The organism is Vibrio sp. 10N.261.52.C2 (assembly GCF_041471425.1).
GTDB classification, from domain to species: domain Bacteria; phylum Pseudomonadota; class Gammaproteobacteria; order Enterobacterales; family Vibrionaceae; genus Vibrio; species Vibrio crassostreae_C.
The window spans coordinates 1-57,671 of record NZ_JBFROH010000018.1 but is presented as its reverse complement, the minus strand read 5'-3'; the positions used below and the strand labels follow the sequence as shown (position 1 = coordinate 57,671).

Here is a 57,671-nt window from a genome sequence, read left to right as displayed (position 1 = left end):
TAGTTCAGACTTCTCGATAGAAACCGTACCAACCAATGATGGCTGACCAGCAGCTACACGGTCTTTGATGTCTTCAATGATCGCATTGAACTTGTCTTCTTCGGTACGATAAACCACATCTGGCATATCGTTACGAACCATAGGCTTGTTGGTTGGGATAACCACTGTTTCTAGGCCGTAGATAGACTGAAATTCGAAAGCTTCTGTATCGGCTGTACCTGTCATACCTGACAGTTTTTCGTATAGACGGAAGAAGTTCTGGAATGTAATCGATGCTAGCGTCTGGTTTTCATTCTGAATCTTCACACCTTCTTTAGCTTCAACAGCTTGGTGTAAACCTTCAGACCAACGACGACCTGGCATAGTACGACCAGTATGTTCATCAACGATAACCACTTCGCCTTCTTCAGTAACGATGTAGTCGACGTCTTTCTCAAACAGTACGTGTGCACGCAGCGCTGCATTAACATGGTGCAATAGGCTGATATTAGTTGGAGAGTAAAGCGTATCACCCTCTTCCATCAGGCCGTTTTTGACCATTAGCTCTTCTACAAATTCTTGACCGTTTTCAGTCAGGTGAACCTGTTTCGATTTCTCGTCCATGGTGTAGTGACCTTCACCACGGTACTCTTCAGAATCTTCTTTATCTTGGCGCTCAAGGTTAGGGATCAACGTGTTAATACGCGTGTAAAGATCTGAACTATCTTCAGCTGGGCCAGAGATAATAAGTGGAGTACGAGCTTCATCGATTAAGATTGAGTCAACCTCATCGACAACAGCAAAGAAGCGCTCACGTTGAACACGATCTTCAGCACGGAAAGCCATGTTGTCACGTAGGTAATCGAAGCCAAACTCGTTGTTTGTTCCGTATAGGATATCCGCTTGGTACGCTTCTTTCTTCTCTGGTGGAGCCATGTTTGGCACGTTTACGCCAACAGTCATACCAAGGAATTCAAATAATGGGCGGTTTGTTTCCGCATCACGCTTCGCTAGGTAGTCGTTCACCGTTACTACGTGAACACCTTTGCTAGGTAGGGCGTTAAGATAAGCTGGTAGGGTTGCTGTAAGAGTCTTACCTTCACCAGTACGCATTTCTGCAATTTGGCCAGCATTTAGAACCATGCCACCAATCATTTGCACGTCAAAGTGACGCATGCCGTAAACACGCTTAGACGCTTCACGTACCGTAGCAAATGCTTCAGGTAGAAGTTGGTCTAGCGATTCACCTTTATCTAAGCGCTCACGAAACTCAACCGTTTTTGCTTTTAGCTCTTCGTCTGAAAGAGCTTCAAACGTTGGTTCGTAGTTATTAATTTCTTTTACAATTTTTCTAAGGCGGCGCAGTGTTCTGTCATTGCGACTGCCAATTACCTTTGTCAGCAGCTTAGTAATCATGTGCTTGGAATCTCTTCGTTCTCAGATCGTCCGCGATCTATTTTAAATGCCGTCAGTGTCTCTACTAGCTATGAACTAGTCTTCAGTTACTAACCAAGGATACTGAGATAAATCTAGTATCTTTGATATTGTACTTGAGAGTAGAGTTTTCAAGGCTTGAGTTAAAATTAATGCCCTTTAGTGTAAGTAATTTTCACACCAACAACCATTTATAACCCCATTTGTTTGATGTGCTTGGAACTTTTCTTTCTAATTGCTGATGGATTAGCCAGACTGCAGCTCATTGGGAGACAACTTTCGGATGTTGACGACACTGTATCTGGAAAATAGATACAAAAAAACCAGGTCAATGACCTGGTTTTCGAAATCTTATATTGCTGTAAACAACAATTACGCTAGAACCATTCCTGGCTCAGCAAATGCAACAGGAGAGCCTACTTCTTCTTCGAATGTTGCCCATTCCCAAGCTTCTGCGTCAGCAAGTACTGCACGTAGTAGTTGGTTGTTTAGGCCATGACCTGATTTGTATGCACGGAACTCACCAATAATAGCGTGTCCACACATGTAAAGGTCACCAATCGCGTCTAGTACTTTATGAGTTACGAACTCATTGTCAAAACGTAGACCTTCTTCATTAAGAATTCGGTACTCGTCAAGTACGATAGCATTATCAAAGCTACCACCAAGTACTAGATTTTGGGATTGTAGATACTCAATATCACGCATGAAACCGAAAGTACGAGCGCGAGAAATTTCTTTCACAAAACCTTGTGAAGAGAAATCAAACAACAAACGTTGCTCATCAGATTCAATCGCGGGATGGTTAAAGTCGATCTCAAAGTCCATACGGAAGCCGTTAAATGGAACAAATTCTGCCCACTTATCGCCATCTTCAAAACGGATAGGCTTTTTGATACGAATAAAACGCTTCGCTGCATTCAGTGTTTCTACACCCGCTTGCTGTAGCAAGTATACGAATGGGCTTGCGCTACCATCCATAATTGGGATCTCAGGTGCATCTACTTCAACAATAATGTTGTCGATGCCCATACCCGCTAAAGCTGCGTTAAGGTGTTCCACTGTAGAGATACGTACGCCTTCGTCATTAACAAGAGCTGTACATAGCATAGTGTCACGAACTGACGCTGGATCAGCTGGGAAATCTACAGGTGGATTTACATCTGTACGACGATAAACAATACCTGTATTTGCAGCTGCCGGGCGAAGAGTAAGTGTGACTTTACGACCAGAGTGGAGACCCACACCAGTTGTTTTCACAATTTCTTTCAGAGTACGTTGTCTGATCATCTGCTTGCCTCGTTATCAGTGCTACAAATCACGGTCAGTATTTACCGACCGCGAATTTTACCATTAATTCGACGATAGTCAAATTTTGGGTATTTGTTAATCAGCCTGACGTCGTAAGAATGCTGGAATATCTAAGTATCCACTCTCTTTCTCAGCCTTAGGTGCTGCACTTTGGCTAGCGCCTGTACCTGAAGAAACAGGTGACGTTGTTGGTTGCGGCTTAACTTGAGGTTTAACCTCAGTTTTTTCTTGCAATGGTTGTGCCACTTTCTCTTCCACTTTTGGTGCAGTTTGAGCCGCTACCTGTGGTTGAGGAGTTGGTGCAACCTTAGCTTTACCACCAGCAACTAATGTAATGTCTGGTTTTTTCTCTGTGCCGATACCTGTTGCAACAACAGTTACGCGGATTTCATCTGTCATATCAGGGTCTAGAGAAGTACCAATCACAACTGTTGCATTATCAGATGCGAATGCCTTAACTGTATTACCTACTGTTTCGAACTCATCTAGACGCATATCTAGGCCTGCAGTGATGTTCACAAGAACGCCACGCGCGCCAGCTAGGTCGATGTCTTCTAGTAGTGGGCTAGAAATTGCTGTTTCAGCAGCTTCTTCAGCACGGTCTTCACCTTTTGCGATACCGCTACCCATCATTGCATGACCCATCTCAGACATTACGGTGCGAACATCCGCGAAATCGACGTTAATCATACCAGGGCGAGTAATTAGCTCAGCGATACCTTGTACAGCGTTTTTAAGTACATCATTTGCACTTGCGAAAGCTTCTAGCAGAGTTACGCCGCGGCCAAGTACTTTAAGTAGCTTTTCATTTGGAATCGTAATTAATGAATCCACATGTTTAGAAAGCTCTTCAATACCTTGCTCAGCAAACGCTAAACGCTTTTTGCCTTCAAAGCTAAATGGCTTAGTTACAACAGCAACCGTCAGCACACCCAACTCTTTCGCAACTTCAGCAATAACTGGAGCAGCACCTGTACCAGTCCCACCGCCCATACCAGCTGCGATAAATACCATATCGGCGCCAGTTAGAACTTCTTTAATTCTTTCTCGATCTTCGAGAGCTGCATCACGGCCTACTTGTGGGTTTGCACCAGCGCCCAAACCTTTAGTGATATCACCACCAATTTGGATCACGCTGCTCACGCTTGTTTTACGAAGTGCTTGTGCATCAGTGTTAACACTGATGAATTCTACGCCTTCGATTGATTCACGTACCATGTGCTCAACAGCGTTACCGCCACCGCCACCAACTCCAACGACTTTAATTACTGCATCGTCAGACATTTCCATCATCGGTTCAAACATGTGTTATCTCCGTTTTTTCCTGCAACTCAGGTTAAAACTCTTTTTGTATCCAATTACGCAATTTGCCAAATAAACCAGACATAGAAGGTGCTGAACGCTTAGGTTCGCTGTAATCACCTTCATCACTGATCTGACAATCTCTTGCGTAATGAAGTAAACCAACCGCCGTAGAATGATACGGCTCTTTAACATAGTCAGTTAAGCCACTAACTTCTAACGGCTTACCAACTCGAACTTGATTGCGGAAAACACGTTCCGCACACTCTACCAATCCGTCAATTTGTGCCGCTCCACCAGTGAGAACGACGCCAGCTGCAAGGTGGTGTTTAATACCTTCATCTCGTAGCTGTAATTGAACCGTATCAATAGTTTGGTTAACGAGACCCATAAGTTCAGTGTAACGTGGTTCAATCACTTCCGACAAAGTTTGTCGTTGCAAACTTCTCGATGGGCGACCACCAACACTTGGGACGTTAACAGAGTCATCCTTGCTTACGAGTTCACTCAGAGCGCAACCATGGTTTACTTTTATCTCTTCAGCATCGCTCACTGGCGTGCCGAAAGCGAAGGCAATATCACTGGTTACTGCATTTCCTGCGTAGGAAAAGACTTCTGTGTGTCGAAGTGCGCCGCCAGTCCAAATGGAAATATCCATTGTACCCGCACCGATATCGACAACACATACTCCAAGCTCTCTCTCGTCTTCAGTAATTACCGCATTGCTTGAGGCAAGTCCTGAAAACACGATTTGTTCTACTGTGAGACCACATCGTTCAACAGCTTTAATAATGTTTCTCGCCATGTCGCTATGGCAAGAAATTAGGTGAACACTGACTTCCATTCGAACACCAGATAAGCCAAGTGGGTTCTTAATCCCTTCTTGATAATCAATGGTAAATTCTTGTGGGATCACGTGCAGAATTCTCTGCTCATCACCTATTTTAATTGATTTCGCGGTATGGATCGCTCGATCCATATCGTCTTGAGACACCTCTTCATCAGAGATAGTGCCCATGCCTTTTTCAATTCGGCTTGCGATATGTTTACCCGATAGCGAGATAAATACATTGCTGATTTGGCATTCCGCCATCAACTCTGCTTGATCAATAGCTCGCTGAACCGACTTAACTACCGACTCTAGGTCGTTTACACCACCTTTATCCATACCTCTGGATGGGCTTTGCCCAGAACCAATGATATTGATTTGACCATCAGGCAATATTTCACCAACCAGAGCTGATATGGTCGCAGTGCCTATATCAAGACCAACGATTATGTTGTCATCTGCGGTCTTAGTCATCTGTGCTCTCTTCTAACTCTTGCTCTGGAAACCAGCCTACAGCGGCTCCCGTATCATACCTGAGGTCGATGTAGCTCACTTGATTCGCTTTACTACCAAGTTCGTTGTAAAGCGAAATGAAGCGTTCAACACGCTCATCTAAAGAATCTTTACCTAGTTCTAAACGGATACCGTTATCTAGGATTATTTGCCAAGCGCGACGCTCATTGAGAACGAGAGAGGTAACGGTTAACCCTAGACTGTTAATCAAAGGGGTTATCTGTCGCCACTTTTCTATCACTTCTTGGCTGGTGCCGTCTGGGCCGTAAAGCTTAACTCTATCGCCCTTCAACAGGCCGATATCACCATTAAACACCTGACCATCGTCATTCAGCAGCATGTTACCGTTCCAGATTGCTGCCGCATGGTACTCAGTCAAAAATACTTTTATTGTGTCTGGCCACTGCTTACGAATGGAGACCACTGAAACCCAAGGTAACGCTTCTAAACTGTCTTGCAACACACCGATGTCTTGCGACATGAAGGTTCCAATGTGCTCTAGCTCGCTAAAGGCATGTTGAACATCACCAGCGGTTACGTAAGTTAAGTCGCCTTGAAGTACTATTTTGGAGAGAGGCAATCGCTGATCGTCCCACATCCAAGTTAGTGTGGTATAGAAAAGAAACCCAATGAATAGCAATACCATGACAAAAAAAGACCCGCCTAAGGCGTGTTTCTTGAGCGACGGTAAACTGAATAGGTGGCGGTTTTCGCTAAAAGTACTTTCTACCAAAGCCCGCATTCCCTGTCGTTGGTTCGCAATTCTATTCCCTATCTTCGTAATAGAGGTAAAAGCACTTACTTTAACCTATGAATTATACTGAGCAAAATCAAACTATCAAACGTTGATAATAAGATTTTTGGTCAATTTTAGGTCAATCGCAAGAAGTGAGCGATTGACCACAGTCTGTAGACAGTATTCTGTTACGCGTTCTGCATTTTATTAATGTCTAACTGTAACGATTCCAACTGCTTCGCTACTCGACCAACATCGCCTGCACCCTGCGTTAAAACAAGGTCACCGCCTTGAATTACGTTGGCTAAAGCCGATGGCAGTGCGTTGATATCGGCAACAAAGATTGGGTCTATCTTACCACGCCCACGAATAGTTCGACTTAATGAACGTCCGTCAGCCCCTGCAATCGGTTTCTCACCTGCAGAATAAACATCTAACAGAATTAGGACATCAACCTGCTCAAGAACGTTCGCGAAATCATCATACAGATCGCGAGTACGGCTATAACGGTGCGGTTGGAAGATCATAACAAGACGTTTATCAGTCCAGCCACTACGAGCAGCTTGAATCGTCACATCAACTTCGGTTGGGTGATGACCGTAATCATCGACCAGCATTGCAACGCCTTTACCTGTTTCATACTCACCTAGGTGATCGAAACGGCGACCCGTGCCTTCCGTTCCCGCCATCGCTTTGAGAATCGCTTCATCGCTGATGTCATCTTCTGTTGCAACAGCAATCGCCGCGGATGCATTCAATGCATTGTGACGACCTGGAATGTTTAACGTGATATCAAGGTTAGCTTTACCTTCACGTACCACTGTGAATTTGCCTTGCTGGCCTTCTTGTACGTAGTTCTCAATACGAATATCCGCATCTTCAGAGAAACCGTAAGTAATCACCTGGCGACTTACCTGAGGAATAAGCTCACGCACTACTGGATCATCAACACACATCACAGCCTGACCGTAGAATGGTAGGTTGTGTAAAAAATCAATAAACGTCTGCTTTAGCGTTTCAAAATCGCCGCCGTAGGTATCCATATGATCCGCTTCAATGTTAGTTACGATACTAACCATAGGTTGCAGATGTAAAAATGAAGCATCACTCTCATCGGCTTCAGCGATAAGAATACGGCTTGAACCTAAACGTGCGTTAGTACCAGCACTTTTAACCAAACCACCGTTTACGAAGGTTGGATCTAGGCCGGCTTCCGAGTAAATCTGTGTCACTAGCGCAGTCGTGGTTGTTTTACCGTGCGTACCTGCCACAGCAATACCGTGACGAAAACGCATCAGCTCAGCCAGCATTTCTGCACGACGAACGATCGGTGTGCGCGCTTCACGAGCTGCAATAATTTCTGGGTTTTCTTCGTTGATAGCGGTTGAAACAACCACCACACTTGCGTCGGCAACGTTACTCGCTTGGTGACCGATATAAACGGTCGCACCCTTGCTAACTAAACGATCAGTCACTGGGTTTTGAGCAATATCAGAACCCGTGATCTGGTAGCCTTCATTTAGCAAGACTTCAGCAATCCCGCTCATTCCGGCACCACCAATACCAATGAAGTGGATAGATTTAACACGGCGCATCTCTGGCACCATTGCACGGATTTGCGCTAAGTCTTGGGTATGTTCAATCGTCATCAATTCAATCTCATTATTTTGCTAAAGCTTTAATCGCTTCAGCGACGGTCACATCAGCATCAAGCTTGGCGGCTTGACGAGCTTTTGTTGCCATCATTTTTAATTCATTTCTATCAAGCTGCGCGATAGTGTTCGCTAGCTTATCAGCCGTTAGTTGAGGCTGTTCAATCATTAACGCTGCGCCACATTCAACTAAATGGTCGGCATTCAACGCTTGTTGTCTGTCTTTGTGCATAAACGGAACGAAGATAGAACCGACACCTGCCGCAGACACTTCTGATACGGTTAATGCACCTGAGCGACACACTAATAGATCTGCCCACTCATAAGCTTGCGCCACATCATCAATAAATTCAGTCACTTGAACATTACCAACAGAATGTGATTTGTATTGCTCAATAACTTGTTGTTGATTGTTCTTACCCGCTTGGTGCATCACAGTGAAGCCTTCACCAAGCTGCGCCATCGTTACTGGCAAGGTATCGTTTAGGATTTTTGCGCCCTGACTGCCGCCCATAACCAAGATGCGGATGTCACCATCACGCTCAGCCATGCGTTGCTCGGGTTCAGCTAAGGCAACCACATCTTCGCGTACTGGGTTACCCACCACTTCTGCAGTAGGAAACGCACCAGGGAAAGCTTGGAAAACCTTTTTAGCAATCTTAGACAGCCATTGGTTGGTTAAACCTGCCACTGCATTTTGTTCATGGAGAACCACTGGAATGCCAGACAACCATGCCGCGATACCACCCGGACCACTCACGTAGCCACCCATACCAAGTACCACATCAGGCTGCCATGCTTTGATGTGTTGCCTTGCTTGAAGTATGGCATTAATAATCTGGAACGGCGCTTTAATTAACTTGCTAATGCCTTGACCACGCAGGCCTTTCACTTTGATGAAGTCGATTTCAATGCCATGCTTTGGCACTAAATCCGCTTCCATTCTGTCTGCTGTGCCTAACCAGCGAATTTCCCAACCTTGTTGCTGAAGCTTTTTCGCTACTGCTAACCCTGGGAAAACGTGACCGCCAGTACCACCAGCCATCACTAAAAGTTTTTTGTTTTGTTTCATCACGTTAGATTCTTATTCTACTAATTCGTTTTGACTATCAGCTTGTTCTTTTTGTTGCATTCGGCATTCGTGGTCAATGCGCAGCAGCATTGATACCGCCACAGACATAACAATTAAACTCGAACCACCATAACTGATTAGCGGTAGGGTTAGACCTTTGGTCGGAACGATGCCAGATGCAGCACCTACGTTAACAAGCGTCTGAAACGCAAACCAAATACCAATACCAAAAGCCAGATAGCCGCTGAACACTTGATCGTGTTCAAAGGCTTTTTTACCTATCAGAATGGCTTTTAACACCAAGCTGAAGATCAACATTAATACTAAGGTAACACCGACAAAGCCAAGCTCTTCAGCCAACACAGCAAATACAAAATCGGTATGCGCTTCTGGTAAGTATTCGAGTTTTTGAATCGAGTTACCAAGCCCTTGCCCCATCCAATCACCACGGCCAAACGCCATCAATGACTGAGTTAACTGGTAACCACTGCCGAACGGGTCGTTCCAAGGTTCCCAGAATGAGGTAACACGTCGAACACGATAAGGTTCTATAACAATCAAACCGACGACCGCGGCAATACCTGCCACCATCAAGGCGATAAACTGTGAAAGCTTGGCACCAGCAATGAATAGCATGCCGAACAGGGTCACCAGCATTACAACTACTGTACCTAAATCGGGCTGGCCTAGCAGCAGCACGGCAAAAGCGCCGAATACCATGATCGGTTTACCAAAACCACCGAAGAAGGTTTTTCTCACTTCATCTTGCTTCCGAACCAAGTAGCCCGCCATAAAGATAAACAGCGATAACTTGGCGACTTCAGCGGGTTGTAAGTTAAATAGCCCTAATGGGATCCAACGCGATGCGCCGTTAACCGACTTACCTACGGCTAATACCACAATCAGCAAGAAGAAGGACAAGCCCAGTAGATACATACTGTATTGAAACCAGCGTTGCATCGGGATTTGCAATATGACGCTAGAGACACCTAACGCCAATACAAGGAAGATGGCATGACGGAACATAAAGTGAAACGGCTGATCGGTTAAACGAGCACTGATGGGGAACGAAGCAGACGTCACCATCACCAAACCTGTCAGCATTAGCCCAAGAGCAATCCACACCAATTGACGATCGTAAAGCGCCTCGGGAGTAGCACGGTTTAGCCACTGCCAGATGGATTGATTAATCTCTTTGACTCTTTGCACTGAATGTTAGTCCTTCAACACGTTAAGCATACTCATGAGCAAGCTCAGTGAACGCATCACCTCTTGCCATGAAATTATTAAATTGATCGAAGCTTGCGCACGCCGGAGACAGCATCACCATATCTCCAGCCACCAGCTGTGGCGAGATAGATTCGATTATCTGCTGCATGGTATCGAACTTTTGTGCCGATGGGTGCAGAGGCATGAATTGATCTGCATCTTCACCGAAACAACACAGCTGAACACGCTCAAGTTGCGCCAATACTGGTTCAAGCTCACTAAAGTCAGCACCTTTACCAACGCCGCCAACCAAAAGATATAACGTACCTTGATACTCCAACCCAGACAGGGCTGCCAATGTGCTGGCTACATTCGTTGCTTTGGAGTCATTAACCCATTTGATTTCGCGCTTGTCAGCCACGACTTGGCAACGATGCGTCAAACCGTTATAGGCCTTCAAAGCATCAAGACTTTTGCTGTAGTCGATACCAACTTGCTTCAATAGTGCAAGTGAGACTAACGCATTCGCCACATTGTGACGTCCAACCAATGTTAAATCTTGGGTAGCAAGGACAGGTTTACCGTGATCGACCAACCACTCAGTACTATCAATCGTTGATACACCAAACTCTTGGTTATCTAGGCCAAAAGTCAACAATGGCATTGTCTGGTCAGGGTAAGTCTCTTTGTCTTCACGATTAACAGTCGCACACTGCGCGTTATTAAAGATTCTTAACTTGGCCTCACGGTAATCAGCCATGCCTTGATAGCGATCCATATGATCTTCAGACAGATTTAAGAATGCCGCAGCGGCAAGTTTTAAATTCGATGTAGTTTCTAACTGAAAACTTGAAAGTTCAAGGACATATAAATCCGCATCAAGTTCTAGAAGGTCTAGGGCAGGAATGCCAATATTGCCGCCAACGCCAACATTAAGCCCAGCAGCCTTAGCAAGCACACCAGTCAGATCAGTCACGGTACTCTTACCGTTTGAACCAGTAATCGCCACAACAGGCTTATCTACAGCCCAACCAAACAGCTCGATGTCGCCAACGACAGGCGTACCCGCTTGAAGCACATCTTGAATTTCAGGTGTCGCTAAAGCAATGCCTGGGTTAGCAACCACCAGATCAGCCTCAGCTAGCCATTGGCTATTCCAGCTTCCAGAATGCAGCTCAACCGACTCAGGCAAAGATTCCTTTCCTGGTGGTAGCTCTCGCGTATCAATTACCTTTACGCAAGTATGGGGCTGATATTTTACGAGATGTTTAACGACAGAGAGCCCGGTAATACCGAGCCCCACAACCACTACATTTTGAATATTTTGCCAACGTTCCATTTAAACAAGATGCTCTTAATAGTTTTAAAGAGCCCCTATTCAGAGGCTCATACAGGATTAACGAACTTTCAGTGTCGCTAGGCCAACCAGTACTAATACCATTGAGATTATCCAAAAACGCACGATAACACGCGGCTCTGGCCAACCTTTAAGTTCATAGTGGTGGTGAATCGGTGCCATGCGGAAAATACGCTGACCACGCAATTTGTAAGAGCCCACCTGCAGAATCACTGACAGAGTCTCCATTACAAACACACCACCCATGATCACTAGTACCAACTCTTGACGAACGAGTACCGCAATCACACCTAACGCACCACCCAGTGCTAGAGAGCCAACATCGCCCATGAATACTTGTGCTGGGTAAGTGTTAAACCATAGGAAGCCAAGGCCTGCACCAACGATAGCAGTACATACCACCACCAGTTCAGAGGTGTATGGGATGTATGGAATGTGTAGGTATGCTGCAAAGTTAACGTTACCTGTCGCCCAAGCGATAACAGCAAAACCCGCAGCAACCATAACCGTTGGCATAATCGCCAAGCCATCTAGGCCATCAGTTAGGTTAACCGCGTTACTGGTACCCACAATAACAAAGTAAGTTAGAACAATGTACAGTAAACCAAGTTGTGGCATCACATCTTTAAAGAAAGGCACCACTAATTGTGTCGCAGCAGTGTCTTGCCCATGAGCATACAGAGCAAACGCCACAACCAATGCAATAGCCGATTGCCAGAAGTACTTCCAACGCGCAATCAAGCCATCAGTGTTCTTACGAACCACTTTACGATAATCATCAACAAAACCAACTGCACCGTAACCGCCTAGCACGACAAGTACGGCCCAAACGTAAGGGTTTGATAAGTCAGCCCAAAGTAAGACCGTAATGATGATCGCAGCAAGGATCATCACACCACCCATGGTTGGTGTACCACGCTTACTGAAGTGAGACTCTGGGCCGTCATTACGAACAACTTGGCCAATTTGCAGCATTTGCAGACGCTCAATTAAACGAGGTCCCATCCACAGCGACAGACATAAAGCCGTCAAAATGCTCGCGATTGCACGAAACGATAAGTATTCGAACAAACGGAAAAAAGAAAAGTGTGGCTGTAGTAGCTCTGCAAGCCAAATTATCATGAAAAGTTCTCCTTTAAAGCAGCGGCTATTTTACTCATTCCTGCACTATTGGCGCCTTTTACCAACAAGGTATGTGGCGCGTTTTCTGGCAAGCTCAAGTGCTGCTCTATGTGCGCGATCATCGCTTCATGCGTTGCAAAGTGAGTGCCGTTACACACTTCACTAATCACCTTGGTATCATCACCGTAAGTGAGTACATGCTCAAAAGCGAATGGGGCAGCATATTCACCGACTTGACGGTGAAGTGCAAGGCTTTCATCGCCTAATTCAGCCATATTGCCTAAAATCAACCAACGCTGACCTTTGAAGCTCGACAACAATTTAGCTGCAGCCTTCATTGCCGGTACGCTGGCGTTGTAACTGTCATCTATCAGCTTGATATTCTGACTTAATTGTTGAACCTCAACTCGGCCTTTAACTGAGATGAGATTCGCTAAACCGCTTTTAATTTCTGCAAGCGTGGCACCGAATTGAATGCTCAGTGCTGCTGCGGCTAATGCGTTGGCTACATTGTGCTGACCAATAATGCCAAGTTCGACATCGATAGCACCTTGCGGGGTCTGCATATCAAAGCAAGCTTCACCCTGCTCGTTGATGCGAATATTCGTCGAAAAGTAATCCGCCGTGTCATCACTTTCAGAAAAGGTCAGTACGTTTTTGTCTGCAAGCACATCTTTCCAGAAGTCACCACCATTGCTCTCTAGGTTAACAATAGCAGTATCACCAGCAGCAAGCCCCTGAAAAATTTCGCCTTTCGCTTGTTTAACACCATCAATTGAGCCAAAGCCCTCTAGATGCGCGGCAGCAACGTTATTCACTAAGGCCACCTGTGGTTTCACAAGCTGCGTGGTATAGGCAATTTCACCAATGTGGTTCGCGCCCAGTTCTATCACGGCATAGTCGTCATTGGGTTCACTGCGCAGCAAGGTTAGTGGTACTCCAATATCATTATTGAAGTTACCCGCTGTAAACAGCACTTTGCCACGTTGTTGTAGAATACTCGCGACCATCTCTTTGACGGTCGTTTTGCCACAGCTTCCTGTTATCGCCATGGTTGGCACGTTACATTGTTTGTGGATCCAAGCACTTAGCTGACCTAAAGCAAGTTTAGTGTCTTCAACAACAACTTGAGTAATATTTAGGTCAAGTTTTCGTTGAACTAATAACGCACTCGCATTGGCCTCAACAGCCTGACCACAAAAATCATGCGCATCAAAACGTTCACCTACAAGAGCAACAAACAGTGCACCTTCTTCAACGGTGCGAGTATCGGTAGAAACCGCATTGATCAAACTATTGCTCGATTTGCCAGCCTCTATCAGCTGACCACTGACCACGGAGCAGATCTGCTCGAGTGATACATCAATCATTATGAAATACCTAAAAGTTGTAGTGCTGACTCTCGATCCGAATAGTGGATCGTTTTGTCTTTTAATACTTGGTAATCCTCATGGCCTTTACCAGCCAGAAGAATAATGTCGTTATTACCCGCCTGCTCTAGAGCAAACTTAACCGCCTGAAAGCGATCGTGTTCAACAAAGGCGACTTCAGGCTCACTTAAACCTGCCAGCATGTCTTTAACAATCAATGCCGGGTCTTCACTGCGAGGGTTGTCATCTGAAATAATAATGTTATCGGCGAACTGCTCTGCGGTAACCGCCATCATAGGGCGCTTGCCTGTATCTCGATCACCACCGCAGCCAAAGATTGCCCATAGCTTTCCAGAGCAATGTACACGTAGTGCTGCCAATGCTTTCTCTAAAGCGTCTGGCGTATGCGCGTAATCGACAACCACTTTTGCTTTGTTCGGCACTTGGAACAGTTCCATACGACCAATCACAGGTTGCAACTGAGGCGCAGTGTCGACCAAGATTTGCTTATCGATACCTAATGACAGCAAGGTCGCAAAGGCAACCAGTACATTTGATGCGTTGAACTGGCCAATTAAAGGAACAGACAGTTGTCCCTGCCCCCAGCTACCATCAAAAGCGAGTTTGATACCCGTCTCTGCATAAGCAACATCAGATGCCCATACCGACTGTTGGTAGCCAGTTAACGGAAGCAATGACACAGCTACTGCATTGGACAGATCAGCCATCCAAGCTTTACCGACTTCATCATCAACATTAATCACAGCGTGCTTACACTTATGCTGAGTAAACAAGCTCTTCTTAGCCAGAGCGTACTCTTGCATCGTGCCGTGGTAATCCAAGTGGTCACGGCTCAGGTTAGTAAATACGCCAACCTCAAAATCCAAAGCTTTTACTCGGCCTTGAACCAAACCATGAGAAGAGATTTCCATCGCTGTGTAAGCCGCGTTTTCTTCCGCTAACTCACTCAGTGTGCGTTGTATTTCAATCGCACTGCCGGTGGTATTCGCCGCGGTTTTAAGGTTGTCTAGAAAACCGTTACCCGTGGTGCCCATTACCGCAGAGCGTTGGCCGACTAAATCTAGCCACTGAGCAATCAATTGGGTGATAGTGGTTTTGCCATTGGTGCCGGTAACACCAATCAGCTTAGTCGCCTGAGACGAGTAAACACGACCGGCCAACTCAGATAACACCAAGTTAAGGTCTTTAATGTAAACAACCGGAACAGCATCCAACCACTCAATCAGACCATGGGCCTTTTCAGCATCAGCTTGTGCGATAACGGCATTGGCTCCCTGTGAGACCGCTTTGTCAATGAAACGACGGCCATCAACAGCATGCCCAACTACAGCAACAAAAATATCGCCGTCTTTGATGGCACGACTATCCAACTCCAACTGTTCAACGGCAATCGCATCCAGCTCAGGTGAACTAAAGTCACCCCAAGGAGAAAGTAAAGATGACAGCGTGAGGCTATTACTCATATTGAATCCTGATTGGCTCTATTCTTGAAACTTGTTTTCATCAGCAGGGACATTCAGAATTTGCAGTGCGCCCTTCATGATTTCAGAAAAAACAGGGGCTGCGACCGAGCCACCATAGTAGAGGTCACCTTGAGGTTCATTGATCATCACAACCAAAGAGACTCTTGGGTCACTCACTGGAGCAACACCTGCGGTATAGGCGAAGTACTCGTCTCCATAACCACCGGAAATCGCTTTTCTAGATGTACCTGTTTTTGCTGCTACTCGGTAACCCGGCACGGCAGCTCTTGTCGCTGTACCGCCCTTTTGGGTTACGCCTTCTAGCATGTTCAAAACCAACTCAGCATTTTCGCGCTTGATGCTCTGTTTTGAGAAATCTTGGTCGTTGCTTTTAACGATATGGATAGGTTCGTAAACACCGTGATTCGCTAACGTCGCATAGGCATGAGCCAATTGCAGCGGAGTAATCGCTAGACCATAACCAAAGGATAAGGTAGCGATTTCAAACTTAGACCAGCGTCGACGGTTCGGGAAAATACCCGCGGTCTCACCGACTAGATTCAGCCCAGACATCTCGCCAAGACCAACAGAACTGTACATGCCCAGTAGCGCTTCAAGTGGCATATCCAGTGCTAACTTCGCCACACCGATGTTACTCGACTTCTTAAGGATTAACGCCAAGTCTGCCTTACCAACTTTGGAAGTATCACGTACACGGCTACCACCGATTTGCATGATGCCGTTACCCGTATCAATTACAGTATCAGCATCCGCGGTACCATTTTCGAGAGCGGCAAGAACAACAAACGGCTTAACCGTCGAACCTGGCTCAAAAGCATCGGTGATCACGCGGTTACGCATCTTAAAGCTTTGTAAATCAGCACGATTGTTTGGGTTGTAAGACGGTGCGTTAACCATGGCCAAAACCGCACCCGTTTTTACGTCTAATAAGATGGCAGATCCAGACGTCGCCTTGTGATCGGCTACCGCCTGTTTAATCGCTCGATAAGCGATGGCTTGTAAGCGCTGATCGATGGTCAATTCGAGTGGTTTACCTTCTTCACGCTCTTCTAGTGCAATGTTTTCAACTACTCGCCCGTAACGGTCTTTACGGATTGTACGTTTACCTGCTTCACCCGTGAGCCACTTATCGTAGCTGCGCTCGACACCTTCTAGGCCGTGTCCATCAATTCCGGTCACACCAATAAGATGCGCGCTGACTTCACCGGCTGGGTAATAACGACGTGATTCTGCTTTAAGACCAATACCCACCAGCTTTAAGTCGCGGATGTATTTCGCCATTGCTGGGCTAACTTGTCTTTGTAGGTAGATAAAACGACGAGATTTGTCGCTGGAGATCTTGTTGATCATCGATTGTCGATCTAAGCCAAGTACATCAGCTAGCGCATACCAACGATCAATTTGGGCCATGCCATTTTTATCGAAGATGGTTTTCGGGTCAGCCCATACCGCCTCAACAGGCACACTGACGGCAAGTGGTTCGCCATTGCGGTCTGAAATAATACCGCGGGCAGAAGGAATAGCCTTAACACGTACAGAACGAAGGTCGCCCTGACGAATTAAGTTATCTGGTTCAATGACTTGGATGTAAGCCACACGACCTACTAGTACAGAAAAGGCAACCAACACAAAAGCAATAACGACGTTGAAACGCCATTTAATCAGAATTGGATCCGAGTCCTTTTCGCTCTTCACTCGCTCTTTCGTTGGTTTCTTAACGGCTTTCGCGGGGGCTTTTTCCTTTTTTCCGGTCATTTCAGTGTGATCACAACTTCTTTGTCGGAGTCTGGACGTTTCATGTCTAGCTCTCGTTTTGCCGATGCTTGAACGCGACTATGTTCAGCCAGAGCCGTCTCTTCAAGCATTAAATTTCGCCACTCATCATCAAGCTGTTCTCGCTCACTCAATGCCATGTCTTTTTGCGTGATTGCCTGACGTGACATGTGTGTCGTGAGAACGACCCCCATCGCGCTCGCGAAGATACAGATAAGCAGCACCAATGGGACTTTACCCACGGAGATCAAATCAAAAAATATTATCTTGGCTAAGTTAGGTTTGGAGGTCTTCATTGACTATAGCTTTTCTGCGATTCGTAATACTGAGCTACGCGAACGAGTATTCTCATCCACTTCATCTTTAGAAGGCTTGATCGCTTTACCAACAGGCTTAAGATCAGCACTGCCTAGCGCTTTGATCTGCTCTTCTGTTAGTGGCAGGCCATGTGGTACTTGCGGACCTTGGCTCTCTTTACGGATAAAGCGCTTCACCATGCGGTCTTCAAGAGAGTGAAAGCTAATAACAGACAAACGGCCTTGAGGAGCAAGAATGCTTGCTGCGCCTTTCAGGGCTGTATCGATCTCTTCAAGTTCACTGTTGATGTAGATACGGAAGGCTTGGAAAGCACGTGTTGCTGGGTGCTTTTTCTCTTTGAAGCTTTTTGGAGCTACATCCGAGATAAGCTTAGCCAACTGACCGGTACGCGTTAGTGGTTCGTTCTCTTCATTCTCTTGATAAGCAATGATGCCTTTCGCGATACGACGAGCGTGTTTGTCTTCACCGAACTCACGAATAACCCATGTGATGTCATCAAGATCGGCTTCAACTAACCACTGAGAGACAGGAATACCGGTTGTTGGGTCCATACGCATATCAAGCGGACCGTCTTTCATGAAGCTAAAGCCACGCTCAGCGTCATCTAGCTGTGGTGAAGAAACACCTAGATCCAGTAACACACCATCCACTTGACCGACTAAGTCATAACGCTCTGCATATTCAGCCATACCTGAGAACGGGCCGTGAATAATCGTAAAACGAGGGTCATCAATCTTTTGCGCTTCTGCAATCGCTTGTGGATCGCGGTCAATACTAAAGAGTCGTCCATTCTCGCCCAGTTTAGACAGGATTGTACGGCTGTGACCACCACGGCCAAAAGTACCATCGATGTAGGTACCGTCAGGTTTGATCGCAAGTCCGTCAATAGATTCGTTAAGCAATACTGAAATATGTTTGAATGCTTCTGTCATAGTCTTCTCAGTGAGTGGATTGAGCCATTAGTTCGGCAATAATTTGTTCTATTAACGTTTTAGTGTACTGATTTCACGCCGTATCTCCACCATATTGTGTATAGGCTTTGGGAATTTTTGACCCAAGCTCATATCAGGGTGAAGGATTCTAAGGAAATCTAAATAATTTACGTCAATATAAAGCAAAAAACCCATCACTACCGTTAAGTAATGATGGGTTCTTTATATAGGTGGAGTTGACACATACGCCGGGTTCTGTTCCGCTTGCGCGGCGGTAACCATTCGTCTAGGCCTGCAATCGCTCACAGGCTCAAGCAATCTACCCGCCCCCATACGCGAGCAACGCAATGTGAGGGCCTATTTGATCTTGCTCCGGGTGGAGTTTACCTTGCTACGAACTGTTGCCAGTCGCACGGTGCGCTCTTACCGCACCCTTTCAGCCTTACCTGTGCCCCTTCCGAAGAAATGAGGCCATCGGCGGTCTTCTCTCTGCTGCACTTGTCGTGGGCTCGCGCCCCCCAGACGTTATCTGGCACCCTGCTCTATGGAGCCCGGACGTTCCTCCCCTCTGCCAGTCTCCCGAAGGACTTCAACGTCAGTTTCCCGAAGGACCTCAACGTCAGTCTCCCGAAGGACATCAGCAAAGCAGCGATTACCCGTTCAACTCCGAGGGCGGATTGTATAGAGATTAGGGTGCAGTGTCTAGCGAGATCACAAATATGGTGCAAACCTCTAAGCAACTGCGTGAATTTTACACAATTCAGACAAAAAAAGAGGAATAACGGCAATACCATCACTCCTCACAAGCTTTTCAATACAGGTTAGCTACTCTATAAAGAGGTTTCTAGTGGTCTAGATGCTCTAGGCCCCATTTGTATAACGCGTTCTTTTTCAGATTGTAGATTTCTGCCGTCATCGCCGCCGCTTTTTTAAGAGGCAGCTCTTTGGTTAGAATGCCTAGTGTGCGAGTCGCTTCGTCTGGCAGTTCTGTGCTCGCTTCTTCACGGTGGCCGTGAATCAGTAACACCATCTCACCGCGTTTACGGTTCGCGTCTTCTTCAATCCACTCAATAAGTTCACCAAGTGGCAGCCCTTGGATGGTTTCGAAGGTTTTGGTTAGCTCACGCGCCAACACAACCTCACGGTCAGGGCCAAGAATCTCAAGCATGTCTTGTAGAGAATCTGAAATACGGTGTGGTGATTCATAGAAGATGCACGTGCGCTCTGCCTTTGCGATCTCTAAGAACTTGTCTTTGCGACCCTTGCTCTTTGGCGGTAAGAAGCCCTCAAAGCTGAAACGATCTGACGGTAAACCAGAAGCACTTAACGCGGTAATCACAGCACAAGCACCAGGAAGTGGCACAACTCTCACACCCGCTTGACGACATTGTGAGACAAGATGGTAACCTGGGTCACTAATTAAAGGAGTACCCGCATCAGAGACTAATGCGATAGACTGACCTTCTAATAACCTTTCGACTAGAACTTGCGCTTTAGTTTGTTCATTATGATCATGTAAAGCGAACGTTCTGGTTGATATATTGAAGTGAGCAAGCAGCTTACCCGTGTGGCGTGTGTCTTCGGCTGCAATAACATCGACACTTGATAAAATTTCAATTGCTCTTTGAGTGATATCTCCCAAATTTCCGATTGGGGTTGGCACAATGTAGAGAGTTGGGCTCTCTGTGAGCAAGGTTTTGTTATCTGTCATTTGTTTACCATCACTTCAACGATTAATATAGATACAAATTTATACGGAATTTAAAGAACTCATGGCAACGATGAACCATAAGAGACTCAGTGTACCACGCTTACTAACTCCAATTGCATTAGCAATTACATTGGCGGCTTGTTCTTCAGGTCCTCAAGCACCAACGAGCGTTGATATTACACTAGATCCAGCGCAATCAACTGAAAGTTACATGATGCAGGCGGATAGTAGCAAAGGAAGTCTACAAAACGACTGGTTAATCATGGCACTTAAGGCTTCTGTGCAAGCTGGAAAAACCGATCAAGCAACTCTGTTGATCAAACGCTTAGCAAAACAAGAGCTGAGCGAAACGCAACAAGCGGAATGGCAATTAGCTCGCGCTCAACTGTTGGTGAATAACTCGCAGCCTGAACAAGCTTATAGCCAACTGAACTTCCAGCCTTGGTGGAAACTTCCGAACGAGCAGTGGAAAGATTATCACGAGCTACGCGCGAACATTTCTGAAATGCAAAGCGAGTATTTTGAAGCAAGCCGTGAGTTAGTTCTTTATTCAGAGTATCTAGACGCTGATGACGAGCTCCAACAACAAGCTGCTGACCGTATTTGGCAGAACCTAAATAGCTACTCTCAATATGAGATTCTAGAGCTTAAAACGTCGCCTACAGAAGACGTTCTAGCAGGTTGGTTACAGCTGGCGATTTATATGAAGACGCTGAACTCGAACCTTCCAAACCTACAGGAAACCCTGTTTGATTGGCTAGCAGAGAACCCTCAGCACCTAGCAGCGACATACACACCTCAAGCGATCACTGACATCTTAGCGCTAGAGATCAGCAAGCCAACCAGCACTGCACTATTACTGCCTCTAACCGGTAAGTACGGCAAGCAGGCACAACTTGTGCGTGACGGTTTCATCTTTGCGATGATGAATGACAAAGAGCGCGAAGAAGATGCAACGCTGACGGTAATGGATACCAACGTGCAAAGTGCCGCTGAGATTAAAGCGACACTGGAAGAGAACAATGTTGATTTCATCGTTGGCCCGCTGATCAAGAGTAACATCACTAAACTTCAGCAAGCACAGAAAAACCACGAAAACTCGATTCCAGCATTAGCTCTGAACATTCCAACACAACTAGAACCTGATACTAACATTTGTTATCTCGCTCTATCGCCAGAACAAGAAGTTGCTCAGGCAGCGAAACACCTATTTGCTCAAGGCTACAAGTATCCGCTTATCCTTGCGCCAAGAGGACGTTTAGGTGAGCGTGTTGAGCAAGCGTTTAAAGAAGAGTGGAAAAAATACAGCAGCAACGATGTTGCTATCAGCTTATTCTCTGACAAACGCCAACTGCAACGTAATGTGAATCAGGTATTCGGCCTGCAAGAGAGCCAACAGCGTATCGCTCAAATGGACGGGTTACTGAACCTAGACCTAGAAACAGAGCCACGCAGCCGTCGTGATATCGATTCTGTTTACATTGTGGCTAAGAACTCAGAGCTAACGCTAATCAAACCCTTCATTGAAGTTGCAATTAACCCTGATGCTAGCCAGCCCGCTCTTTTCTCAAACTCACGCAGCAACAGCGGTGATAAGCAGTATGAAGACCTAACCGGTGTGTTCTACAGCGATATCCCACTATTAGTTGAGAATAAAAACGAGCTTAATAAAGAGCTCAACGACCTATGGCCTGCACACTCAAACGGCCAAAAACGCTTGCAAGCACTGGGAATGGATGCTTACTACCTAATGGATGCACTGCCACAGATGAAAGCCGTACAGGGTTACAGCATTCCAGGTGAAACGGGTGTGCTAACCATCGATAACAACTGTGTGGTTCAACGTGAAATCAGCTGGGCAGAGCATGGGGCTTTTTAGCCGAAAGTTCCTATCCAAACCAACCATCACCCACAAACAAGTGGGTGATAAATACGAGGCAGTGGCAAAATCTTATCTGATTAACCACGGTTTATCGTTAATAGAAGAAAACTTCATAGCAAAATGTGGCGAGATTGATCTTATAATGCGCCATAACAATACGGTTGTGTTTGCTGAGGTAAAATACCGCAAGCAAACCCGCTACGGACATGCCGCTGAAATGGTGACTGCCAAGAAGTCACAGAAACTGCTCAAAACAGCCAATGTTTGGCTTATGCAGCAAGGCTTGTCGGTGCACTCTACAGATTTCAGGTTTGATATTGTTGCCATTGAAGGGCCGAATGACACTATCGACTGGATTCAAAACGCGATTACCCAAGGATAAACATGCTAGACAGCATTAAAGAAAGTTTTACAGAAAGTATTCAAATCCAAATTGCGGCTGCAGAAGCTCTGCCTGACGCAATCACGCATGCCGCTCAAGCAATGGTTGCGACCTTGCTTAACGGAAACAAAATTCTTTGTTGTGGTAATGGTGGTTCGGCGTCGAATGCTCAGCAATTTGTATCATGTCTACTCAACAGATTTGAAACAGAGCGCCCTAGCCTTCCAGCGATGGCACTCACTGCAGACAACACTACGCTAACGGCAGTAGCTAACGATTACCACTATGAAGAGATCTTCTCTAAGCAGGTACGTGCGTTTGGTCAAACTGGCGATATTCTGTTGGCTATCTCTACTAGCGGTAATAGCAAAAACATCATCAAAGCAATGGAAGCCGCAGTAACTCGCGACATGACAATCATCGCCTTTACAGGCAAAGATGGGGGTGAAATGGCAGGCTTGCTTGGTGAACACGATGTAGAAATTCGTATCCCTTCACACCGTACAGCGCGCATTCATGAAGTACACATGGTGACACTACACTGCCTATGTGACCTAATCGATCAAGTACTCTTCCCTGCTCACGAAGAGTGATATACGGAGCATCACAATGAAATCATTAACCTCTATGATGCTGTTTAGTGTTTCGCTACTTACACTATCCCTATCTGGTTGTGCTGGCATTTTCATTGCTGGTGCAGCAACCACAGCAAACCTAGTCACAGATACGCGAACGACCAAAGAGATTTGGAACGATAACAATATCGAATTTGAAGTTGCAGCTATCACCAATAAACAACCATACCGTGGTAGCGTGCGTGTCACCGCAAGCTCTTACCGCGGCTCTGTAGTGTTAATGGGCCAAGCAACGACAGACGCTGAACGTCGTGCTTTTGAAAGCCAAGCTAAGGAAGTAAAAGGCGTCGAAAGTATACATAACCAGATTCGAGTCAAAGAGCCTTTGTCAGTTAGCGCGATTAGCAAAGACAGCTGGATTACGACTAAAGTGAAGTCAGCTCTGCTTGCTAATGCTGAGCTTAACGGCATCAAAGTAAAAGTAATTACTGAGGACTCAGAAGTATTCCTGCTTGGACTGGTCACTCGAGAGCATGCTGATATCGCAACAGAAGTTGCGCGTAACATCTCTGGCGTAAAGCAGGTCATTCGAGCATTTGAATATGGTGAAGAAGAGACGGCTGTTAACTAGCCTTAAGTCAGTCAATTAAATGCTATTTACCAGAAAAGAAAAAGCAGCGACGAGTCGCTGCTTTTTTATTTGATTCGTTATTTGATAACACGAAGGCTTGGGCGACCTTTCGCTGGACGAGGTGGCTCAGGATCTGAGTCAGGCTCTTCAGCATCTACGTCTGCCGTTGCTACGCTCAAAGATGGACCTTTTTCTGGTTCTTCAAAAGGACTTTCTTCAATCCCTTCTTCAAACGCTTCCATGTAAGCCTCTTCAGGTTCAAACATGGTACCAGCACCATTTTCACGAGCATAAATCGCTTGTACTGCGTAAAGCGGAACGATCACAGAGTGTGGACGACCACTAAAGCGAGCACTAAACGTCACAGCTTCGTTACCCAGTTCAAGTTGTCCAACCGCACGAGGCGCGATGTTCAGAATGATCTGACCATCTTGAACAAACTCTTCTGGAACTCGCACACCCGGCAATGTTGCTTCAACAACAAGGTGTGGAGTTAATTCGTTATCAACCAGCCATTCATAAAATGCACGAAGCATGTATGGTCGGCGTGGAGTCATATTAGAAATATCCATAAACGCTTAGCGAACGAGTCGCATCTCACGCTCAGCTTCAGTTAGAGAAGCTAGGAATGAATCACGTTCGAATACGCGGTTCATGTAAATCTTAAGCTCTTTAGAACCAGGACCAATTAGTTCGATACCAAGCTCAGGTAAACGCCATAATAGCGGAGCTAGGTAACAATCAATTAGGCTAAACTCTTCGCTCATGAAGTATTCATACTCAGCGAAGATAGGAGCAAGAGTCAGTAGGTCGTTGCGCAGTTTAACGCGAGCTGCTTCAGATTCTTCAGCGTTGCCTTTAACGATCTTCTCTGCAACTGAATACCAGTTACGCTCAATGCGGTACATCATTAGACGGCTGTTACCACGAGCAACCGGGTATACAGGCATCAACGGTGGATGAGGGAAACGCTCATCTAGGTATTCCATGATGATCTTCGAGTCATATAGAGCAAGCTCACGATCAACAAGAGTAGGTACTGATTTGTACGGGTTCAGTTCAACAAGCTCTGCTGGTAGATTTTTTTCATCAACCAACTCAACTTCAACACTTACGCCTTTTTCAGCAAGAACGATGCGCACCTGATGGCTATACATATCAGAAGCACTTGAGAAAAGAGTCATTACAGAACGTTTATTGGCAGCTACAGCCATGGAGCCCTCCAGTACACTTTAAATAAAAACAATGGAGGCCTAAAGCCTCCATTGAACATTAACATAATTTGGGAATTAGCACGGTATTATAGCACAATTAGTGCACATCACGCCAATACTCTTTCTTCAGCAAAATCACGATGATAGTGAAGATTACTAAGAAGGCCATTACCCACCAACCCATAGCGTGACGCTCAAGTTGAACTGGGTCGCCCGAGTAAACCAAAAAGTTAACAAGGTCACGAACTGCTTCGTCGTATTCACCAGCACTTAATTCGCCAGAGCCGTCAGTCTCAGTGCCAACAACAACCGTCACTTCCTCGCCATCTACCATATGAGTATCGTAGATTGGTGTTGGGATACCTTGCAGTTCTTCAAGAACGTGCGGCATACCAACGCTTGGGAAAACAATGTTGTTCACGCCAAATGGACGAGACGGATCTTCATAGAAAGTACGAAGGTAAGTGTACAGCCAGTCTGCGCCACGAACACGAGCAACCAATGTTAGGTCTGGTGGCGGAGCACCAAACCAACTTGCCGCTTGATCAGAAGGCATAGCATTAACCATCAAGTCACCGATTTTCGCTTCAGGGTCGAAAATCAGATTTTCCTTCATAAGATCAACGGGGATCTCTAAATCATTCGCAACACGTTCATAGCGCTGGTACTGCGTTGAGTGACAAGCGAAACAGTAGTTCATGAACATCTTAGCGCCATTTTGCAATGAAGCTTTGTCTGTTAAATCATTGTTCGCTTTGTCTAATGGTACGTTTGCACCCGCTGCCATCACCAGTGACGGCAACATAGCAAATAAAATTACAATCCACTTTTTCATTTGAATGTCACCCTTTCTGGTAATGGTTTCGTCGCTTCATTTTTACTGTAGAACCACAGTAGAACGAAGAACATGAAGTAACCTAAGCTAAAGATTTGAGCCAGTAGCGTGTATGTTGGCGTTGCTGGAAGCGCACCAAGTACACCAAGCGCAATAAAGCTTATTGTGAATTGGATGATGTTAATCAAATGCAGTTTGCTACGGTAACGGTAAGAACGCACTTTACAACGGTCGAACCATGGTAGTAGGAATAGCACAACAATAGATGCGCCCATTGCTACAACACCTAGCAACTTATCAGGAACAGCACGCAGAATTGCGTAAAACGGCGTGAAGTACCATACCGGAGCGATGTGCTCTGGTGTTTTCAGTGGGTTAGCAGCTTCAAAGTTTGGCGGCTCAAGGAAGAATCCACCCATCTCTGGGTTAAAGAACAGCACATAACAGAAGAAGAATAGGAAACCGGCCACACCAACCATATCTTTCACGGTCCCGTATGGGTGGAAAGGAATAGAGTCAATGATGTCGTATTTCTTAGTGTAATCCTTGTGGAATGGGAACGGCGTTTTGTAGTCGTCGCCCATTGTGCCTTTAGGAAGTTTCGTCTCAATACCGTCTGGGTTGTTCGAACCCACTTCGTGCAGTGCTAGTACGTGAAGTACGATAAGCAGCAGAAGTACAATTGGTAGAGCGATAACGTGCAGTGCGAAGAAACGGTTCAGCGTTGCACCAGAGATGATGTAGTCACCACGGATCCAAAGCGTTAGGTCATCACCGATAACAGGGATCGCACCAAACAGAGAAATGATTACCTGAGCACCCCAGTAAGACATTTGACCCCATGGTAGTAGGTAACCCATGAAAGCCTCAGCCATAAGCACTAAGAAGATCAACATACCGAAGATCCAAAGTAGCTCACGAGGCTTTTGGTAAGAACCATAGATTAGGCCACGGAACATGTGCAGGTAGATAACAACGAAGAATGCCGAAGCACCTGTTGAGTGCATGTAACGTAGTAGCCAACCGTATTCCACATCACGCATGATGTATTCAACAGAAGCAAATGCACCCTCACCTGACGGTACGTAGTTCATTGTTAGCCAAATACCCGTAAGGATTTGGTTAACCAATACCAACATTGCCAAAGAACCGAAAAGGTACCAAAAGTTAAAGTTCTTAGGCATTGGGTATTCAGATAAATGCTTTTTATACGCATTCATCGCGGGTAGACGTTTCTCTACCCAATCAAGCAATCCTTGCATTACGCGTCTCCCTCGTCCACACCGATCATGATCTTAGTGTCACTCAAATACATATGCTTTGGTACAACAAGATTCAATGGAGCTGGTACGCCTTGGAATACTCGACCTGCCATATCAAACTTTGAACCATGACAAGGACAGAAGAAACCAGACTTAACACCCTGAACTTGTTCTGCAAAAGAATCCGGCAGGTAAGTTGGAGAACAACCTAAGTGCGTACAGAAACCAACAGCAACGAAGAATTCCGGCTTAATTGAACGGAACTCGTTCTGTGCGTATTCTGGTTGTTGTTCAGCTTCAGATTGAGGGTCACGAAGTTGACCACCGATCGATTTTAGGTTTTCTAGTACCGACTCAGCACGGCGTACAACCCATACAGGTTTACCTTGCCACTCGACACGAACCATTTGTCCCGGTTCTAACTTACTGACTTCCACTTCCACCGGCGCGCCCGCAGCTTTCGCCTTGGCACTCGGATTCCATGATTTAATAAAAGGCACGGCTACAGCAGCTGCTCCTAAACCACCAACAACGGCTGTTGTTGCGGTTAAGAAACGCCTGCGACCGTTATTTAAAGGCGCGTTGCTCATCCAAACATTCTCCCATTTGCTCCTTGTGGATTGAAATAATTCCGATTAAAGAGCATGGCTAACAAAATATGTATTTAGTTCTATTTATTGACGGCAAATGATAAATAAAACCCTACTTTTTGACAAGATAAAGCTACCTTTTTGTAACAATCATGAGGCAAAGCGCACATTGGGTTACAAAAGCTTTCAAAATATAAGAATTTGGAAATAAAACGAGGAAGGGAAAGCGTTTAGAGGGGGTATAAAAACAAAAAGCCCGGCATATAGCCGAGCTTTGAACCACAATTCCAGTCGTAAAACTGGGGGCGTGTACTTTTTCGTAAAGAAAAATTAACGCTTAGAGAATTGAGGTTTACGACGTGCTTTACGTAGACCAACTTTCTTACGTTCAACGCAACGAGCGTCACGAGTAACGTAGCCAGCTGCACGTAGAGCAGGACGTAGAGTTTCATCGTACTCCATAAGAGCGCGAGTGATACCGTGGCGGATTGCGCCAGCTTGACCAGAAATACCACCACCAGAAACAGTGATGTAAAGGTCAAGTTTCTCAGTTAGTTCAACTAGCTCAAGAGGTTGCTTAACAACCATACGAGAAGTTGGACGACCGAAGTAAACATCAAGGCTACGCTTGTTGATTACGATCTCACCAGAGCCTGGTTTGATGAAAACACGAGCTGCTGAGCTTTTGCGACGACCAGTGCCGTAGTATTGATTCTCTGCCATTTTCATAATCCCCTTAGATGTCTAGTACTTGTGGCTGTTGAGCAACATGGTTGTGCTCAGTACCAGCGTACACTTTAAGCTTACGGTACATCGCGCGGCCTAGAGGACCACGTGGAAGCATACCTTTAACTGCTAGTTCTAGAACCATTTCTGGTTTCTTAGCAATTAGCTTTTCAAAAGTGATAGTTTTAAGACCACCTGGGAACTCTGAGTGACGGTAGTAAACCTTACCCTTAGCTTTGTTACCAGTTACAGCAACTTTCTCAGCGTTAACAACGATGATGTAATCACCAGTGTCTACGTGAGGAGTGTATTCTGCTTTGTGCTTGCCGCGTAGGCGAGAAGCGATTTCACTTGCTAGACGGCCAAGAGTTTTGCCTTCAGCGTCTACAACATACCAGTCGCGTTTTACAGTTTCTGGTTTAGCAACGAAAGTTTTCATGCTAATAATTACCTATTTAAAAAATTTACACTTAAGGAATACTCGCGTATTCCCACTGTCTAAGAGTTACCATTCATCACCCCTTCGAGTGTTGGAAAACTCTTGGCATAACGTGATTTTACTCATCGCTAGAGGCCCGCAGTAACGGTAGGTCGCAGGATTATAGAGAAGAGCGAAGAAAAAATCACCTCTTTTTGAACAAAATCACGATTTTTTTAATTCTATTTCTTATTCGAGATAATCAAAGCTAACTTAAGTGTTCTTTTGCCAAATATTCATGGCTCTGCATTTCAATTAAACGCGACTGACAACGTTTAAATTCAAACTCTAGCTGACCATGGGTGTATAGCTTTTCTAGCTCCACTTCCGCTGAAATAATCAGCTTCACATTGCGCTCGTAGAACTCATCAACTAATGCAATGAAGCGCCTCGCAGCGTCATCTGAAGTCGCGCCCATTTGCAATACATCCGCCAATAGAACTGTGTGATAAACCCGAGACAACTCAATATAGTCGTTCTGGCTACGAGCCGACTGACAAAGCTGAGCAAAGGTACCATGCAGTACGCCATCACTCGCTTCGACTACATCTAATTGACGGTGGTTAACCTCTATCTGCTTAAGCTTCTCTTTATCTTCACCAACGAGTTGAGCGTAATACTTTTCGAGATTAATATTCGCTTGGCTATCTAGCGGGTAATGGTAAATCTCAGCCTGTTCTAAGGTACGTAGACGATAGTCAATACCACTATCGACATTAAGGATATGACAGTTGTCTTGAATGAGCTTGATGGCAGGTAAGAAACGCGCTCGCTGTAACCCGTTGCGATACAGATCCGCAGGTGGAATATTAGAGGTCGCAACCAAGATAGCGTTTCGAGCGAATAACTCTTGGAACAAGGTTCCTAGGATCATCGCATCGGTGATGTCTGAAACAAAGAATTCGTCGAAACAGATAATGTCCGCTTCTTCCTTCAACTTGTCTGCGACTAAAGGCAATGGATCACTCACATTACCTAGCGCCTTTAGCTCATCATGAACTCGATACATAAAGCGGTGAAAGTGAACACGCATTTTTTTAGTGGTCGGTAAGGCATCATAGAACGTATCCATTAGGTACGTTTTTCCTCGCCCTACGCCACCCCAAAAATAGAGACCTTTCGGTGGTTGTGGCAGTTCTGGCTTTTTGCCTAGTAATTTCTGGAAGCGAGTCAGTTGAGGAATGGGCGTATTCATGTAATCTTGAAATTGATGAAAGAGTTCATCTAAAGATTTTACGGCTTGCTCTTGTGCTGGATCTCTTTGATATCCATGTTCTTTTATATCTTGTTCGTATTTTTTAATGGGATTCATGACGACATTTCCACAATGAAAGCAATATCAGACAACAACTAAAAATGAGCCCAAACAGTACGAGGAATAACGTGATGTGGTGAATAATGCAGCATCAAACTGCTAACTAGCGCACACGCATTTCTCTTTATACTGCGGCTTTCTCATAGTACCATGGAGCCGTATCACGTGTAACTAAGCAGTAACAAACATGTTAAAAAACAATAATAAGGAGCTGTTATGCCTTGGATGTATGCCGTTGCCGGTTTACTAGTCGGAGTTATTTTAGGGGTCGCTATTTCTCGTCTCATGACACCTGAATACAAAAAACAAAAGAACGTACAGAAAGAATTGGATAGCGCAAAGTTTGCCCTTGAGCAGCAGCGACAAGAGCTGGCTGATCACTTTGCGAAATCAGCAGAAATGTTGGACACATTAGGTAAAGACTACACAAAACTGTACCAACACATGGAAAAAACAAGCTCAGAGCTGATTCCTAACCTGCCAGAGCAAGATAACCCGTTTGTGAAAACAGCCGCTGCCCATTCGGACAAGCCACAAGAGAAGCCTTCAGTAAAAGAGGCGACACTTGAGGAACAACCGAAAGATTACGCTAATGGCGCAACCGGTTTATTTACAGAGCAGAAGAAAGAAATCATGAATGCTCCCGATGTTGTTACAGCAAAAGCATCGTAAACATTTAACACTTCTGTGAACTTTACAAAGGTTTTTGAGTCATAACTTTCACTCAGGTCATTTGAAACTTATCATACTTATTAAACGTATAAGAGGGTTAAGACCTTAACTAGAGAGGAGTTTATGATGAAAAAACCTTTGCTTGCTTTATCAGTGCTAACTTTAAGCTTAAGTTCAATCATCACCCCCATTAAAGCAACAGCCGCACTGCCATTAAGTGTGGGTAATGAACAATTACCGAGCCTTGCTCCTATGCTTGAACAAGTGACCCCCGCTGTGGTTAGTATTGCCGTAGAAGGCAAACAGGTACAACGTCAGCAAATCCCTGAACAATTTCAATTCTTTTTTGGTCCAGAACAAACACGAGAGCGTCCCTTCCGCGGATTAGGCTCTGGTGTCATCATTGACGCCGAGAAAGGTCATATCGTGACCAATTACCATGTCATTAATGGCGCGGACGATATCAAAGTAAAACTGCATGATGGTCGAGAGTACGATGCTGAGCTAATCGGCGGCGACCAGATGTCTGATATCGCACTGCTAAAATTAGAAGAAGCCAAAAACCTGACCCAGATAAAAGTCGCAGACTCAGACAAACTAAGAGTTGGTGATTTTAGTGTCGCGATCGGTAACCCATTCGGACTTGGGCAAACCGTGACATCCGGTATTGTTTCTGCACTCGGCCGTAGCGGCCTGAATCTAGAAAACTTTGAAAACTTCATTCAAACCGATGCAGCAATCAACAGCGGCAACTCTGGTGGTGCGCTAGTGAACCTTAACGGTGAGCTAATTGGTATCAACACCGCCATTCTTGGCCCTAACGGAGGTAATGTCGGTATCGGCTTTGCAATCCCTTCTAATATGATGACAAACCTGACAGAACAAATTCTCGACTTCGGTGAAGTAAAACGCGGCATGCTTGGCGTTCAAGGCGGAGAAGTGACCTCTGAATTGGCAGAAGCACTCGGTTATGAATCAAGCAAGGGCGCCTTTGTTAGCCAAATCGTCCCTGACAGCGCAGCCGATAAAGCAGGACTGAAAGCGGGCGATATTATTGTCTCTATTAATGGCAAACGCATTGATACCTTCAGCGAGTTAAGAGCTAAGGTCGCAACACTCGGCGCTGGTAAGCAGATTGAACTGGGTGTGGTTCGTGACGGTAAGAGCAAAACCTTTGATGTGACGCTTGGTGAATCCACCAATAATAAAACACAAGCTGAGAAGCTCCATGAAGGACTAGCTGGTGCTGAGTTAACCAACACAACAGAGAGTGACTCTGCAACGGGCGTCAAGGTATCGAATGTTGCTCAAGGTTCACCAGCCGAAGCCTATCAACTCCTGAAAGATGACATCATCATCGGAGTAAACCGCCAGCCCGTTAAGAACCTTGCTGAGTTTAGAGAGATTCTTGAAAAACAACCTGGTGTACTGGCGCTTAATATCCAGCGAGGCGACCGAACTATCTATCTTGTGATTCGATAGTCTTACGTCAGCGCAATTACAGGGAGGCTCAGTAAGTTTGCTTTAAACTTACTCAGTCTCCCTTTTCTTTAGATCAATCAAAATGCTATGCTTCACTTGTAATCAAATCAGTCATCCATTGATGGAGGCTTCACACCTTACTTGTTGAAGAGGGAAACATGCTGTCCTTTCTATTTCGTTCTATTTCCCTTGGACTCGTTTCAGCGGCGCTTATTCTTCTCGCCTTCCCGAGCTTAAGACCAGCGATTGTCGCTGACGTCACTAGCCCTAAAGTCGATAATATTGGCTCTCTTCAGATTTCATTTAACCAAGCAGTTCGCCGCGCGGCGCCTGCAGTGGTTAACATTTATAGCCGTAAATACGCTGAAAGCGATCGAAACAAACTGCTCACACAAGGTTTGGGCTCTGGGGTGATTGTTAGCGAGAAAGGCTACATCATTACCAACTTCCATGTGGTGGCTCAAGCAGACCAAATAGTTGTGGCACTTCAAGATGGCCGAGTAGCAGCTGCGCAACTTGTCGGTTCAGACAAACGCACCGATATCGCGATACTTAGAGTCAGCGGTGATAATCTACCGGTGATCCCACTCAATCCTAATTACAAAGCCAATGTCGGTGATGTTGTACTGGCTATCGGTAACCCATACAACCTAGGTCAAACAACAACCTTTGGTATCATCTCTGCAACCGGCCGTTCTTCGATCAGTGCCGATGGCCATCAAGCCTTTATCCAGACCGATGCGGCAATCAATGAAGGTAACTCAGGTGGCGCACTCGTCAACTCACAAGGCGAACTAGTCGGTATCAATACCGCGTCTTTCCAGCAAGCCACAGACATGGAAACCTACGGGATTTCATTTGCTATCCCCTACCCACTGGCTAATAAAATCATGGAAAAGATCATTGCAGATGGTCGTGTAATTCGTGGCTACATTGGTATTGACGGGCAAGACATCAACTCAGTCACCTCACGCATGTTGGGTACTAAGAATATCGGCGGGATCGTTGTGTTGGGGATAGACCCTAATGGTCCGGCTGCCGATGCGGGTTTTGAAGCTCAAGACATTATTGTCAGTATCAACGATAACCAAGTAAATGGTCGCCAGAGTGTAATGGACATCGTTACCGACCTGCGACCTGGTACAGTTATCGATGTGGGTATATTGCGCCAAGGTGAAAGCAAAACCTTAAAGGTGACCATCGCCGAAGATACTCGCCTGTAGAGCAAACTCTGTAAGCAATGATTCAAGCTGCTAATACACAAGTACAAAAAACCCAGCTCATAGGCTGGGTTTTCTTTTATCTAAAGATTGTTTCAAGTATCTCTACGATTCACTTTGCTCTTCGATATCGATGCGAGTCACTCGCTGTAGTCCTCTAGGCAGTAGACCACCACGACGACCACGTTCACCACGGAAGTTTTCAAGATCCGCAGGTTTCAAACCAAGCTTACGTTTACCGGCGTAGATAGTCAGCGTCGCATTCTCTGGGATAGCCATAAGATGTGAGACAAACTCTTCACGCTCTTTTGCTTTCGCAGAAGGGATGTTGATGATCTTGTTGCCTTTACCTTTGCTCAGCTGAGGGAGATCTTTAATCGGGAACAACAACATACGACCTTGGTTAGTAATCGCCAGAATCTGATTACTGTCCAAGTCAGCAATAGGGCTTGGCATCATCACTTCAGAAGCTTGTGGCAAGTTAACCAAGGCTTTACCGCTCTTGTTCTTGGACAGCAGATCGCTACCCTTACAAACAAAACCATAACCTGCATCAGAACCGACTAACCATAATTGTTCATTCTCTCCCATCACCACTTGGCGAATAGAAGTACCTGGGCTGACGTTCAAGCGGCCTGTAATTGGCTCACCTTGGCTTCGCGCCGACGGTAATGAATGTGACTCAAGGGAGTAGCTTCGACCATCACTGCCGAGGAACACCGCTTGCTGGTTACTCTTACCCTTAGCACTCGCTAAGAATTTATCACCCGATTTGTAGTTCAAACCTTCAGCGTCAACTTCATGCCCCTTGGCATGACGAATCCAACCTTTCTCAGACAACACAACCGTGATTGGTTCGCTTGGTACTAAGTCGCGCTCTGTTAGCGCTTTCGCTTCAGCGCGCTCAATCAGAGGTGAACGACGATCATCGCCGTATTTATCCGCATCTGCTTGGATTTCTTTCTTGATCAGCGTATTCAAGCGACGCTCTGAACCGAGTAGCTTTTCAAGCTTCTCACGTTCAGCTTCAAGCTCTTCTTGTTCCGCTCGGATTTTAAACTCTTCTAACTTAGCTAAGTTACGAAGTTTAATATCAAGAATCGCATTGGCTTGAATTTCAGAAATGTTGAAACGGCTCATTAGGACAGGACATGGTTCGTCTTCTGTACGAATGATCTCAATCACTTCATCGATATTAAGATAAGCAGCAAGCAAACCTTCTAAGATGTGCAAGCGTGCCAGTACTTTATCTAAACGGTACTGCAAACGACGGCGAACCGTTGTGCGACGGAACTCGATCCACTCTTTCAGGATTTGAACTAAGCCTTTAACTTGAGGACGATTATCTAAACCAATCATGTTCAAGTTAACGCGGAAGTTTTTCTCTAGATCCGTCGACGCGAACAGGTGACTCATCAATTGGTCACAGTCGATACGATTCGAACGAGGAACGACAACGATACGCGTTGGGTTCTCGTGATCCGATTCATCTCGCAAGTCGTCAACCATTGGCAGCTTCTTAGCGCGCATCTGGTTAGCGATTTGCTCAAGTAACTTCGCACCTGACACTTGATGAGGTAAAGCCGTGATAACAATATCAGAGCCTTCCTTGTGCCAAACCGCGCGCATCTTGATGCTGCCACGTCCAGTACGGTAGATCTTTTCGATGTCCGATTTCGGGGAGATAATCTCAGCTTCAGTCGGGTAATCTGGACCTTGAATGAAACCCATCACGTCTGAAAGCTCAGACTTAGGCGTATCAATTAGGTGAATGGCTGCATTAGCGACTTCACGCACGTTGTGTGGTGGAATATCGGTCGCCATACCTACCGCGATACCTGTAATACCGTTAAGTAGGATGTGAGGTAGGCGAGCAGGCAACATTTGAGGCTCTTTCATCGTGCCATCAAAGTTTGGTTGCCAGTCAACAGTGCCTTGACCTAGTTCACCTAGAAGAACCTCAGCAAACTTAGATAATTTGGCTTCGGTATAACGCATCGCAGCGAACGATTTCGGATCATCAGGAGCACCCCAGTTACCTTGACCATCTACCAATGGGTAGCGGTAAGAGAAAGGCTGCGCCATCAATACCATCGCTTCGTAACAAGCAGAGTCACCATGTGGGTGATACTTACCTAATACGTCACCAACGGTACGTGCTGATTTTTTGTATTTCGATGCAGCCGATAAGCCTAGCTCAGACATCGCGTAGATAATACGACGCTGTACTGGCTTCAAGCCATCACCGATATACGGCAATGCACGATCCATGATCACGTACATTGAGTAATTTAAGTAGGCATCTTCGGTGAACTTGCGCATTGGCAGCTGTTCAACGCCATCATATGTAATTTCGTTAGACATCCATTATACCTCGGCCATATCACCGTTAGTCTGTAGCCATGTACGGCGATCATCTGCACGTTTCTTACCAAGCAGCATGTCCATCATCTCGTTGGTTGCTTCGCTGTCATCAATCGTTAACTGCACAAGGCGACGAGTGTTTGGATCCATGGTGGTTTCACGCAACTGAAGTGGGTTCATTTCACCCAGACCTTTGAATCGTTGCACGTTGATCTTGGCTTTCTTCTGCGATAGTCGCTCAAGCACACCGTCTTTCTCTGCGTCATCGAGTGCGTAGAACACTTCTTTACCGCAATCGATACGATACAGAGGAGGCATTGCCACATAGATATGACCCGCTTCAACTAATGCATGGAAATGGCGAGTAAACAAAGCACACAGCAGTGTCGCGATATGAAGACCATCCGAGTCCGCATCGGCAAGGATACAGATCTTACCGTAACGCAGGCCGGATAAATCATCGTTGTCCGGGTCGATGCCTAGAGCCACCGAGATGTCGTGCACTTCTTGCGAAGCCAATACTTGGTCTGCTGACACTTCCCATGTATTTAGGATCTTACCGCGAAGTGGCATAACTGCTTGGAACTCACGATCACGTGCTTGTTTAGCAGAACCACCCGCCGAGTCCCCTTCCACGAAGAAGATTTCGGTACGGCTTAAGTCTTGAACTGAACAGTCAGTTAGCTTACCCGGCAGTGCTGGGCCTGAAGCGATTTTCTTACGCACAACCTTTTTGCTTGCGCGCATACGGCGGTGGGCATTCGCAATACAAGCTTCTGCTAGCTGTTCTGCCAGTTGTGGCTTTTCGTTCAACCACAGGCTAAACGCATCTTTTACCACACCAGACACAAACGCAGCAGTTTGACGTGAAGACAAGCGCTCTTTTGTTTGACCAGCAAACTGCGGATCTTGCATCTTCACCGACAGTACGTACGAACAGCGATCGAAGATATCGTCGCCCGTTAGCTTAACGCCACGCGGCAGCAAATTACGGAATTCACAGAACTCACGCATTGCATCAAGAAGACCTTGGCGAAGACCGTTTACGTGTGTACCACCTTGTTTAGTCGGTACTAAGTTCACGTAACTTTCGGTGATCATGTCGCCGCCTTCTGGCTGCCAGATGATCGCCCAGTTTGCCATTTCTGTTTCAGCAACGAATTCGCCAACATACGGTTCTTCAGGCAGCAAGGTGTAACCTTTCACGCCTTCGGCAAGGTAGTCTTTTAGACCATCTTCATAGAACCATTTATGCTCTTCACCACCGACTTTGTCGATAAAGGTAATTTCTAAACCTGGGCAAAGCACTGCTTTTGCACGTAGGTTGTTAATCAGACGAAGTGTCGAGAATTTAGGGCTATCGAAGTACTTAGGATCAGGCCAGAAATGTACTGATGTACCACTGTTACGATGACCACAAGTGCCCGTCACAGTAAGCTCTGTTACTGCATGACCGCCTTCAAGTGCGATCTCGTGAACCTGACCTTCTCGGCGTACGGTCACTTCAACACGTTTTGACAGCGCGTTTACAACCGAGATACCTACACCGTGCAGACCACCAGAGAACTTATAGTTGTTATTCGAGAATTTACCGCCAGAGTGGAGCTTAGTTAAAATCAGCTCAACACCTGAGATCCCTTTTTCAGGGTGGATATCGACAGGCATACCACGGCCGTCATCGGTAACTTCTAACGATTGGTCTGCATGAAGTACCACTTTGATCTTCTTAGCGTGTCCCGCTAGTGCTTCATCGACCGAGTTATCAATGACTTCTTGGGCAAGGTGGTTAGGTCTTTCTGTCTCGGTATACATTCCCGGGCGGTGTCGCACAGGGTCGAGACCTTCAAGTACCTCGAGGTCTTTTGCATTATATTGTTCAGTCATAATACGGAGTTTACTCAAAAAGTTTGCGTCAGTTCGCTGGCTCCAGTTTCACTAAAGCAGAATCATTACTATGAACCGTCATAGTAGAGCGAACGAGCGAAGTATTGGGGAATATAGTCTGGAAGCTGAGTAATGATGTCAAGCTAGTTCAAAAACTAAGACATCAAACTATGATATTTCACCATTGATAGATGAAATAACAGGCAAACAAGAGAAAATCACTTGGTTGGTGGAACAGATTAAAGATTTAGAAAGGTGATGATTTGTTGTGGGTAGCGTTCAAAATCAACAAAGCTATGATCCCCGCCCTCTTCTACTGTCTGTGTTGCACCTTGGTACTTCTCTACCGCTTGTCGGTAATCCAGAACTTCGTCTTCCGTTTGCTGAAGTAACCAGAAGTCGCTCGGCTTAGCGATAGCCGAAACCTCTAACGCCTTCAGTTCATCAATATGTTTTGTTTCCAGTACATATCGTTCATCTGTGTATGGGTTTACTTGTTCACCTAAATAGTCAGCAAGAAGCTCATACGGCTTCACTGCTGGGTTTACAACCACCGCTTTAAAACCATAGTGGCTATTCAGCCATGTTGAAAGATAGCCACCCAGCGAGCTACCGACCAACGCTATTTGATATTGCTCTTTGTATTGCTCCACCAGCTGCTGTAAATGAAGTGCCGCTTGTTGAGGGAAACTCGGCAGTTGAGGGGTTACGACTTTAATATCAGCGCGATGCTCCGCACAGTAATCTGCCATCACATTCGCTTTATGAGAACGTGATGAGCTGTTAAATCCGTGAATATAGAGAAGCAGCGATGGCTTATTAGCTTGTTGATTAGAGCCTGGCATCAATAACCGCCTTCATTAGTAACCAGCAGCCTTAAAATCAGGCAAGAACTGCCCATGAGGCAGACGACGAACTTGCGTGCTAACGGTACCGTCTTGATGTAATTCAATCTCTCTCCAGCCCGGAGACAAAGTATCAACCGCGAAGTCATCTGAGTTAGGTTTGAATTGCACACAAGTCGACGGTGTTGCCATGACTTGTACACCATGATGATCTCGGTTCATGTCTTGATGAACGTGACCACACAGTACGGCTTTAACATTGGTGTGCTGTTGAACCACATCCCAAAATTGATCGGCGTCTTTTAGGTTATGTTGATCTAACCATGCGCTGCCAACCAACAATGGATGGTGGTGCAATAGAACCAAGGTATTACGTTCAGGGAACTCCGTCAGCTTCTGTTCTAATAGGTCAAGCTGTTGATCGCTGAGGCGACCATGAGGCACACCAACCACCTGCGAGTCTAGCATCACCATCTGCCAGTTATCGCCTAGCAAGACATGCTCAACACACTGTATTTGTGGTGATGGTAAAACACTGCCCATATTAGGCTTAAAGTCATGGTTCCCTGGCAGCCAATAGCATGGCTTTTCCAAAGGCTGAATCCCTGACTCAAATTTCTGGTACGACTCAGCACTGTGATCTTGAGATATATCACCGGTTGCTAAAATCGCTTGATAGTCAAAGCCCTGACTAACAATGCCATCGACTACAGCACGAAAGCTATCTTGAGTGTTGATGCTTAATAAGCTGCCATTGCTCGGCGCAAATAAATGCGTGTCCGTTAGCTGCACAAGCTTAATAGTGCTCTCATCAAATTTTGAAGTGTGTGATAATTCCAAAATAACAAATCCAGATACGTTACTGTTTAGACTTTAAAAGTGTTGATAAATAGGCTCAATTAAAAGGCAATTGGGGTTCGGCTGATACCCGTTTTTAAACAAAACGTTAACCATTCCCCAAGAAATTTATTCAATTGAAATTTCTCGTCCTTTTGCAGAAGCTTAGTGTTGGGGTAGTCATATTTCGCTTTGACTCGCGAAAAATCCCCGCTAGCGCACACTTCTGCAACTCGAGCGTCGTGATATAGCCTGACAGACATTTTTGGCAAAGGAAACACTGGCATCGCATCACTCTGACATATATCTATTAATGTGGTGTATTTTGTGACCTCATTCACTGTCAATTGATACACCATATTAACGGCTTGGTAACAGCGAACGTCACCAACCTCATGCCCAACCGGTAACAAAGCGTTCAGTTTGGCATAGTTAGTCTCGTAAACTCGCATCAATTCAGCAAGATCAACATGATACGGTTTTTTGACCGCGATACTTGGCATGACGTTAATCTATCCACTCTGACTGTAATTCTTGGTAGTTCAATTGTAGCCACTGTAGCGCAATGATCGTGGCTCCATTTTCAAATACACCATCTTTTACCAACTGATAAGCAGCTTCGCGACTCATCACTTGTACACGAATGTCTTCACCTTCGTAGTCCAATCCGTGTACCCCTTTGGCTGTCGTTGCATCAACACAGCCAACAAAGACGTCGAGCTTTTCAGAGCAACCACCAGATGAAGGATAATACGAAGTAATAGGCAATACAGATCCGACTTCGACTCCGGCTTCTTCCATTGCTTCACGACGAGCGACGTCTTGTGGCGATTCGTCCGTATCAATGATCCCAGCAACAATTTCGTATTGCCATGGGTTCTCATGCTCTAGGGCTCCGACACGGATCTGTTCGACGATCACCACTTCATCACGCACAGGATCATAAGGTAGCAAAGCGGCAGCATGTCCACGCTCAAACATCTCACGCTCTATTGGTTGGCTCCAGCCTCCCTCAAATAGTCTATGTTTAAATGTGTACTTGACCATTTTGAAAAAACCACGAAACAGCGTCTCTTTTGAGACTATTTCCACATCTTGCGGAGTAAACTCATGTCGTTGATTGTCATACTGTTGCATTTGGTACCTCACTAAGTGATCTTTATAGTTTACTCATTGTCCGAGTTAACTACCAAGGATAAGGTTCAACTTTTTATATAAAATTTATAATTAAAGTTAAGCTTTAAAAAATAAATATTGCACAAGTGGACAGTTAACTGTAAAAAAGTGCAAAGTTTCGAGTAAATTACCACCAAACTGGGTTAAACTCTTCTAAAGAAAATTCCATAAAAGGCAGGAATAGGAAAATGAAAAAACTGCTTCCACTATTTATCAGTGCAGCAATTGGCAGCCTGAGTTCGTCAGCTTTTGCTGATACGCTAGCTGAAGTTTACGACCAAGCAAAACAGAACGACCCACAACTTCTTCGTTCAGCAGCGCAGCGCGATGCCGCTTTTGAAGCAGTAACGTCAAGTCGTAGCTCTTTGTTACCGCAAATCAACCTAACAGCAAACTACGACATTAATCGTGGTGACTATAAAGACGCAAGTAATGACAACAACCAATGGGGTGTTGGAATTGGTTTCAGTCAAGAGCTTTACCAGCGTTCTTCTTGGATCACTCTAGATACGGCAGAGAAAACTGCTCGTCAATCTGATTCAGCTTACGCGGCAGAACAACAAGCTTTGATCCTTCGTGTTGCAACAGCATACTTCGAAGTACTTAGAGCTCAAGATAACCTAGAGTTTGTTCGTGCAGAAAAAGCAGCGGTTGCTCGTCAACTAGAACAAACTAAGCAACGTTTTGAAGTTGGTCTTTCAGCAATCACCGATGTACACGATGCACAAGCTCAGTACGATGGCGTTTTGGCTGATGAAGTTCTTGCAGAGAACGACCTAACGAATAGCTACGAAGGTCTACGTGAGATTACAGGTCAGGAACACTCTAACCTAAGCATCCTAGATACTGATCGTTTCTCAGCAAGCAAATCTTCTGAGTCTGCTGTTGCACTTGTTGAACAAGCAGAACAAAAGAACCTTAGCTTATTGGCTGCACGTATCTCTCAAGACGTAGCAAAAGATAACATCTCTCTAGCAAGCTCTGGCCACCTACCAAGCTTAACGTTAGATGGTAGCTACGGTCTTGCAGAACAGACCGACAGTTCTAACAGCACAAATGATTACGACTCTGACAACCTAAACATCGGTTTGAACTTAGTTGTACCTCTATACACAGGTGGTAACACAACTTCATTGACTAAACAGGCTGAATACAACTACGTTGCAGCAAGTGAAGATCTAGAAGCAACTTACCGTAGCGTTGTAAAAGACGTACGTGCATTCAACAACAACATCAGCGCTTCGATCGGTGCTCTACGCGCTTACGAACAGTCTGTAGTTTCTGCTCAGTCTGCTCTAGAAGCAACAGAAGCTGGTTTTGATGTAGGTACTCGTACTATCGTTGACGTACTAGATTCGACTCGTCGTCTATATGATGCGAACAAAAACCTTTCAGATGCTCGTTACAACTACATCCTAAGTGTACTTCAGCTTCGTCAAGCAGTTGGTACGCTAAGCGAACAAGACATTGTTGATGTAAACGCAGGTCTAAAAGTAGCAAGTAAGTAACTCTTAATTACTCAAGTTACCGTTACAAAAATGCCGCTCATTGAGCGGCATTTTTATTATCGATTAAAGCGAGATTTACTGCCTAACTAAAAGCTTAACGCCAAAAACTAAAAACTAGCCTCGACCACCTTTAATCGCTTTAATGATTTCAGTGGTAGAGCAACCATCTTCAAAGTTAAGTACTTTCACTTCACCACCAGCAGCAATCACTTCCGCACCACCAGCAATCTCTTCAGGCTTGTAATCACCACCTTTCACAAGAATGCTTGGCAGTACCTCAGAGATTAAACGTTGAGGGGTATCTTCAGAGAATGGCACAACCCAATCAACTGCACCTAAGCCAGCCAATACCGCCATACGACGATCAGTTGGGTTCACAGGGCGACCAGGGCCTTTCAAGCGTTTCACTGATTCATCGGTATTTACCGCAACGATCAAACGATCGCCCAGCTCAGCCGCGTGATTCATGTAAGAAACATGACCAGCATGTAGAATATCAAAGCAGCCATTGGTCATAACTACCTTCTCGCCTTTCGCACGAGCACGCTTCACCGCTTCAACCAGTGCCGCTTCTGAGATCACACCGTAGTCTGTGTCTTGACTGCCGTGAATCGCTTCAGCTAGCTCTATCGTGGATAACGTTGACGTACCTAGCTTACCAACAACGACACCAGCTGCAGCGTTCGCTAATGCACACGCCTCATCCAATGGCTTACCAGCTGCAACAGACGCAGCCAGTACTGAGATAACCGTATCACCAGCACCAGTTACGTCGTACACTTCTTTCGCTTGGGTTGGCAAGTGGAATGGTGCCTGACCTTTACGTAATAAAGTCATACCATTTTCACTGCGAGTCACCAATAGAGCTTCAAAGTCATACTTCTCGATCAAGGCAATACCCTTCTCGATAAGATCTTCTTCTGATTTCACTTTACCTGCAACCAGCTCAAACTCTGCCATGTTTGGTGTAAGTAATGTCGCACCACGGTAGCGCTCTAAATCCGCGCCTTTGGGATCGATGAATACAGGAACATTGGCTGCGCGTGCTTTTTGAATGAAGCTCTGTACATGCTCTAATGCACCTTTCGCGTAATCTGACAAGATAACCGAACGTACATTTGGTAGGGCTTGCTCCATGCGAGACAGAATAAGCTCTGGGTTGGTGTTTTCGAATTTGTCTTCAAAATCCAAGCGAATCAACTGCTGACCACGGCTCATCACTCGTAGTTTGGTGATGGTTGGATAGTCTTCTAACTCAACGAAATCACACTTAACCTTCAGAGCACCTAAAGTGCTTTTCAACACCTCAGCAGGCTCATCTTTACCAGTCAAACCAACAACATGAGCATGCCCACCAAGAGAGGCAATGTTCATTGCTACGTTGGCAGCACCACCAGGACGCTCTTCGTTATTTTCTACTTTCACAACGGGGACTGGTGCTTCTGGTGAAATACGGCCAGTTGGGCCATACCAGTAACGGTCAAGCATTACGTCACCGACAATAAGAACACCTGATTGGCTGTAGTCAGGTAGAATTGGTTTCATTGTTGAGCTCCAAAAATCGAATCTGGCTAGAGTCTAGCACACTGATTACAGTGGCTAAACTACAGATAAATGAGTAAAAGCCTATCAAGATAAACATAGCACTCGCTACGCTATGACTGAATTATGCTTCCATCCACTGCTTCCATGCCTGAACAACATGTTCTCTTTCCATTTCGAACTTTTCAATCGCCACATCCGCATCAAGGTTAAGTAGATTACGGTGGTGGATTTCATCCCTTAATGTGGTGTACGCATTGGTCAATGCCATACCTTGTTGCTCGTCCATTATCCCTTGCGACAACAAGCTTTCAAAGATTCTCACATTGTCACACCAACGAGTAAGCTTAGGTTTCTCATTACTGTATCTAAGCACTAAATATTGCGCTAAGAATTCAATATCGGTAATACCACCCGCATCTTGTTTAAGCATGAATCGATCGGCTTTTTTACCGCCTAAATGGCCACGCATTTTTTCACGCATATCCACAACTGACTTTTTGAGTGTTGCCTCATCTCGTGGCAAGCACAAAACCTCATGCCTAGTTTTGTTAAACGCAGATACCAATAAGTCATCACCGTAAATCATACGAGCACGAGTGAGGGCCTGGTGCTCCCATGTCCACGCGTCATTGTGCTGATACTCGTCAAAGGCATCGGTTGGACTCACCAATAGACCAGATGCACCAGAAGGGCGTAGGCGAGTATCGACTTCGTACAAAATGCCAGAAGCAGTTCTGGTCGAGAAAATATGAATAATACGCTGCGCTAATCTTAAGTAGAATTGGCGTCCATCGATCTCTTTCTTTCCATCAGTATAGATGTGTACCGGGCAGTCGTGCATGAACACGATATCAAGATCGGAGTTATAACCAAGCTCCCAACCACCGACTTTGCCATAACCAACGACAGCAAAACCGCGACCTTCGCGATCTTTAACATGGGTCGGTTCACCAAACTTGGCGGATACTTGTAACCAAGCTTGATTGACCCCCGCCTCCACAATGGCTTCTGCTAAGTAGGTCAGGTGATCACTGACCTTCATGACAGGTAGAGCACCCGCAATATCCGCGGCTGCAATTCTCAATATACAGGTCTGCTTAAACTGACGCAGACCTTCCATCTGTTGCTCCATATCATCTTCAGGGATACGGGCTAGATAATCACGCAACTCGGTCTTGTAAGACTCTAAAGGCACGGGATTGTAGAGTTGCTGAGGGTCGATAAGTTCATCTAACAGAATTGGATAACGACCCAACTGCTCCGAAATCATCGGGCTTGCCGTACACAGGCGAACTAGCTGAGTCAACGCGGCAGGGTGTTCATCTAGTAGTTCAAGGTAAGTGGTACGCGTAACGATTTTATGCAGCAGATGCAGTACTCGCGACAAACCAAACTCGGCATCCTTAGCGGTGTACAGCGCTTGAAACACTTTCGGCATCAGTCGATTGAGGACTTCCCGCCCACGAGGGCCAAGAGTCTTTTTAGCCAAATCGGCTTTAAACTGAATGATCGTTTTCGCCGCATCAGGCGGGCTCGCGACCGCAATGTCGTGTTCCAACACGTGCTCAATTACATCGGGTTTATGGGCCATATCCCACAACTCGCTAAAGTGGCTCGCGATCGGATTAGCGTCATCTTCATCAACGCCAATTAGGTCTTCGAACACGGTATGTACATTCGCCATATGGGCGCGAGTTGCCACAATCAAGCTATCCCAATCGGAAAATTGCATGGCAACCGCAAGCTGCAGTTGTTCGAATTCACCGTCAGGTAAGGTTTGAGTTTGCTTATCAGCCATGGCTTGTAACAGGTTCTCAAGGCGACGCAAAAACAGATAAGCTTCACGTAGGTGCCCCACCTCTTCAGACTCTAGCAGATGAAGGGATTCAATCGCACTTAAGGTTTCGAGTAACCCTCGACCGCGTAAGCTAGGCTCGCGTCCACCACGAATCAATTGGAAGACTTGTGCGATAAACTCAACTTCACGAATACCACCAGAGCCAAGCTTGATGTTGTTCGAGAGACCACGACGACGCACTTCGCTGCTGATCATAGACTTCATTCGGCGCAGAGATTGAATCGCACTAAAATCAATATAACGGCGGAACACAAACGGGCGTAGCATTTGGCGAAGCTCTTGATACTCAGGGTACATCTCACTGCCCATCACACGCGCTTTGACCATAGCGTAGCGTTCCCAATCGCGACCTTGTTCTTGATAGTAATCTTCTAGCGCAGCGTAACTCATGACCAGTGGACCACTCTCACCGAATGGACGCAGGCGCATGTCTACTCGATAACAGAATCCATCGAAGGTTTGCTGATCAAGCGCCTTAATAATACGTTGCCCGAGACGTGTAAAGAACTGCGCATTGGCAATGCTGCGTCTTGCACCTTGGGTTTCACCATTCTCTGGGTAGGTGAAGATCAGATCGATATCGGAAGAGAAGTTAAGCTCACCGCCCCCTAGCTTGCCCATACCAATGATCAACATCGGCTGTGCTTCGCCTTGTTCATTACAAGGTGTGCCCCACTCTTTACAACAAATATCGTACTGCCATTGGTAGGTTTCGAAGATCATCGCCTCAGCCAACATCGATAGATGATTTAGGCTCTGCTCTAGCTCCCACGAACCCATAAAATCACGCCAAGCAATGTAGGTCATTTCTCGATTTCGGAATTGACGCAGCACGCGCTGACCGCTCATTTCATCGGTGCAACTAGAAAGTAATTCAGCCAAGCGTTCTCGGTATCCTTCAGCGCGTTCTTCGCATGCCAACATATTAGGTAAGTCACCACATAAAACCGTATCACGCTGCAGGCAATCACCAATAAAACAGCTTAAACCGAGTACACGTTTAAGATCTTCAGTCAGTGGCTCAGACCAAGTATTGATGGCTTCACTTTGATGCTCTAATAATTGCTCAAAAGCAGACTGGGAGTGAGTGATGAGTTGAGAAGGCAATGGCATGTTTCTTCCTTGTATAAGCTGCGCGCCGAACAATCGGTTTATCGATTCAGTTCTTCAATAACGAGTTTTCATAACTAAAGATAAGTTATACCAAAGTTACGCCAATAAAAAACGCCCACATTAGCAATGTGGGCGTTTTATCGATTAACTTATCTGGTTGAGCTTACAACCGAGAAACAGTCTCTGGGAATTAGCCTTTGACGGATGAAGATTGGGTGCTGAGGACTAAACCTTAAATTGCTTAATCTTACCGTCGAGTTCTTGCGCGTTACTTTCCATAAGCTGAGAGGTCTCGAGCAGTTCACCAACCACCACAACTGAAGCTTCAACAAGCTCGCGTACATTGGTCAGGTTGACGCTCATCTCTTCAGCAACACTGCTCTGTTGGCCTGCAGCGGTCGCGATCTGGAAGTTCATATCATTGATTTGATTGACTTGGCTTACAATGCCGTCAAGCTCACTTCCCGCGTTAGTCACCAGATCAACACCTTCAGCCGCTTCAACAACACTCTTCTCCATCAGTTCTACCGCAGAGTTAGCGCTGCTTTGTAGATGACTGATCATGTCTTGAATCTCTACCGTCGCTTGCTGAGTGCGCTGTGCAAGGTTACGAACCTCATCAGCAACAACCGCAAAACCACGACCCGCTTCACCGGCACGTGCCGCTTCAATTGCAGCGTTCAATGCTAGTAGGTTTGTCTGTTCTGAAATGCCTTGGATAGTACCAACCACACTGCCAATTGAGTCAACGCGTTCTTCTACTTGGTTTACCGCTGCTGCAGATGCTGCGATATCTGAAGATAGCTCACTCATCTTAGACACTGATCCTTGAACGAACTTCTGACCAGTAAGAGCTTGGCCTGATGCCTGTTCAGTCAATGACGAAGCGCTTTGTGCATGCTCAGCGACAGTTTGCACCGTAGACGTCATCTCACTCATTGCTGTTGCCAGTTGATCGATCTCGTTGAACTCTTCTTGAGCTGACTCTTTGGTTTCAGACATGCTGATGGTCATCACTTCCGTCAGAGCAAACAGCTCATCAGAAGAGGCCACCTGAGTTTTGATCATGTCGTTCAGTTGGACGCGAGTTTTTTCAAGTTCGCGTGCCACATCGCCGTATTCATCTTTACAGTCCATTTGAATCGGCACTGATAAGTTCTTATCTGCCATGGTTTTAATGGCGTCATTAAGGTATTGAGTCTGGCGCAGCATAACGCGCGCCGCTGCTAACAGAAGAACCACAAACACAATGATCATCAAGGCTGTTTGCCAAGCCACTTGAACTAGGTAAGTCTCGTAATGCTGTTGTGCGACTTGCGCATTGTTCGTTACAGCAAGCAATGAATCGTAAAACGTACTTGCGTCCCATAGCTGCTTCGAAATGATCAAGATAGTGCTGAATATCATCAGCATGACCATTTTTGGAACGAGACGAACGTCAGAGATTATCCTTTCCCACGGCTTGAATGACAGTTTAGTCATTGTCAGTTCTCCATTAATTCTTATATATTGATGGCTTCTATATCCGCGAGGTGGCTATTTCAGTCAAAGTTCGCGATTTATTTTGAGCCTCGTATGAATGTTGAATAATACCAAAGACGCCACCAAGCCGATGAGCTTATTATCACTGATTCTCTCTTTCTTAGCGTTATTTGTGATCTCAGGCTTATTGTTTGCACCGATTGATAAAGAATCAAAACAAGTTCTTATCGGCCTCGATTTTATAATCTGTAGTGTTTTTCTTTTTCAGCTCACAATTGATCTATTTAGATCACAAAACAAAAAAGAATTTCTAAAAGTACACTGGATCGATTTCTTAGCAAGTATCCCAATGATCGAGCCTCTTCGTTTCGCCCGTATTTTTCAAATTCTGCGAGTCATCTTAGTTCTGCGTTCAAGTAAACGTATTTTCAGAGAGTTATTTCGTAATAGGAAAGAGACCACTTTCGCTTCCATCATTCTGCTTTTGGTGATCTTACTGACTATCGGTGCTGGCACGATCCTGCTATTGGAACACAAAGATCCGAACGCCAACATCACTACAGGTCATGATGCTTTATGGTGGGCGTTTGTGACCATCAGTACTGTGGGTTATGGCGACCATTACCCAGTGACAACTTCCGGTCAGTTAGTGGCTTCAATGGTGATCATCTGTGGTGTCGGTGTGTTTGGTATGATTTCAGGCTTGATTACTTCTCTGATCACCTCCCCAACTCACCATGAGAATCAACGAGCAGAAAACAAAGAGAAGCATCTTGAAAAGATCATAGAGCAACAACAAAAAATACTAGAGCGACTAGAAAAGCTCGAGCAACAAACAAAAAAATAGGGCCGAAGCCCTATTTTCAAATTCATACTTATACTGATATCGGTATTGAGTTTAGTCTTGCCAGTATGGCTCAACCTCAACGCTGATTTGTCGTGTCTGCTCCATCGCATGCAGAATAGACACTTCTTGGCGAGCCAACCAACGCTCTAGCTGAACTTTCTCATCGCCTTCCAACTTCTCAGTCAAAGGCTCCAATGTTTTGAGTGCCAGCAAGTCATCAATGCCTTGCACCATATCGGCCCATGGCAAGCGGAAGCTGTTTCGTTCATCGTCATTATACAAACTCGCGAAACCAACGCCAGAATACAAATTACGCATCAAACGGTATTGCTGATCAATATACGCTTGGCTGGTCATCACTCGCTCTGGCGGGAAAGCTTCCATCAAATCGGCCCATGTACGATCGAGTTGCTGCACGGAAAACCATTCGATACCACGAGCCATTTGCTCACGTGCTTTTTCATCTAAGAAAGGTTGCCAGCCACGAGACAAGATCCAACGGCTCAGATCTAACAATAAACCGGTGTAACGAGCAGAGCTCAGCAAGGTAAGCAGATCTTCACGATCTGGCAGTTGCTCTTGCATCTCTTTAAGCTCAGCGACTAAGAACTTACGCGCATCGAGTTTACGTAGTACATGGCCTTTATCTTCCAGCAAGTCTTCGAAGTGATCATAGCTTTTCAGCCAGTCGAGCTCTTGCTCAAGCCACTTCAACTCTTGACGTAAAATCGCACTTGCTCGTCTAGGGACAATGCCGCCATAGATAGTGAAAGTTTGGCGAATAAAACTCAGCGAGTGACTGATCTCATGCAAAGCTTCAATCGATTGACGCTCTGTGAAAATCTGCTCGTGATAATGCCAATGAGCGAGAGCATGCTCTAAAGATTGAATAAAACACGATTCAACGGTATCACTTTTGTCAGTATCAACTAAGGTCAAAGGAGTAACTTCATCTCCTTGATAACCTTGAGCAAGACGGTAACCCTTAGCTGCTTTACTTAGGTTACCCAAACGCATGCCACCTTGTTCGCAGAATTGGCGAGACAATGTAAATAGCGCATCCGTTTGACCGGATTTAAGTTCCAATTCGACTTCGCAAATCGGTTCTTGCAGGTCGTCTGATTCAACAAAGCCTTGATCGAATGCGACCTCGACTTGGCTACCATCAGGCATGCCAATCAGCCACTGCTCTCGTGTAAAGTTAGTAGAGAAGAGTGGAGTAAGCTCGGCTTCCAGTGTTTCGATATTTTTACCTTCAGGCCAGATATCTTCTGGATGCAAGGCAAGCTTGGGTTGATTGCTGTCGTGTTCTGCATTGTATTCAGGCCTTTGGTGTAGACCAGCAACAACGCGACCAGCAGTCTTTACGGTTTGTACAAATACGTCATCAAAGCGTCGAATGCGTAAGCCTGTATCGTGCTTACGTAGCCAGTTGTCAGCGGTGTCAAAGTAGATGTTACCTAGCTCACGACAACTGTGCTGAAGTACTTTAGTTTCAGCAATTTTATTGCGTAAAGTCTCTGAAAAATCAGGAGAAACAAAAAACTTCAGTTCTATCTCGGTTTCCATAGTTATACCTTTCTGTGAAGATAGGGACAGGATATTGCCAATTTGAAAAGTCGGCAAGTCAGAAATATCGCCCTTATGATGATCTAAAACAGTTTTAATGAGAGATTGATTAGGTTAACATGCGCGACTTTGTAGCCATCGCTTAACATTTCACCATGAATATGGTGTATGTTGTTTTAAGGTTATTATTTATTAGGTTGGATGACCATGCCAGTAAATACAATTATGGGGTTATTTGCAAAGTCCCCAATTAAACCTTTGCAGCGTCACGTAGTATGCGTGAACGAATGTTGTTCTCACCTAGTTAATTTCTTTGAAGTTTCTTCAAAAGGTGACTGGGAAAAAGCATCAGAAATTCGAGCTCAAATTTCTCACCTTGAGAAAGAAGCTGACGTACTAAAACGTGAAATTCGCCTTAAACTTCCTCGTGGTTTGTTTATGCCAGTTGATCGCACCGATATGTTGGAGCTATTAACGCAACAAGACAAACTCGCAAACCTAGCGAAAGACATTGCTGGCCGTGTATATGGTCGTCAACTTGTCATTCCTGCTCCTATGCAAGAAAACTTCATCGCTTACGTTAAACGTTGTCTAGATGCAGCGAACCAAGCACAAAACGTAATCAATGAATTAGACGAATTACTTGAGACTGGCTTTAAAGGCCGTGAAGTAACACTCGTTGCCGAAATGATTCATCAATTAGATGTAATTGAAGATGACACGGATGCGATGCAGATCGAACTACGCCAACAACTAATGGCAATTGAAGGCGATCTGAATCCAGTTGATATCATGTTCTTATACAAAATTCTTGAATGGGTTGGTGGTATTGCAGATCAAGCACAGCGTGTAGGCGCTCGTCTTGAAGTAATGCTTTCTCGATCTTAAATCATACGTTAACCATATAACGAAGAGCATTTTTTGAACAAACCACTTATGCGCTGAGTATTCCTCTCGCTGAGCGGTTTTTTGCGTCTAAATTTGTTCCGCTTGTTATCAAACAACTAGGTATTACGATGGATATCCTTGCTAACTACGGCACTGTCCTGATTATTGTTGCAGCAGCTTTCGGTTTCTTGATGGCTATTGGTATTGGTGCAAATGACGTTGCGAACGCAATGGGCACCTCAGTAGGCTCTAAAGCTTTAACCGTTAAACAAGCGATCATTATCGCAATGATCTTTGAATTCGCAGGTGCTTACCTTGCGGGCGGCGAAGTAACAGACACGATCCGTAAAGGTGTTATCGAAACGTCTCTATTCGCTCATCAACCAGATGTACTTGTGTACGGCATGATGTCAGCACTTCTTGCTGCGGGTACATGGCTACTTCTCGCTTCTTACATGGGCTGGCCGGTTTCTACGACTCACTCAATCATCGGTGCAATCATCGGCTTCGCTTGTGTGTCTGTAGGTACTGAAGCGGTAGACTGGAACAGCGTTCAAGGCATTGTGGGCAGTTGGATTATCACACCGGTTATTTCCGGTTTCTTCGCTTACGTCATATTTGTAAGTGCTCAACGACTGATTTTTGATACAGAGAACCCGCTATTTAACGCGAAACGCTTTGTACCGGTATACATGTTCATTACAACAATGGTAATTGCACTTGTAACCATCAAGAAAGGCCTTAAGCACGTTGGTCTTCACCTAAGCAACACTGAAGCATGGGTTTGGGCTGCTGGCGTTTCTGCGCTTGTAATGATCGGCGGTTACCTATACATCCAGAAGAAATTCGCTAACCGCGAAGAAGACCACGGCTTTGCAGGTGTTGAAGGCATCTTCTCTGTACTCATGGTTATCACAGCTTGTGCGATGGCATTTGCACACGGTTCAAACGACGTTGCGAACGCGATTGGTCCACTGTCTGCTGTTGTATCAACCGTTGAGCACATGGGTGAAATCACAGGTAAGAGTACTATCGCATGGTGGATTCTTCCTCTAGGTGGATTCGGTATCGTTGTTGGTCTTGCAACAATGGGTCATAAAGTAATGGCAACCGTTGGTACTGGTATTACAGAACTAACACCAAGCCGTGGCTTTGCTGCACAACTTGCAACTGCATGTACGGTTGTACTAGCTTCAGGTACTGGCCTTCCAATCTCTACTACACAAACACTCGTTGGTGCTGTTTTAGGTGTTGGTTTTGCTCGTGGTATCGCAGCACTAAACTTAGGCGTTGTACGTAATATCGTGGCTTCTTGGATTGTGACACTACCTGCAGGTGCTCTACTTGCTGTTGTGTTCTTCTACGCAATTCAGGCTGCGTTTACTATGTAATCGCGACTGCGTTAGTGAATACTAGCGTCAGAACAGTGTGAGCTTCAGTAACGATATGTAAATGCCATGTCATTATTGACTCAAACGCACAGAAAGGGAGGCTTTGCCTCCCTTCTTTGTTGCACCGCATAAAGAAACTAAATATTATTTGCTGATTGAGGCTGACTCATACGCCTACCCAATTTGAATCGTTAAGGGATTTACTGTGAAAAAACTGATTAGCTTAGTTTTGTTCGCAATGCTTGCGGCTCCAGCTGCCTTTGCACAAGACCGTTATATTGCTGACAAACTATTTACTTATATGCATTCTGGCCCAAACAACACATTCCGTATCATCGGTAGTGTTGATGCTGGTGAAAAGATTACATTCCTACAAACTAACAAGAGTACGGGTTACACCCAAATTCAAGACAACCGTGGCCGTAAAGGTTGGGTTGAAAGCAAGTTTGTAAGCACTCAAGAAAGCATGGCACTGCGTATGCCTAAGCTAGAGAAAGAGCTGACGGAAGTTAAAGGCAAGCTAGCGAATGCTCGTCAGAGTGCTGACAGCGAAAAAGCTGGCCTAGCAAGCTCTCTAGATTCTCGTAACAAGCAGATTGCTGAACTAGAACAGAACTACAGTGAAATTAGCCAACAGCTAACGAGTTCTCAAACAGAGAACCGTGAACTGCGCGCTAAGCTAGACACTCAAAAAGACGACCTACTATTGAAGTACTTCATGTACGGTGGTGGTGTTGCGGGTATTGGTCTACTTCTAGGCCTTGTTCTGCCACACATCATGCCTCGTCGCAGAAAATCACCAAACGGTTGGGCGTAGACGTAACGCTTGTATTAGGTACAGTAAATTCAGTATCGAAGATCAAAAAGGAGCACCGAGGTGCTCCTTTTTATTTGTCTGTTATCTAGATACGTATAGAAATCGCTAACCTTCCCACTCGTACAGAGCCGGGATTTCTATCTTCTGTTGATTGAACTCTATGATCACTGATTGTGGCTTAATCTCTAGTAATTGAATGTCTTGTCCAATCCAATCTCCTTGCGCCACTTCTTGGCCGTTCACTTTTACCCAACGTTTGGTCTCGCTGCTCGAGTACATATGAGTTTGTAGGTCTAACTTAGGAAGGACGCCTGATAAGCTATTGGTGTGCGTTTCCAACTCAATAACCTGAGAGCCTCTTTGCCCTGCGGGTCTAGAGTCCATCGGCTCAGGAGTGCTTTGTTGCTCCCCCATAATGGATTCAAGCTTCAATACCAAATCAGGTGGCAACTCACTGAGGTCTAGCCCTTGCAGCAGATCACTGTCCGATTGTAAGTCACTATTTGATTGCTGATCAGTGCTTGATTGCAGAGCAGTCGTTTCATCACTCGCGCCTGGCTGAACGGATGACGATTCAGAACTGGCTGTCATTTGAGTGTTGTTATCAGCATTAGCGAAGATCACTGCTGAGCCACCAGCGGTGTTTGCACGATTAGCGCCAGAATCAATCTGTGCATACATCTCTTGGCGTGGCAATGCTTTCAACGGTTGGCTCGCCGGTGCAGGGCGAACGGTGAACAAGGCATCTTCTTCCTCAGACACGGCATCCATGCTTGCTATATCAGCATCCGCAATTTCAGGCTCAATGTCTGATTCAGTTTTAAATTCTGGCAGAGCGACATTGGCAGCTTGGTTCACGGCTTCTTGTTGTTGGATATACGATTGATAAGCCAAGACGCCACCCACCAACAAAGAAGGAACCAAGATTAAGAGTAGCCCCATCGCTAACGATGAACCTCGCTTGTTGCTCATCCCTTTTGCAGAATTAGGAACATGATGATTCTGGTAGCCTTTGAAGCTTGGTTTGCTAAGAGAGTGCTGATTAATAGAAGATGGCTTGTGAGACGGCTGTTTAAGTTCGTGCATAATACGTGACATTAGCTTTCGCCCCCTTCTAGTGACATCAGCTTAGGCGAATCGAGTTGAGCTAATCTCTGCAATCTTGCTAAGGTGCGCTTACCTGCAATGCCATCAACAGACATACCTTGCCACGTTTGAAATGCTTCGATTTTCATTTTTAACTCATAATCAAATACATCACTACCGGAAACAACCTCTCCTAATACTTCAGAAAGCAGTAGATCAAGCAAAGCAACCGCTTCACCTTGATAGCCCTCTTTAAGGGTCTCTCGCAGCGGCTGCTTCCAAATAGCGACGTAATCGCCTTGCCAGATTTGCTCTAAGGATTGCTTCGGCATCACCAACAGCTTTTCATTAACCAGCAACTCGACAGAATCCTTAGACACGCCATACAGCACAGCAAACACTGGTTTTTGGTCTATGTCGAGATTAAGTACCACAGGAACACCAAGTTCTAACAAGGTATCCAAACTGGCCTGCTGCTGCTCACACACAAAAACACTTTGTGGCTCACTTAAGCACAATCCATCACGCAGTGAAGATTGATATCCCCACAGCGTATACAAGTCTTTGATAGCGAGAGAACGATTGGTCCCCTGCATCAAATGTTGTTGAATGTGTTGTGGCAATTCAAACTTGGCAGGTTTTGGCTCAGCAACCAACTTAGGAACATCTGATACCAAAGAACGCTGAGTACGTGCTAACACTTCCGTCTTTGCTCCATTTGATGCATCCGTAGGCAACCAAGCATTGATATAGCTTGGAGCGAAGTTAAAGGTCGCTATTGCAAGACCAACGCTTAACGTCGCAATCCCTGCGTATTGGAATAACTTAGGCGCGACACGAGAAGTTAGAGCTTTCTCGACGTGATACACATCGGCCTGAAAGGACATAACCTGCTGACACGCTCGGTTAACCGTTTCATTGCTCGGTAGCTGCTCACCGTCATGAAAAGCCAACTGCAGTGCTTTATCACACACCAAGTTAATGAGCCTTGGAATACCATGCGTATATTGAGCAATCAGCTTGATAGAACGGTTCGAAAACAACATCTGCTCGCCACCCGCCGTCTCCAAACGAAACGCGATGTACTTGCCCGTTTCTTCGGTATTAAGAGGCAGTAAGTGATAACGACCAGTAATGCGCTGTGCTAGCTGACGTAGCTGCGTGGTTTGTAAGTGCTGTTGTAATTCCGGCTGGCCGACCAACAGTACTTTTAACAGCTTACGATTGTCGGTTTCCAAGTTTGTTAGAAGGCGTAACTGCTCCAACACATCGGCAGCGAGGTGTTGGGCTTCATCGATCACCAATAGGGTTTGAATGCCTTCGGCATGGCTATCAAGTAGAAAATAATGAATAGCCTGACTGAGCTGTTTCAACGATGCTTGTTCTGGGTACTCGACCTCAAACTCATCGCAGATAGCTTCTAGTAAATCCGTATTTGAAAACGTAGGGTTAAGTATAAGGCCAGCCTGAGTATGACTATCCAATGAAGACAACATCGCCTTAGCGACCGTTGTTTTCCCTGTACCAACCTCACCAGTAAGCATCGCAAAGCCCCCACCCTCGCCTAAACCGGCTTGTAGGTTCTGCATCGCTTCTTGATGGCGCTGACTCAAAAACAAGTAGCGAGAATTTGGTACAATCGAAAATGGCATCTCAACGAAGCCAAAATATTCCTTATACATGTGCTGCCCTATAATTACGATTAATGGAAAGTACCATTGCTTGCAGTAAAGTCCAGCAGTGATAAAACATTTCGAGGTGATAAGTTGCAAATTTACGATAGCCTACCAAAAGACAACGGGCTACAACGCTATCTAGTCGGTGGAGCAGTGCGCGATAAGCTGCTCAATATTGATAGTTATGATAGAGATTGGGTCGTGGTAGGGAGTACCCCTCAAGAGATGGAAAACCTTGGCTTTACTGCTGTGGGAAAAGATTTCCCGGTATTCTTGCACCCAAAAACCAAAGAAGAGCACGCACTGGCTCGCACTGAGAGAAAATCAGGCTCTGGTTACACAGGCTTCGAATGTTACTTCGCGCCAGACGTGAGTTTGGAAGAAGACCTGATGCGTCGAGATCTGACCATCAACGCTATAGCTCAAGATGATAAAGGCCAACTTCACGATCCTTATCATGGCCAGAAAGATCTCTCGGATCGTATCTTAAGACACGTTTCAGACGCTTTTGTTGAAGACCCTCTTCGTGTACTGCGTGTGGCTCGCTTCGCCGCCAAGCTTCACCATCTTAACTTCACGGTTGCACCTGAAACCATGGATATGATGAGTGAGATCGTCCAATCTGGTGAACTGGCACACCTTACTGCAGAGCGAGTTTGGCAAGAGTGGCATAAGTCTCTTAGTACACCGCACCCTGAAGTGTTCCTCTCTGTATTGAAAGAGTGTGGTGCATTGGCAGTCGTATTACCTGAGATTGACGCTCTATTTGGCGTCCCTCAACCTGAAAAATGGCACCCTGAAATCGACACGGGTATTCACACTCTGATGGTTGCTCAGCAAGCCGCACTATTAAGCCCATCGCTACCGGTACGCTTTGCAGCTCAAGTGCATGACTTAGGTAAAGGCGTCACACCACAAGCTGAATGGCCAAGCCATAAAATGCACTGCCACACAGGTGTTAAGATAATCAAGAAACTGTGTGAGCGAGTGAGAGTGCCCAATGAGTTCAGAGACCTTGCGTTGTTAGTGTGCGAGCAACATTCTAATATCCACCGCGCAGGCGAGCTCAAACCAACCACCTTTCTCAAGGTTCTCAACAAGTTCGATGTTTGGCGTAAGCCAGATAGGTTCGACGATATACTACTTTGCTGCCAGGCCGACCACGCAGGCCGAAAAGGATTAGAAGATCAGCCTTATCCTCAAAAAGCGCGCTTTGAAGTCGCCTACCAAGCGGCGCTTCAAGTCGAAGTAAAAGCGATCATTATCGATGGTTTTAAAGGCAAAGATATTCGAGAAGAACAAGAGAAACGCAGAGCCATCGCAATTGAAAACGCCCTATCAGAACTCGCTAGCAGTTAATCGTCGCCGCTCTACCTAATGTCTCGTCCTAAAATAC

49 protein-coding genes and 1 other RNA gene (1 of these 50 running past the window's edge) are annotated in these 57,671 nt (G+C 45.6%); 13 read left to right on the top strand and 37 right to left on the bottom strand.

All coding sequences use genetic code 11. The annotated features are described in order from the left end of the window. From secA to rsmI, 17 genes are all read right to left on the bottom strand, one after another. A protein-coding gene (gene secA, locus AB4307_RS07415) for a preprotein translocase subunit SecA (RefSeq protein ID WP_017066234.1) crosses the window boundary here: on the bottom strand, nucleotides 1-1,395 show its 5' portion. The gene continues 1,332 nt to the left of window position 1, outside the view; only the first 1,395 of its 2,727 coding nucleotides appear in the window; its start codon is at nucleotides 1,393-1,395; its stop codon lies off the left edge, out of view. A gap of 390 nt (nucleotides 1,396-1,785) precedes the next feature. Beyond that, on the bottom strand, nucleotides 1,786-2,703 hold the full coding sequence (gene lpxC / locus AB4307_RS07410; protein ID WP_010434751.1) for a UDP-3-O-acyl-N-acetylglucosamine deacetylase: 918 nt from the start codon (nucleotides 2,701-2,703) through the stop codon (nucleotides 1,786-1,788). 96 nt (nucleotides 2,704-2,799) lie between these two features. Further along, a complete protein-coding gene (ftsZ, locus tag AB4307_RS07405; RefSeq protein ID WP_017059291.1) occupies nucleotides 2,800-4,029 on the bottom strand; it encodes a cell division protein FtsZ in 1,230 nt (409 codons plus the stop codon). A 31-nt stretch (nucleotides 4,030-4,060) separates the two neighbouring features. After that, nucleotides 4,061-5,329 (bottom strand): cell division protein FtsA, encoded by a 1,269-nt coding sequence (ftsA, locus tag AB4307_RS07400; RefSeq protein WP_010434747.1) that lies wholly within the window; start codon nucleotides 5,327-5,329, stop codon nucleotides 4,061-4,063. Continuing rightward, entirely contained in the window at nucleotides 5,322-6,014 is a 693-nt protein-coding gene (locus tag AB4307_RS07395; protein WP_017059290.1) for a cell division protein FtsQ/DivIB, read from the bottom strand. The genes ftsA and AB4307_RS07395 overlap by 8 nt, the downstream gene beginning before the upstream one ends. 278 nt (nucleotides 6,015-6,292) lie before the next feature. Next, entirely contained in the window at nucleotides 6,293-7,753 is a 1,461-nt protein-coding gene (gene murC, locus AB4307_RS07390) for a UDP-N-acetylmuramate--L-alanine ligase (protein WP_017059288.1), read from the bottom strand. Nucleotides 7,754-7,766: 13 nt separating this feature from the next. After that, a complete protein-coding gene (gene murG, locus AB4307_RS07385; protein WP_017062898.1) occupies nucleotides 7,767-8,828 on the bottom strand; it encodes an undecaprenyldiphospho-muramoylpentapeptide beta-N-acetylglucosaminyltransferase in 1,062 nt (353 codons plus the stop codon). A gap of 12 nt (nucleotides 8,829-8,840) precedes the next feature. Beyond that, nucleotides 8,841-10,037 carry a cell division protein FtsW gene (gene ftsW / locus AB4307_RS07380; RefSeq protein WP_065584711.1) on the bottom strand — a complete coding sequence of 399 codons (1,197 nt, stop codon included), beginning with the start codon at nucleotides 10,035-10,037 and terminating at the stop codon, nucleotides 8,841-8,843. Between the two features lie 22 nt (nucleotides 10,038-10,059). Next, nucleotides 10,060-11,376: a UDP-N-acetylmuramoyl-L-alanine--D-glutamate ligase gene (murD, locus tag AB4307_RS07375; RefSeq protein WP_065584710.1), complete on the bottom strand. Its 1,317-nt coding sequence runs from the start codon at nucleotides 11,374-11,376 to the stop codon at nucleotides 10,060-10,062. 57 nt (nucleotides 11,377-11,433) lie between these two features. Continuing rightward, nucleotides 11,434-12,516, bottom strand: coding sequence for a phospho-N-acetylmuramoyl-pentapeptide-transferase (gene mraY, locus AB4307_RS07370; RefSeq protein WP_017059284.1), 1,083 nt, complete (start codon nucleotides 12,514-12,516; stop codon nucleotides 11,434-11,436). Then, nucleotides 12,513-13,886: a UDP-N-acetylmuramoyl-tripeptide--D-alanyl-D-alanine ligase gene (locus AB4307_RS07365; RefSeq protein ID WP_372083351.1), complete on the bottom strand. Its 1,374-nt coding sequence runs from the start codon at nucleotides 13,884-13,886 to the stop codon at nucleotides 12,513-12,515. The genes mraY and AB4307_RS07365 overlap by 4 nt, the downstream gene beginning before the upstream one ends. Further along, nucleotides 13,886-15,370 (bottom strand): UDP-N-acetylmuramoyl-L-alanyl-D-glutamate--2,6-diaminopimelate ligase, encoded by a 1,485-nt coding sequence (gene murE / locus AB4307_RS07360; protein WP_372131518.1) that lies wholly within the window; start codon nucleotides 15,368-15,370, stop codon nucleotides 13,886-13,888. Before murE ends, AB4307_RS07365 begins: the two co-directional genes overlap by 1 nt. A gap of 18 nt (nucleotides 15,371-15,388) precedes the next feature. Further along, a complete protein-coding gene (locus AB4307_RS07355) occupies nucleotides 15,389-17,146 on the bottom strand; it encodes a penicillin-binding transpeptidase domain-containing protein (RefSeq protein WP_372131516.1) in 1,758 nt (585 codons plus the stop codon). After that, complete coding sequence (gene ftsL, locus AB4307_RS07350) at nucleotides 17,143-17,460, bottom strand: cell division protein FtsL (RefSeq protein WP_372131514.1); 318 nt, start codon at nucleotides 17,458-17,460, stop codon at nucleotides 17,143-17,145. Before ftsL ends, AB4307_RS07355 begins: the two co-directional genes overlap by 4 nt. Before the next feature lie 3 nt (nucleotides 17,461-17,463). Beyond that, nucleotides 17,464-18,414, bottom strand: coding sequence for a 16S rRNA (cytosine(1402)-N(4))-methyltransferase RsmH (rsmH, locus tag AB4307_RS07345; RefSeq protein ID WP_017062902.1), 951 nt, complete (start codon nucleotides 18,412-18,414; stop codon nucleotides 17,464-17,466). Between the two features lie 228 nt (nucleotides 18,415-18,642). Continuing rightward, an RNA gene (rnpB, locus tag AB4307_RS07340) (RNase P RNA component class A) lies at nucleotides 18,643-19,082 on the bottom strand. 176 nt (nucleotides 19,083-19,258) lie between these two features. Continuing rightward, complete coding sequence (gene rsmI / locus AB4307_RS07335) at nucleotides 19,259-20,125, bottom strand: 16S rRNA (cytidine(1402)-2'-O)-methyltransferase (RefSeq protein ID WP_017066241.1); 867 nt, start codon at nucleotides 20,123-20,125, stop codon at nucleotides 19,259-19,261. Between the two features lie 61 nt (nucleotides 20,126-20,186). Here rsmI and AB4307_RS07330 point away from each other — a divergent pair, with 61 nt between their 5' ends. From AB4307_RS07330 to AB4307_RS07315, 4 genes are read left to right on the top strand one after another with little or no spacing between them, the layout of a single operon-like run. After that, the gene (locus AB4307_RS07330) at nucleotides 20,187-22,004 is read left to right on the top strand and encodes a penicillin-binding protein activator (RefSeq protein WP_372131512.1); all 1,818 of its coding nucleotides are present in this window, start codon (nucleotides 20,187-20,189) and stop codon (nucleotides 22,002-22,004) included. Further along, entirely contained in the window at nucleotides 21,991-22,389 is a 399-nt protein-coding gene (locus AB4307_RS07325) for a YraN family protein (RefSeq protein WP_017059277.1), read from the top strand. The genes AB4307_RS07330 and AB4307_RS07325 overlap by 14 nt, the downstream gene beginning before the upstream one ends. A gap of 2 nt (nucleotides 22,390-22,391) precedes the next feature. Then, complete coding sequence (locus AB4307_RS07320) at nucleotides 22,392-22,982, top strand: phosphoheptose isomerase (protein ID WP_004729817.1); 591 nt, start codon at nucleotides 22,392-22,394, stop codon at nucleotides 22,980-22,982. Between the two features lie 16 nt (nucleotides 22,983-22,998). Then, nucleotides 22,999-23,595 carry a BON domain-containing protein gene (locus AB4307_RS07315; RefSeq protein WP_372131510.1) on the top strand — a complete coding sequence of 199 codons (597 nt, stop codon included), beginning with the start codon at nucleotides 22,999-23,001 and terminating at the stop codon, nucleotides 23,593-23,595. A gap of 77 nt (nucleotides 23,596-23,672) precedes the next feature. Here AB4307_RS07315 and sspB read toward each other — a convergent pair whose 3' ends face one another. The 8 genes from sspB to zapE all read right to left on the bottom strand — a co-directional run bounded on the left by sspB (nucleotide 23,673) and on the right by zapE (nucleotide 30,012). Next, nucleotides 23,673-24,167: a ClpXP protease specificity-enhancing factor gene (gene sspB, locus AB4307_RS07310; RefSeq protein ID WP_017072808.1), complete on the bottom strand. Its 495-nt coding sequence runs from the start codon at nucleotides 24,165-24,167 to the stop codon at nucleotides 23,673-23,675. Between the two features lie 6 nt (nucleotides 24,168-24,173). Beyond that, nucleotides 24,174-24,809 (bottom strand): stringent starvation protein SspA, encoded by a 636-nt coding sequence (gene sspA / locus AB4307_RS07305; RefSeq protein ID WP_009848943.1) that lies wholly within the window; start codon nucleotides 24,807-24,809, stop codon nucleotides 24,174-24,176. Between the two features lie 97 nt (nucleotides 24,810-24,906). Then, nucleotides 24,907-25,644: a cytochrome c1 gene (locus tag AB4307_RS07300; protein WP_017061436.1), complete on the bottom strand. Its 738-nt coding sequence runs from the start codon at nucleotides 25,642-25,644 to the stop codon at nucleotides 24,907-24,909. After that, complete coding sequence (locus AB4307_RS07295; RefSeq protein ID WP_372131508.1) at nucleotides 25,641-26,906, bottom strand: cytochrome b; 1,266 nt, start codon at nucleotides 26,904-26,906, stop codon at nucleotides 25,641-25,643. The genes AB4307_RS07300 and AB4307_RS07295 overlap by 4 nt, the downstream gene beginning before the upstream one ends. Then, a complete protein-coding gene (gene petA / locus AB4307_RS07290; RefSeq protein WP_017061434.1) occupies nucleotides 26,906-27,496 on the bottom strand; it encodes a ubiquinol-cytochrome c reductase iron-sulfur subunit in 591 nt (196 codons plus the stop codon). The genes AB4307_RS07295 and petA overlap by 1 nt, the downstream gene beginning before the upstream one ends. A gap of 330 nt (nucleotides 27,497-27,826) precedes the next feature. Continuing rightward, nucleotides 27,827-28,219, bottom strand: a complete 393-nt coding sequence (rpsI, locus tag AB4307_RS07285) for a 30S ribosomal protein S9 (protein ID WP_004740758.1) — start codon at nucleotides 28,217-28,219, stop codon at nucleotides 27,827-27,829. 13 nt (nucleotides 28,220-28,232) lie between these two features. Then, entirely contained in the window at nucleotides 28,233-28,661 is a 429-nt protein-coding gene (gene rplM, locus AB4307_RS07280; RefSeq protein WP_010434689.1) for a 50S ribosomal protein L13, read from the bottom strand. A gap of 247 nt (nucleotides 28,662-28,908) precedes the next feature. Next, complete coding sequence (gene zapE, locus AB4307_RS07275) at nucleotides 28,909-30,012, bottom strand: cell division protein ZapE (protein WP_372131506.1); 1,104 nt, start codon at nucleotides 30,010-30,012, stop codon at nucleotides 28,909-28,911. Nucleotides 30,013-30,231: 219 nt separating this feature from the next. Between zapE and zapG the strand changes: the two genes are divergently transcribed. The 3 genes from zapG (at nucleotide 30,232) to degS (ending at nucleotide 33,392) form a co-directional block, all read left to right on the top strand. After that, nucleotides 30,232-30,687, top strand: a complete 456-nt coding sequence (zapG, locus tag AB4307_RS07270) for a Z-ring associated protein ZapG (protein WP_017061432.1) — start codon at nucleotides 30,232-30,234, stop codon at nucleotides 30,685-30,687. Nucleotides 30,688-30,813: 126 nt separating this feature from the next. Further along, nucleotides 30,814-32,169 (top strand): Do family serine endopeptidase, encoded by a 1,356-nt coding sequence (locus tag AB4307_RS07265; protein WP_017061431.1) that lies wholly within the window; start codon nucleotides 30,814-30,816, stop codon nucleotides 32,167-32,169. A gap of 158 nt (nucleotides 32,170-32,327) precedes the next feature. Then, nucleotides 32,328-33,392, top strand: a complete 1,065-nt coding sequence (gene degS, locus AB4307_RS07260) for an outer membrane-stress sensor serine endopeptidase DegS (RefSeq protein ID WP_017061430.1) — start codon at nucleotides 32,328-32,330, stop codon at nucleotides 33,390-33,392. 102 nt (nucleotides 33,393-33,494) lie between these two features. Here degS and parC read toward each other — a convergent pair whose 3' ends face one another. The 6 genes from parC to nudF all read right to left on the bottom strand — a co-directional run bounded on the left by parC (nucleotide 33,495) and on the right by nudF (nucleotide 40,456). Next, on the bottom strand, nucleotides 33,495-35,753 hold the full coding sequence (gene parC, locus AB4307_RS07255; protein WP_017067236.1) for a DNA topoisomerase IV subunit A: 2,259 nt from the start codon (nucleotides 35,751-35,753) through the stop codon (nucleotides 33,495-33,497). Between the two features lie 3 nt (nucleotides 35,754-35,756). Next, nucleotides 35,757-37,637, bottom strand: a complete 1,881-nt coding sequence (parE, locus tag AB4307_RS07250) for a DNA topoisomerase IV subunit B (protein WP_017061428.1) — start codon at nucleotides 37,635-37,637, stop codon at nucleotides 35,757-35,759. A gap of 239 nt (nucleotides 37,638-37,876) precedes the next feature. Then, nucleotides 37,877-38,482 carry an esterase YqiA gene (gene yqiA / locus AB4307_RS07245; RefSeq protein ID WP_017061427.1) on the bottom strand — a complete coding sequence of 202 codons (606 nt, stop codon included), beginning with the start codon at nucleotides 38,480-38,482 and terminating at the stop codon, nucleotides 37,877-37,879. Between the two features lie 15 nt (nucleotides 38,483-38,497). Next, a complete protein-coding gene (gene cpdA, locus AB4307_RS07240) occupies nucleotides 38,498-39,322 on the bottom strand; it encodes a 3',5'-cyclic-AMP phosphodiesterase (RefSeq protein WP_017061426.1) in 825 nt (274 codons plus the stop codon). 59 nt (nucleotides 39,323-39,381) lie between these two features. Next, nucleotides 39,382-39,822, bottom strand: a complete 441-nt coding sequence (locus tag AB4307_RS07235) for a DUF1249 family protein (protein WP_372131504.1) — start codon at nucleotides 39,820-39,822, stop codon at nucleotides 39,382-39,384. A gap of 4 nt (nucleotides 39,823-39,826) precedes the next feature. After that, the gene (gene nudF / locus AB4307_RS07230) at nucleotides 39,827-40,456 is read right to left on the bottom strand and encodes an ADP-ribose diphosphatase (protein ID WP_017061425.1); all 630 of its coding nucleotides are present in this window, start codon (nucleotides 40,454-40,456) and stop codon (nucleotides 39,827-39,829) included. Nucleotides 40,457-40,683: 227 nt separating this feature from the next. Between nudF and tolC the strand changes: the two genes are divergently transcribed. Next, on the top strand, nucleotides 40,684-42,003 hold the full coding sequence (gene tolC / locus AB4307_RS07225) for an outer membrane channel protein TolC (protein ID WP_132762217.1): 1,320 nt from the start codon (nucleotides 40,684-40,686) through the stop codon (nucleotides 42,001-42,003). A 114-nt stretch (nucleotides 42,004-42,117) separates the two neighbouring features. Here the strand turns inward: tolC and hldE are convergent, their stop codons facing one another. The 3 genes from hldE to AB4307_RS07210 form a co-directional block, all read right to left on the bottom strand. Beyond that, entirely contained in the window at nucleotides 42,118-43,548 is a 1,431-nt protein-coding gene (hldE, locus tag AB4307_RS07220) for a bifunctional D-glycero-beta-D-manno-heptose-7-phosphate kinase/D-glycero-beta-D-manno-heptose 1-phosphate adenylyltransferase HldE (protein WP_017069485.1), read from the bottom strand. 121 nt (nucleotides 43,549-43,669) lie between these two features. Next, on the bottom strand, nucleotides 43,670-46,519 hold the full coding sequence (gene glnE, locus AB4307_RS07215) for a bifunctional [glutamate--ammonia ligase]-adenylyl-L-tyrosine phosphorylase/[glutamate--ammonia-ligase] adenylyltransferase (RefSeq protein WP_017062913.1): 2,850 nt from the start codon (nucleotides 46,517-46,519) through the stop codon (nucleotides 43,670-43,672). Nucleotides 46,520-46,744: 225 nt separating this feature from the next. Continuing rightward, nucleotides 46,745-48,001 (bottom strand): methyl-accepting chemotaxis protein, encoded by a 1,257-nt coding sequence (locus AB4307_RS07210; RefSeq protein WP_048658011.1) that lies wholly within the window; start codon nucleotides 47,999-48,001, stop codon nucleotides 46,745-46,747. A gap of 97 nt (nucleotides 48,002-48,098) precedes the next feature. Between AB4307_RS07210 and AB4307_RS07205 the strand changes: the two genes are divergently transcribed. Further along, nucleotides 48,099-48,848, top strand: coding sequence for a potassium channel family protein (locus AB4307_RS07205; RefSeq protein ID WP_372131502.1), 750 nt, complete (start codon nucleotides 48,099-48,101; stop codon nucleotides 48,846-48,848). Between the two features lie 51 nt (nucleotides 48,849-48,899). Here AB4307_RS07205 and AB4307_RS07200 read toward each other — a convergent pair whose 3' ends face one another. Further along, nucleotides 48,900-50,417 carry a CYTH and CHAD domain-containing protein gene (locus AB4307_RS07200; protein ID WP_372131500.1) on the bottom strand — a complete coding sequence of 506 codons (1,518 nt, stop codon included), beginning with the start codon at nucleotides 50,415-50,417 and terminating at the stop codon, nucleotides 48,900-48,902. Nucleotides 50,418-50,624: 207 nt separating this feature from the next. On the opposite strand from AB4307_RS07200, the gene AB4307_RS07195 reads away from it, so the two are divergent. The 3 genes from AB4307_RS07195 to AB4307_RS07185 all read left to right on the top strand — a co-directional run bounded on the left by AB4307_RS07195 (nucleotide 50,625) and on the right by AB4307_RS07185 (nucleotide 53,513). Further along, entirely contained in the window at nucleotides 50,625-51,305 is a 681-nt protein-coding gene (locus AB4307_RS07195; RefSeq protein WP_010434644.1) for a TIGR00153 family protein, read from the top strand. Between the two features lie 128 nt (nucleotides 51,306-51,433). Then, nucleotides 51,434-52,696 (top strand): inorganic phosphate transporter, encoded by a 1,263-nt coding sequence (locus AB4307_RS07190; protein WP_372131498.1) that lies wholly within the window; start codon nucleotides 51,434-51,436, stop codon nucleotides 52,694-52,696. Nucleotides 52,697-52,901: 205 nt separating this feature from the next. Beyond that, complete coding sequence (locus tag AB4307_RS07185; RefSeq protein ID WP_017062917.1) at nucleotides 52,902-53,513, top strand: TIGR04211 family SH3 domain-containing protein; 612 nt, start codon at nucleotides 52,902-52,904, stop codon at nucleotides 53,511-53,513. Nucleotides 53,514-53,618: 105 nt separating this feature from the next. Here the strand turns inward: AB4307_RS07185 and AB4307_RS07180 are convergent, their stop codons facing one another. Together AB4307_RS07180 and AB4307_RS07175 are read right to left on the bottom strand one after the other, a co-directional pair. Then, nucleotides 53,619-54,611, bottom strand: a complete 993-nt coding sequence (locus tag AB4307_RS07180) for a general secretion pathway protein GspB (protein WP_372131496.1) — start codon at nucleotides 54,609-54,611, stop codon at nucleotides 53,619-53,621. Further along, nucleotides 54,611-56,281 (bottom strand): ExeA family protein, encoded by a 1,671-nt coding sequence (locus AB4307_RS07175; protein ID WP_206360673.1) that lies wholly within the window; start codon nucleotides 56,279-56,281, stop codon nucleotides 54,611-54,613. The genes AB4307_RS07180 and AB4307_RS07175 overlap by 1 nt, the downstream gene beginning before the upstream one ends. A gap of 36 nt (nucleotides 56,282-56,317) precedes the next feature. On the opposite strand from AB4307_RS07175, the gene AB4307_RS07170 reads away from it, so the two are divergent. Beyond that, on the top strand, nucleotides 56,318-57,634 hold the full coding sequence (locus tag AB4307_RS07170) for a multifunctional CCA addition/repair protein (RefSeq protein ID WP_102321465.1): 1,317 nt from the start codon (nucleotides 56,318-56,320) through the stop codon (nucleotides 57,632-57,634). The last annotated feature ends 37 nt before the right edge of the window (nucleotides 57,635-57,671 follow it).

Coding starts and splice junctions, on each gene's coding strand:
- nudF (WP_017061425.1), bottom strand. CDS start 40,456: ATGCAACAGTATGACAATCAACGACATGAGTTTACTCCGCAAGATGTG.
- mraY (WP_017059284.1), bottom strand. CDS start 12,516: ATGATAATTTGGCTTGCAGAGCTACTACAGCCACACTTTTCTTTTTTC.
- AB4307_RS07295 (WP_372131508.1), bottom strand. CDS start 26,906: ATGCAAGGATTGCTTGATTGGGTAGAGAAACGTCTACCCGCGATGAAT.
- rsmH (WP_017062902.1), bottom strand. CDS start 18,414: ATGACAGAAGCATTCAAACATATTTCAGTATTGCTTAACGAATCTATT.
- AB4307_RS07320 (WP_004729817.1), top strand. CDS start 22,392: ATGCTAGACAGCATTAAAGAAAGTTTTACAGAAAGTATTCAAATCCAA.
- yqiA (WP_017061427.1), bottom strand. CDS start 38,482: ATGCCAGGCTCTAATCAACAAGCTAATAAGCCATCGCTGCTTCTCTAT.
- AB4307_RS07325 (WP_017059277.1), top strand. CDS start 21,991: ATGGGGCTTTTTAGCCGAAAGTTCCTATCCAAACCAACCATCACCCAC.
- tolC (WP_132762217.1), top strand. CDS start 40,684: ATGAAAAAACTGCTTCCACTATTTATCAGTGCAGCAATTGGCAGCCTG.
- ftsZ (WP_017059291.1), bottom strand. CDS start 4,029: ATGTTTGAACCGATGATGGAAATGTCTGACGATGCAGTAATTAAAGTC.
- zapG (WP_017061432.1), top strand. CDS start 30,232: ATGCCTTGGATGTATGCCGTTGCCGGTTTACTAGTCGGAGTTATTTTA.
- rsmI (WP_017066241.1), bottom strand. CDS start 20,125: ATGACAGATAACAAAACCTTGCTCACAGAGAGCCCAACTCTCTACATT.
- sspA (WP_009848943.1), bottom strand. CDS start 24,809: ATGGCTGTAGCTGCCAATAAACGTTCTGTAATGACTCTTTTCTCAAGT.
- petA (WP_017061434.1), bottom strand. CDS start 27,496: ATGAGCAACGCGCCTTTAAATAACGGTCGCAGGCGTTTCTTAACCGCA.
- AB4307_RS07190 (WP_372131498.1), top strand. CDS start 51,434: ATGGATATCCTTGCTAACTACGGCACTGTCCTGATTATTGTTGCAGCA.
- AB4307_RS07395 (WP_017059290.1), bottom strand. CDS start 6,014: ATGGTATTGCTATTCATTGGGTTTCTTTTCTATACCACACTAACTTGG.
- AB4307_RS07235 (WP_372131504.1), bottom strand. CDS start 39,822: ATGCCAAGTATCGCGGTCAAAAAACCGTATCATGTTGATCTTGCTGAA.
- parE (WP_017061428.1), bottom strand. CDS start 37,637: ATGACTGAACAATATAATGCAAAAGACCTCGAGGTACTTGAAGGTCTC.
- AB4307_RS07195 (WP_010434644.1), top strand. CDS start 50,625: ATGCCAGTAAATACAATTATGGGGTTATTTGCAAAGTCCCCAATTAAA.
- AB4307_RS07210 (WP_048658011.1), bottom strand. CDS start 48,001: ATGACTAAACTGTCATTCAAGCCGTGGGAAAGGATAATCTCTGACGTT.
- AB4307_RS07205 (WP_372131502.1), top strand. CDS start 48,099: ATGTTGAATAATACCAAAGACGCCACCAAGCCGATGAGCTTATTATCA.
- murG (WP_017062898.1), bottom strand. CDS start 8,828: ATGAAACAAAACAAAAAACTTTTAGTGATGGCTGGTGGTACTGGCGGT.
- zapE (WP_372131506.1), bottom strand. CDS start 30,012: ATGAATCCCATTAAAAAATACGAACAAGATATAAAAGAACATGGATAT.
- AB4307_RS07175 (WP_206360673.1), bottom strand. CDS start 56,281: ATGTATAAGGAATATTTTGGCTTCGTTGAGATGCCATTTTCGATTGTA.
- AB4307_RS07200 (WP_372131500.1), bottom strand. CDS start 50,417: ATGGAAACCGAGATAGAACTGAAGTTTTTTGTTTCTCCTGATTTTTCA.
- AB4307_RS07180 (WP_372131496.1), bottom strand. CDS start 54,611: ATGTCACGTATTATGCACGAACTTAAACAGCCGTCTCACAAGCCATCT.
- hldE (WP_017069485.1), bottom strand. CDS start 43,548: ATGAAACCAATTCTACCTGACTACAGCCAATCAGGTGTTCTTATTGTC.
- ftsA (WP_010434747.1), bottom strand. CDS start 5,329: ATGACTAAGACCGCAGATGACAACATAATCGTTGGTCTTGATATAGGC.
- AB4307_RS07300 (WP_017061436.1), bottom strand. CDS start 25,644: ATGAAAAAGTGGATTGTAATTTTATTTGCTATGTTGCCGTCACTGGTG.
- AB4307_RS07315 (WP_372131510.1), top strand. CDS start 22,999: ATGAAATCATTAACCTCTATGATGCTGTTTAGTGTTTCGCTACTTACA.
- murE (WP_372131518.1), bottom strand. CDS start 15,370: ATGAGTAATAGCCTCACGCTGTCATCTTTACTTTCTCCTTGGGGTGAC.
- rplM (WP_010434689.1), bottom strand. CDS start 28,661: ATGAAAACTTTCGTTGCTAAACCAGAAACTGTAAAACGCGACTGGTAT.
- AB4307_RS07265 (WP_017061431.1), top strand. CDS start 30,814: ATGAAAAAACCTTTGCTTGCTTTATCAGTGCTAACTTTAAGCTTAAGT.
- glnE (WP_017062913.1), bottom strand. CDS start 46,519: ATGCCATTGCCTTCTCAACTCATCACTCACTCCCAGTCTGCTTTTGAG.
- AB4307_RS07355 (WP_372131516.1), bottom strand. CDS start 17,146: ATGACCGGAAAAAAGGAAAAAGCCCCCGCGAAAGCCGTTAAGAAACCA.
- lpxC (WP_010434751.1), bottom strand. CDS start 2,703: ATGATCAGACAACGTACTCTGAAAGAAATTGTGAAAACAACTGGTGTG.
- degS (WP_017061430.1), top strand. CDS start 32,328: ATGCTGTCCTTTCTATTTCGTTCTATTTCCCTTGGACTCGTTTCAGCG.
- murC (WP_017059288.1), bottom strand. CDS start 7,753: ATGACGATTGAACATACCCAAGACTTAGCGCAAATCCGTGCAATGGTG.
- AB4307_RS07330 (WP_372131512.1), top strand. CDS start 20,187: ATGGCAACGATGAACCATAAGAGACTCAGTGTACCACGCTTACTAACT.
- sspB (WP_017072808.1), bottom strand. CDS start 24,167: ATGGATATTTCTAATATGACTCCACGCCGACCATACATGCTTCGTGCA.
- rpsI (WP_004740758.1), bottom strand. CDS start 28,219: ATGGCAGAGAATCAATACTACGGCACTGGTCGTCGCAAAAGCTCAGCA.
- parC (WP_017067236.1), bottom strand. CDS start 35,753: ATGTCTAACGAAATTACATATGATGGCGTTGAACAGCTGCCAATGCGC.
- murD (WP_065584710.1), bottom strand. CDS start 11,376: ATGGAACGTTGGCAAAATATTCAAAATGTAGTGGTTGTGGGGCTCGGT.
- AB4307_RS07365 (WP_372083351.1), bottom strand. CDS start 13,886: ATGATTGATGTATCACTCGAGCAGATCTGCTCCGTGGTCAGTGGTCAG.
- ftsL (WP_372131514.1), bottom strand. CDS start 17,460: ATGAAGACCTCCAAACCTAACTTAGCCAAGATAATATTTTTTGATTTG.